Origin of the sequence: Paenibacillus sp. FSL R10-2771 (genome assembly GCF_038000205.1) — a bacterium.
Lineage (GTDB): Bacteria > Bacillota > Bacilli > Paenibacillales > Paenibacillaceae > Paenibacillus_AQ > Paenibacillus_AQ phytohabitans.
Genome location: NZ_JBBOBM010000001.1, coordinates 3,287,275 through 3,344,945 on the forward strand (window position 1 = coordinate 3,287,275; position 57,671 = coordinate 3,344,945).

The 57,671-nt window shown below is 47.7% G+C and carries 50 protein-coding genes and 1 pseudogene (1 of these 51 running past the window's edge); 17 read left to right on the plus strand and 34 right to left on the minus strand.

What is annotated here, in order from left to right; all coding sequences use genetic code 11:
• Window positions 1-294, minus strand: partial view of a TetR/AcrR family transcriptional regulator gene (locus tag NSU14_RS14040; RefSeq protein ID WP_340945608.1) — the beginning only. 462 nt of this gene lie to the left of the window's left edge; 294 of the gene's 756 nt are visible here — the first part of the coding sequence; its start codon is at window positions 292-294; the stop codon falls past the left edge of the window.
• A 159-nt stretch (window positions 295-453) separates the two neighbouring features.
• On the opposite strand from NSU14_RS14040, the gene NSU14_RS14045 reads away from it, so the two are divergent.
• The gene (locus NSU14_RS14045) at window positions 454-1,233 is read left to right on the plus strand and encodes an ankyrin repeat domain-containing protein (protein WP_340945611.1); all 780 of its coding nucleotides are present in this window, start codon (window positions 454-456) and stop codon (window positions 1,231-1,233) included.
• On the opposite strand, the gene NSU14_RS14050 is transcribed toward NSU14_RS14045, so the two are convergent.
• Both NSU14_RS14050 and NSU14_RS14055 read right to left on the minus strand, forming a co-directional pair.
• Entirely contained in the window at window positions 1,217-2,146 is a 930-nt protein-coding gene (locus NSU14_RS14050) for an NAD(P)/FAD-dependent oxidoreductase (protein WP_340945614.1), read from the minus strand. The two genes, NSU14_RS14045 and NSU14_RS14050, sit on opposite strands and share 17 nt — an antisense overlap.
• Before the next feature lie 175 nt (window positions 2,147-2,321).
• Window positions 2,322-3,980, minus strand: coding sequence for a DUF6138 family protein (locus tag NSU14_RS14055; RefSeq protein ID WP_076245903.1), 1,659 nt, complete (start codon window positions 3,978-3,980; stop codon window positions 2,322-2,324).
• Between the two features lie 278 nt (window positions 3,981-4,258).
• On the opposite strand from NSU14_RS14055, the gene NSU14_RS14060 reads away from it, so the two are divergent.
• From NSU14_RS14060 to NSU14_RS14070, 3 genes are read left to right on the plus strand one after another with little or no spacing between them, the layout of a single operon-like run.
• On the plus strand, window positions 4,259-4,843 hold the full coding sequence (locus tag NSU14_RS14060; RefSeq protein WP_076245900.1) for a papain-like cysteine protease family protein: 585 nt from the start codon (window positions 4,259-4,261) through the stop codon (window positions 4,841-4,843).
• Window positions 4,844-4,880: 37 nt separating this feature from the next.
• Window positions 4,881-5,642 (plus strand): hypothetical protein, encoded by a 762-nt coding sequence (locus NSU14_RS14065; protein ID WP_340945617.1) that lies wholly within the window; start codon window positions 4,881-4,883, stop codon window positions 5,640-5,642.
• A gap of 55 nt (window positions 5,643-5,697) precedes the next feature.
• On the plus strand, window positions 5,698-6,183 hold the full coding sequence (locus NSU14_RS14070) for a hypothetical protein (RefSeq protein ID WP_156118637.1): 486 nt from the start codon (window positions 5,698-5,700) through the stop codon (window positions 6,181-6,183).
• A gap of 104 nt (window positions 6,184-6,287) precedes the next feature.
• Here the strand turns inward: NSU14_RS14070 and NSU14_RS14075 are convergent, their stop codons facing one another.
• Together NSU14_RS14075 and NSU14_RS14080 are read right to left on the minus strand one after the other, a co-directional pair.
• The gene (locus tag NSU14_RS14075) at window positions 6,288-10,418 is read right to left on the minus strand and encodes a collagen binding domain-containing protein (RefSeq protein WP_340945620.1); all 4,131 of its coding nucleotides are present in this window, start codon (window positions 10,416-10,418) and stop codon (window positions 6,288-6,290) included.
• Between the two features lie 484 nt (window positions 10,419-10,902).
• A complete protein-coding gene (locus tag NSU14_RS14080) occupies window positions 10,903-11,766 on the minus strand; it encodes a helix-turn-helix domain-containing protein (protein WP_197074374.1) in 864 nt (287 codons plus the stop codon).
• A gap of 182 nt (window positions 11,767-11,948) precedes the next feature.
• On the opposite strand from NSU14_RS14080, the gene NSU14_RS14085 reads away from it, so the two are divergent.
• Window positions 11,949-13,247: an alpha-glucosidase/alpha-galactosidase gene (locus NSU14_RS14085; RefSeq protein WP_336100381.1), complete on the plus strand. Its 1,299-nt coding sequence runs from the start codon at window positions 11,949-11,951 to the stop codon at window positions 13,245-13,247.
• Between the two features lie 89 nt (window positions 13,248-13,336).
• Here NSU14_RS14085 and NSU14_RS14090 read toward each other — a convergent pair whose 3' ends face one another.
• The 4 genes and pseudogenes from NSU14_RS14090 to NSU14_RS14105 form a co-directional block, all read right to left on the minus strand.
• Window positions 13,337-13,687, minus strand: coding sequence for a hypothetical protein (locus tag NSU14_RS14090; RefSeq protein ID WP_042137363.1), 351 nt, complete (start codon window positions 13,685-13,687; stop codon window positions 13,337-13,339).
• A 100-nt stretch (window positions 13,688-13,787) separates the two neighbouring features.
• Window positions 13,788-14,711 (minus strand): alpha/beta hydrolase fold domain-containing protein, encoded by a 924-nt coding sequence (locus NSU14_RS14095; protein WP_042137362.1) that lies wholly within the window; start codon window positions 14,709-14,711, stop codon window positions 13,788-13,790.
• 170 nt (window positions 14,712-14,881) lie between these two features.
• Window positions 14,882-16,041 (minus strand): annotated as a pseudogene (locus NSU14_RS14100) (IS4 family transposase).
• Window positions 16,042-16,503: 462 nt separating this feature from the next.
• Window positions 16,504-16,740, minus strand: coding sequence for a hypothetical protein (locus tag NSU14_RS14105; protein ID WP_042137360.1), 237 nt, complete (start codon window positions 16,738-16,740; stop codon window positions 16,504-16,506).
• A gap of 101 nt (window positions 16,741-16,841) precedes the next feature.
• Here NSU14_RS14105 and NSU14_RS14110 point away from each other — a divergent pair, with 101 nt between their 5' ends.
• Window positions 16,842-17,204 carry a YmaF family protein gene (locus NSU14_RS14110; RefSeq protein ID WP_042137358.1) on the plus strand — a complete coding sequence of 121 codons (363 nt, stop codon included), beginning with the start codon at window positions 16,842-16,844 and terminating at the stop codon, window positions 17,202-17,204.
• Window positions 17,205-17,367: 163 nt separating this feature from the next.
• Here the strand turns inward: NSU14_RS14110 and NSU14_RS14115 are convergent, their stop codons facing one another.
• Window positions 17,368-17,688, minus strand: a complete 321-nt coding sequence (locus tag NSU14_RS14115) for an ABC transporter substrate-binding protein (RefSeq protein ID WP_042137356.1) — start codon at window positions 17,686-17,688, stop codon at window positions 17,368-17,370.
• A 2-nt stretch (window positions 17,689-17,690) separates the two neighbouring features.
• Window positions 17,691-18,824 carry an NADH-dependent flavin oxidoreductase gene (locus tag NSU14_RS14120; protein WP_042137355.1) on the minus strand — a complete coding sequence of 378 codons (1,134 nt, stop codon included), beginning with the start codon at window positions 18,822-18,824 and terminating at the stop codon, window positions 17,691-17,693.
• A gap of 125 nt (window positions 18,825-18,949) precedes the next feature.
• Here NSU14_RS14120 and NSU14_RS14125 point away from each other — a divergent pair, with 125 nt between their 5' ends.
• Window positions 18,950-19,438: a MerR family transcriptional regulator gene (locus NSU14_RS14125; RefSeq protein ID WP_052421872.1), complete on the plus strand. Its 489-nt coding sequence runs from the start codon at window positions 18,950-18,952 to the stop codon at window positions 19,436-19,438.
• 47 nt (window positions 19,439-19,485) lie between these two features.
• On the opposite strand, the gene ppsA is transcribed toward NSU14_RS14125, so the two are convergent.
• The 7 genes from ppsA to NSU14_RS14160 all read right to left on the minus strand — a co-directional run bounded on the left by ppsA (window position 19,486) and on the right by NSU14_RS14160 (window position 34,444).
• Window positions 19,486-22,098 (minus strand): phosphoenolpyruvate synthase, encoded by a 2,613-nt coding sequence (gene ppsA, locus NSU14_RS14130; RefSeq protein WP_340945629.1) that lies wholly within the window; start codon window positions 22,096-22,098, stop codon window positions 19,486-19,488.
• Between the two features lie 277 nt (window positions 22,099-22,375).
• Complete coding sequence (locus NSU14_RS14135) at window positions 22,376-23,647, minus strand: BNR-4 repeat-containing protein (RefSeq protein WP_340945632.1); 1,272 nt, start codon at window positions 23,645-23,647, stop codon at window positions 22,376-22,378.
• 742 nt (window positions 23,648-24,389) lie between these two features.
• Complete coding sequence (locus tag NSU14_RS14140; RefSeq protein ID WP_340945635.1) at window positions 24,390-30,785, minus strand: rhamnogalacturonan lyase family protein; 6,396 nt, start codon at window positions 30,783-30,785, stop codon at window positions 24,390-24,392.
• A 378-nt stretch (window positions 30,786-31,163) separates the two neighbouring features.
• Window positions 31,164-31,766, minus strand: a complete 603-nt coding sequence (locus NSU14_RS14145) for a lysozyme inhibitor LprI family protein (protein WP_052421871.1) — start codon at window positions 31,764-31,766, stop codon at window positions 31,164-31,166.
• A gap of 260 nt (window positions 31,767-32,026) precedes the next feature.
• Complete coding sequence (locus NSU14_RS14150) at window positions 32,027-32,992, minus strand: alcohol dehydrogenase catalytic domain-containing protein (protein ID WP_340945638.1); 966 nt, start codon at window positions 32,990-32,992, stop codon at window positions 32,027-32,029.
• 44 nt (window positions 32,993-33,036) lie between these two features.
• Entirely contained in the window at window positions 33,037-34,017 is a 981-nt protein-coding gene (locus NSU14_RS14155) for an aldo/keto reductase (protein WP_340945641.1), read from the minus strand.
• A gap of 28 nt (window positions 34,018-34,045) precedes the next feature.
• Window positions 34,046-34,444, minus strand: a complete 399-nt coding sequence (locus NSU14_RS14160; RefSeq protein ID WP_340945645.1) for a cupin domain-containing protein — start codon at window positions 34,442-34,444, stop codon at window positions 34,046-34,048.
• A gap of 231 nt (window positions 34,445-34,675) precedes the next feature.
• Here NSU14_RS14160 and NSU14_RS14165 point away from each other — a divergent pair, with 231 nt between their 5' ends.
• The 3 genes from NSU14_RS14165 (at window position 34,676) to NSU14_RS14175 (ending at window position 37,296) form a co-directional block, all read left to right on the plus strand.
• The gene (locus NSU14_RS14165) at window positions 34,676-35,224 is read left to right on the plus strand and encodes a TetR/AcrR family transcriptional regulator (protein WP_340945647.1); all 549 of its coding nucleotides are present in this window, start codon (window positions 34,676-34,678) and stop codon (window positions 35,222-35,224) included.
• Window positions 35,225-35,490: 266 nt separating this feature from the next.
• Window positions 35,491-36,342: an aldo/keto reductase gene (locus NSU14_RS14170; RefSeq protein ID WP_042137343.1), complete on the plus strand. Its 852-nt coding sequence runs from the start codon at window positions 35,491-35,493 to the stop codon at window positions 36,340-36,342.
• A 21-nt stretch (window positions 36,343-36,363) separates the two neighbouring features.
• Window positions 36,364-37,296, plus strand: coding sequence for an AraC family transcriptional regulator (locus tag NSU14_RS14175; RefSeq protein ID WP_340945649.1), 933 nt, complete (start codon window positions 36,364-36,366; stop codon window positions 37,294-37,296).
• A 426-nt stretch (window positions 37,297-37,722) separates the two neighbouring features.
• Here the strand turns inward: NSU14_RS14175 and NSU14_RS14180 are convergent, their stop codons facing one another.
• The gene (locus NSU14_RS14180; RefSeq protein WP_179093566.1) at window positions 37,723-38,151 is read right to left on the minus strand and encodes an NUDIX hydrolase; all 429 of its coding nucleotides are present in this window, start codon (window positions 38,149-38,151) and stop codon (window positions 37,723-37,725) included.
• Window positions 38,152-38,514: 363 nt separating this feature from the next.
• A complete protein-coding gene (locus tag NSU14_RS14185; RefSeq protein WP_340945652.1) occupies window positions 38,515-39,021 on the minus strand; it encodes an AAA family ATPase in 507 nt (168 codons plus the stop codon).
• Between the two features lie 409 nt (window positions 39,022-39,430).
• Here NSU14_RS14185 and NSU14_RS14190 point away from each other — a divergent pair, with 409 nt between their 5' ends.
• Window positions 39,431-40,225 (plus strand): TrmB family transcriptional regulator, encoded by a 795-nt coding sequence (locus NSU14_RS14190; protein ID WP_042137336.1) that lies wholly within the window; start codon window positions 39,431-39,433, stop codon window positions 40,223-40,225.
• 42 nt (window positions 40,226-40,267) lie between these two features.
• Entirely contained in the window at window positions 40,268-41,494 is a 1,227-nt protein-coding gene (locus NSU14_RS14195) for an MFS transporter (RefSeq protein WP_042137335.1), read from the plus strand.
• A 109-nt stretch (window positions 41,495-41,603) separates the two neighbouring features.
• Here the strand turns inward: NSU14_RS14195 and NSU14_RS14200 are convergent, their stop codons facing one another.
• On the minus strand, window positions 41,604-42,713 hold the full coding sequence (locus tag NSU14_RS14200) for an NADH:flavin oxidoreductase (protein ID WP_076245874.1): 1,110 nt from the start codon (window positions 42,711-42,713) through the stop codon (window positions 41,604-41,606).
• Window positions 42,714-42,931: 218 nt separating this feature from the next.
• Here NSU14_RS14200 and NSU14_RS14205 point away from each other — a divergent pair, with 218 nt between their 5' ends.
• Complete coding sequence (locus NSU14_RS14205; RefSeq protein ID WP_042137331.1) at window positions 42,932-43,525, plus strand: TetR/AcrR family transcriptional regulator; 594 nt, start codon at window positions 42,932-42,934, stop codon at window positions 43,523-43,525.
• Between the two features lie 743 nt (window positions 43,526-44,268).
• The gene (locus NSU14_RS14210; protein WP_340945659.1) at window positions 44,269-45,003 is read left to right on the plus strand and encodes a hypothetical protein; all 735 of its coding nucleotides are present in this window, start codon (window positions 44,269-44,271) and stop codon (window positions 45,001-45,003) included.
• A gap of 90 nt (window positions 45,004-45,093) precedes the next feature.
• Here the strand turns inward: NSU14_RS14210 and NSU14_RS14215 are convergent, their stop codons facing one another.
• The 3 genes from NSU14_RS14215 to NSU14_RS14225 all read right to left on the minus strand — a co-directional run bounded on the left by NSU14_RS14215 (window position 45,094) and on the right by NSU14_RS14225 (window position 46,672).
• Window positions 45,094-45,585, minus strand: a complete 492-nt coding sequence (locus NSU14_RS14215; RefSeq protein ID WP_042137328.1) for a pyridoxamine 5'-phosphate oxidase family protein — start codon at window positions 45,583-45,585, stop codon at window positions 45,094-45,096.
• Window positions 45,586-45,703: 118 nt separating this feature from the next.
• Entirely contained in the window at window positions 45,704-46,168 is a 465-nt protein-coding gene (locus tag NSU14_RS14220) for a hypothetical protein (RefSeq protein ID WP_042137326.1), read from the minus strand.
• A gap of 24 nt (window positions 46,169-46,192) precedes the next feature.
• On the minus strand, window positions 46,193-46,672 hold the full coding sequence (locus tag NSU14_RS14225) for a GyrI-like domain-containing protein (protein ID WP_042137324.1): 480 nt from the start codon (window positions 46,670-46,672) through the stop codon (window positions 46,193-46,195).
• Between the two features lie 100 nt (window positions 46,673-46,772).
• Between NSU14_RS14225 and NSU14_RS14230 the strand changes: the two genes are divergently transcribed.
• Window positions 46,773-47,735 carry a helix-turn-helix transcriptional regulator gene (locus NSU14_RS14230; protein WP_336100404.1) on the plus strand — a complete coding sequence of 321 codons (963 nt, stop codon included), beginning with the start codon at window positions 46,773-46,775 and terminating at the stop codon, window positions 47,733-47,735.
• Window positions 47,736-47,884: 149 nt separating this feature from the next.
• A complete protein-coding gene (locus NSU14_RS14235) occupies window positions 47,885-49,063 on the plus strand; it encodes a serine hydrolase domain-containing protein (RefSeq protein ID WP_340945664.1) in 1,179 nt (392 codons plus the stop codon).
• Between the two features lie 132 nt (window positions 49,064-49,195).
• Here NSU14_RS14235 and NSU14_RS14240 read toward each other — a convergent pair whose 3' ends face one another.
• From NSU14_RS14240 to NSU14_RS14250, 3 genes are all read right to left on the minus strand, one after another.
• Window positions 49,196-50,107 carry a glycerophosphodiester phosphodiesterase family protein gene (locus tag NSU14_RS14240; RefSeq protein WP_340945667.1) on the minus strand — a complete coding sequence of 304 codons (912 nt, stop codon included), beginning with the start codon at window positions 50,105-50,107 and terminating at the stop codon, window positions 49,196-49,198.
• A gap of 97 nt (window positions 50,108-50,204) precedes the next feature.
• Window positions 50,205-50,567, minus strand: a complete 363-nt coding sequence (locus NSU14_RS14245) for an NUDIX domain-containing protein (protein WP_231575384.1) — start codon at window positions 50,565-50,567, stop codon at window positions 50,205-50,207.
• Window positions 50,568-50,580: 13 nt separating this feature from the next.
• Window positions 50,581-51,159 (minus strand): TetR/AcrR family transcriptional regulator, encoded by a 579-nt coding sequence (locus NSU14_RS14250; RefSeq protein WP_076245864.1) that lies wholly within the window; start codon window positions 51,157-51,159, stop codon window positions 50,581-50,583.
• 163 nt (window positions 51,160-51,322) lie between these two features.
• Between NSU14_RS14250 and NSU14_RS14255 the strand changes: the two genes are divergently transcribed.
• Window positions 51,323-52,231: a ketopantoate reductase family protein gene (locus NSU14_RS14255; RefSeq protein ID WP_340945671.1), complete on the plus strand. Its 909-nt coding sequence runs from the start codon at window positions 51,323-51,325 to the stop codon at window positions 52,229-52,231.
• A gap of 66 nt (window positions 52,232-52,297) precedes the next feature.
• Here the strand turns inward: NSU14_RS14255 and NSU14_RS14260 are convergent, their stop codons facing one another.
• From NSU14_RS14260 to NSU14_RS14290, 7 genes are all read right to left on the minus strand, one after another.
• Window positions 52,298-53,008, minus strand: coding sequence for a Crp/Fnr family transcriptional regulator (locus NSU14_RS14260; RefSeq protein WP_340945674.1), 711 nt, complete (start codon window positions 53,006-53,008; stop codon window positions 52,298-52,300).
• Between the two features lie 40 nt (window positions 53,009-53,048).
• Entirely contained in the window at window positions 53,049-53,231 is a 183-nt protein-coding gene (rd, locus tag NSU14_RS14265; protein WP_039307922.1) for a rubredoxin, read from the minus strand.
• 27 nt (window positions 53,232-53,258) lie between these two features.
• Window positions 53,259-54,473 carry an NAD(P)/FAD-dependent oxidoreductase gene (locus NSU14_RS14270; protein ID WP_340945677.1) on the minus strand — a complete coding sequence of 405 codons (1,215 nt, stop codon included), beginning with the start codon at window positions 54,471-54,473 and terminating at the stop codon, window positions 53,259-53,261.
• Between the two features lie 16 nt (window positions 54,474-54,489).
• Window positions 54,490-55,728: an FprA family A-type flavoprotein gene (locus NSU14_RS14275; protein ID WP_340945680.1), complete on the minus strand. Its 1,239-nt coding sequence runs from the start codon at window positions 55,726-55,728 to the stop codon at window positions 54,490-54,492.
• Window positions 55,729-55,965: 237 nt separating this feature from the next.
• Window positions 55,966-56,670, minus strand: a complete 705-nt coding sequence (locus tag NSU14_RS14280) for a class I SAM-dependent methyltransferase (protein WP_042137305.1) — start codon at window positions 56,668-56,670, stop codon at window positions 55,966-55,968.
• A 47-nt stretch (window positions 56,671-56,717) separates the two neighbouring features.
• On the minus strand, window positions 56,718-57,047 hold the full coding sequence (locus NSU14_RS14285; RefSeq protein WP_042236460.1) for a low molecular weight protein tyrosine phosphatase family protein: 330 nt from the start codon (window positions 57,045-57,047) through the stop codon (window positions 56,718-56,720).
• Window positions 57,048-57,079: 32 nt separating this feature from the next.
• A complete protein-coding gene (locus tag NSU14_RS14290; RefSeq protein ID WP_340945683.1) occupies window positions 57,080-57,523 on the minus strand; it encodes a hypothetical protein in 444 nt (147 codons plus the stop codon).
• Window positions 57,524-57,671: the final 148 nt, after the last annotated feature.

The following is a 57,671-nucleotide window of genomic DNA, read 5'->3' on the forward strand; positions in this document are numbered from 1 at the left end:
CATTGAAGTCGAATCGCGTAGGACCTCCAATGGGATTATGCCCGGTGCCTCCCGCTGGGCACCCATCCATCCCCCGGCCCGGTCCAGTGCGTCCCATAGCAGATCGTTGAGCAAATCGCCTTTATTGCTGTAATAGTGATATACCGTACCATACCCGAGTCCCGCCTGCGCGGCCACATCGCGGATCTCCAGTAATGGTCCTTTATCCAAAAACACATCGGCTGCGGCTTTGCGGATCTGCGCCAGCCGGCGCAGCCGGATATCCTCATTTTGTTCCTTCGTGCGTGGAGTCATCTCGTCCATCCACCTCTTTTATTTTTGACCTGCTGTTATGTCAATATAAAACATCGGCACGGGAATAACAAGTATCTTTTTGAAGTTGGCTATACATATGAAGTATGATTAGTGAAGGAGTCCGTCGCGATATACCTATGAACGGGAGGCATTCTAATCATGAGTGATGAGAAGAACATAGCTTACATTCCAGAGGACCATTCGCTGGGTATTTCGGTAATTACTGCGATTCATTCCGGCGATATCCCGTTGCTGAAGCTGCTGCTTGAAGAGAATCCCGGGTTGGCCGCCTCAAGAATTGTAAGGAACGGAGAATTGCGTTCTATGCTGCATATTGCAACTGATTGGCCCGGACATTTCCCTAACAATACAGTGACAATTGCACTGTTGATTGATGCCGGTGCGGAGGTGAATGCCCGGTTTACTGGACCGCACAGCGAGACCCCGCTTCATTGGGCTGCAAGCTGCAATGATGTCGAAGTGCTTGACCTCCTTCTCGATGCCGGTGCTGACATCGGGGCTTCCGGTGCCGTCATAGCCGGCGGAACGCCGCTCGACGACGCAGTGGCATTCGCGCAATGGCGGGCAGCACATAGATTAATTGAGCGTGGAGCCAAAGCTTCTCTCTGGCATGCAGCCGCGTTGGGTCTGGTAGATGCTATGAAAGCTCATTTTGCCGGAGACCCGCTCTCACAGCAATACCCTTGGGGAGCTGGACACTCATCGCCTCCGGACGAGGTGAACGTCGCTTTCTGGTGCGCTTGCCACGGCGGACAACGACACGCAGCCGAATACCTGCTCGGCCACAAGGCGGATATAAACTGGCCTTCTGTGTGGGACGGCCTCACTCCCTTGGATGCTGCTCAGCGCAGTGCCTCCCCTGATCTGGTACAGTGGTTGCTCGGACTGGGTGCTAAATCCGCTACCGGACTTCTTTGATATTTCTCCGCCAAGCTTCTGTATTCAGCTCATTATTCATGACTGCAGCCACAAATGAGCCGGCCGAAGCCGAAGCAATTGCCTGATGCATCATAGATGCTGCATCCCCGGCGCTATAAATGCCCGGGATATTTGTTTGTCCGGATTCATTAACGGCGAGTACTCCTGTTTCTGTGAATTCGCATCCGATGGTGCGTGGAAGGTCAGAGCCCATCGCCAGCTCAGGTTTGAAAAAGATTCCCCTGGCTGGAATCACCGTCCCGTCTTCCAATACAACTTGTTGAACGATACCATCCTTCGAGTCGATATGCCGGATCGGTGAATCGAACAAGGGAATATCATTGTGCTTGAACTCCTGACGCTGAGCCTCGGCCAGTTCATCCGGACCATTCGTACAAACCGTAAGCCGGCTTGTCCATCCGGAAACAACCGGAGCGAAATGCATTAGGACTGTCCCCTTCGATATGACGACAAGCGGCTGATCCCTTAATTCCCAGCCGTCACAATACGGGCAGACGAAAGCACTTTTTCCGTATACCTCCTTAAGGCCCGGAATAGAAAACGGCTGATCCTTCATGCCGATAGCGAATAATATTTTTTTACTTGTTATCATTTGTCCTTCCATCGTGCTCAATTCAAACTGACCGTTGGTGCCTGCGATCGATATCACTGTATCCGCTACGAATGATGCCGTGGGATAGGCCAGAATCTCTTCTTGTGCGATTCGCCGGAACTCCTTCGGAGTGATCCCATCACGGGTAATAAACCCGTGAACCGCGCCAGTTACAGCATTGCGTGGACGCCCCTCATCAATCACCGCTACCTTTTTCTTCGCCCTCGCCAATACCAAAGCGGCATTCAGACCCGCCGGTCCGCCGCCGATAATTGCCACATCAACATATTGTTTCTCCATAATGAATAGCCTCCTTCATAGATTCGAAATGTCTACAATTATAACGCAAGAAGCCTGGGACTTCTTGTTTGACCCGATAAAACAGATATCAAAGAGCTTCTTTGTCCACAATAGATGGTTTATTACTATTTTGCAATGATTATTTTTAAATTAATATTATCTTTCAGTGGTGGTATCAGCTCCGATTGGCCGCTTGGATCAGTCCGGCAAGGTATTGCTTCTGCTCTCCCTCAGCTTTGTCAGCAAGCTTCTGCAGCTTGTTCTTCCCGCCCCAGATCAGGTAGACAAGATGTTCCACCTGGTAGTAATGCAGGCCGTGTACCTGATCGAGCAGCAGTCTAAGCAGTCCCACATTCTCCAACTCTCGCGTCATCTTCAGCTTTAATGAATCTGTACAGTACAGCATACACGTCAACAGCACGGGAAGCATCTCTTTGTTAATGCCGTATTGTTCGATTAACGCAGCTGTGAATCTATTCTGGACAGACTGATGTTCAACATCTACCTTCTCCATATATTGAAGGACCAGCGGGAAATATGCCTGATCTGTGAGACCCAGTCCAAAGACCGCATAGCTGCCCGGCATGCAGCATTTCTCCGCTTCTGCATCCGTATACCATTCGAAGGTTTCCATCGCTGCGATGGCATATTCTTCAAGCAACGGGTGTATCTTCGGGTATTCAAGCGCATTCGCAAAGAAACGGTGCGTGCCCGTTTTGGCGAGTCCTTTGAGCGGCAGCCAGTGCTTAACTGAGGAGGTTAGCTTGATCTGATAGCTTTTTGGAAAGCCCGACTTCAGCAGATTCGTCAGATGCCGGAGCGCAAACGCATAACTCTCCTCTGACTCCTGATTAATACGGATGCGTACCTCGGCAAATACATCATTAGCGCTACATTCCACCTGATCATTGCGTAATCTCGTAACCTCTTCAGCAAAGGCACCGCTGCCATAATTAATTAGCCGTGCAGCCTGGACACTGCCGAGTTCGAGCGCGCATTGCAGGAAGGCAAGCCCCGTACTTCTGCTGTAGGAAGGCTCAAATTTAAGGATGCAAACTGCAGCATAGATCACGAGCCCAACCGTTTCTTGCCCGACATTTTCCAGCACAGCATCGTTCCTCTTCGTAAATCCCATCTGCCACTGGGTTCCTGTGTTCTCGAAATAACGCGGCAACCAATGATCTTCTACCCAGTTCCTGAGTGCTACGGTGATAGTATTGCGATGCTCAGCCAGATGCTTGTTCCCCTTGTTCAGCTCTTGTATCTTGTCATACACAGCGGTGATTCTGCCGGAATCCAAGACGGGATACAGTCCTTCATCCAGGAGATGCCGGGCCAGGAAAAAAGTTTCCAGCGGCTTGGTCGGATATTTGCCGGCATCTAGCTTGTTTAAGGTATAGAGGCGGATCTGTTCCAGCAGTTGTTGCTTCTTCGCCTCATCTACGTATTCAAGAATGTGCACATGGACAACACCTTCATTCACCTTGAATTTCCCGTCAAACCTGAACCGGTAATCTAGGACTGCCGGCGGCAATGCATTTAATTTGTTCTGCATATACGAAGCAAGCTCAGGGATGATCTGCTCCCGCACTTGTACCTCTGTCAGCTGCTCAGGGGTAGTCTGCTTGCTTTTACCCGGTTCGTTTAAATCAAGCAAATTATCTGTCACATCCACTCTGCCATCCGCATATTCGAGGAGAGCATACCCGTGAATGCCTGCCTGCAGGGTGGTCCGTTTTACAATTTTCTCTGCTTCTTTATCACTGATATAGATGAGCCACTTGTCTATTTCCATTTTCATTTCTTCAAGAATTGCTTCCAGCGTATAATCCATGTCTATTACATGCTCCTTTACACAGCGATATCGGCAGTGAAGTTGTTCATGCCCACTCTAAAATTATGTACATTAAATATTACCGTATCTTGATTTACCGTTCAAATCGGTTGGGGGTATCTGTCTGATGATCAATCGTTAATTGATACCGGAAATGATTATGTTTCTTAAAATGATATCTGTGATTTTCAAGGTAAATCCTTTAATTACCACACTTCCATATAAAGTATTTTATGATAATATCATCTATAGTCCTTTCGGCCGAGAGCTCAATTCTTATGAAGGGTTTGAGAAAAGTGAAAAAAATAAAATTGAGATCGCTTTCAATATTTTTTTGTTCGATTATCTCTGCTTCACTTTTTACAGCAAGTGTATACGCCGCTTCTGGCATTAGCATTCATGACGTAAGTGCCCAGAAACAACAGGGAGGCTATTTATGCTGGGCGGCCGTATCCAGTATGGCAGGACAATACTTAGGGAAATCCAATGCGACTCAGTATAACATAGTAACAGCCGCTAAAGGATTATACATGGACACTGCCGGATCTGTATACGATGCCCAAAAAGGTCTTGCAGCATATGGTGTAAGTTCGACTGCACTTGTAACTGTGCCAACTTACGACAATATAACGAGTAACATCAATGGTAACTCTAATGTTCTCGCATTTATGAGTAAAACGGGAGCAACGCTTGGTCATGCCTTTTTGATTAAAGGTTACTACTATAACACTGATACCAGCACTCAGAACTTATACTATATTGATCCAGCAGATGCTTCCAGTAATATTCAAAGCTTCTCAACTTTCAAGAGCAATTCTATCTATACTTGGGTCAATACAGTAAACAATATAAAAGTGAATTAACTGTAAAATAATCACTATCAATTAAGGAGGGTTTTTTTTGAAAATTCGCGCCATTATATTAACTATTTTATTTGCTCTATTCACATTGGGAAATGTTGTATATGCAGATTCAAGTCTGGAGACAGCTGGGGCAGATATCAAGGGGGCGATTGCTAGGGAATATACAGAGTATTATGCTGATACTCTTGAAGCCCAGAAGACTAGCTTTCACGGCAGCGACAAAGCAAGCTTTCATGAAGCAACTTTGGGAGAAGGAGTTGCCTATTATCAAGTGAATGTCCACGGAGATTCACTTTCACATGAATTGACTGGTTATAAATTCCCGCTTTATTTAGAGGGAACTCAGGTTGCGGTGGTCGATGCCACTTTTGAATCAGGTGCCTGGAAAATTTTCAACATCAGTAACCATGATGATTTTGACAGTGCAATTAAACGGATCGAAGCTGAGTATGCTGGAAACGGTAAATTCGAGCTTATTGATGATAAACGTTATAATCTAAATTATGTCTATACTAATAGTACGATTAATGAGGAATATATCAATTTAACAAATGATGAGAGTATAAGTCCTGCAGAGATCCTGAATGTTATCAGCGAGTCTGTGGATTCTCTTAATAATTTGAATCGAAATTCAAATGACGGAGTGATTTTAGTCGGTGGCGGCCCCAATGTCTCTCCTTCTGACAATCAGACCTCTTTGCTTCTGCCAATTATTTTATTCGGATTATCTCTTGCCTTTGCTGTTCCACTAATAGCCATACCGACTCAAAGAAGAAGAGCCTCAGGCACATTGGAATGAGAATGGTCCGAATATAATGAGACGAAAAGGATGGGTATTCCCTCTTCTATGCCTTGTGCTGATAACAATGATAGGATGCAACAATGAAGATTCCGCGGCGGGAAAGACCGACGAACAAATCGCCGCCGATTATCTTCAAGCTCTTGGTTACACAATTGTTGCGGATGAAGGAGAGGTCGCAAAATATACCTTGGAGCAGAATATGCTTGAAAACCTGGATTATATGCTGCTCTGGGCAGTTCAGGAGAAAGAACCTTCTGCCTATTTCGGGAAAGAAATCGTCTCTTATGATTTTCTTGTAAAGGATCATCCGCTGGAAAAGTTGTTTAGCCCGGAAGATTACTTTATTTCTGTGGTTGTCATGCTTGTAGACGGTGATGTTATAGGCGGAACCTCCGGTCCAAGAAGTAAAATCAAAAATCTAATCATGGCGGGCGGAGAGTATTCAATAGATGGAAAAACATTGAACGAGATAAAAGGAACCGATTATCCGCAATGGCTGGACTATTGGAAGAAAACGTACGGTAAGCGAACGGAGTGACCTGAAAGACCTGAAAGACCGCCGCTTCAATTAGAAGCGGCGGTCTTTTGTTTACCATTATTTTTTTTGAAAACTGTTCTTTAAAAAGGATTGCAAAGCCGTTTCTACTTGCGTGTCTTAAATCTCTTCGAGAGCACGAAACCAAGGATGATCAGACCCATTCCGGCTAGGTACATGCCTATCGGACTTTCTTCACCGGTCTGAGGCAGCTTACCCGGCAGACCGCCTTGATTCGTTGGTTCATTTTGTGAAGGTTCATCTATTGTTCCTTTAGGCACTTCATCTACCACTACTTCGATCTCGATCTCCTGGTCCTCTCCATTATCGCTAACGATAATAGTGAACTTGTCTTTTCCGGTATAGCCAGGGTCAGGTGTGTACTTCCATTTCCCGTCTGGTGTAATCACGACGGTTCCATGTTCAGGCTCATCACCAAGGCTAGGAATTCCCCCAAGCGGGATTTCACCCTCGACCGGAATGTCCTCTATTGTGTTGACAGCTGTTGGCTGTGGACTTGGAGGACTGCTAATTACAGGTGTTGCTGTCGGTGCATTTGTCGGTTCACTTGTAGGTTCTGGTGAAGCCGATGGTGAAACTGATGGTGTCACCGTTGGAACAACTGTTGGACCCGGAGTGACTATGACTCCTGGTATTGAAGGAGTTGTTGGCGTTGATGACGGCGTTGACGGCACATATGGTGTTGCTGTTGGCGCCGTTGGTTCTGTTGGAGCTGGCGTTGCTGTTGGTGCAACAGTCGGCGTTGCTGTTGGCACTGGTGTTGGTGCAACAGTCGGTGTTGTTGTTGGTACTGGTGTTGGCGCAACCGTCGGTGTTGTTGTTGGTACTGGTGTTGGCGCTACTGTTGGTGTTACGGTTGGCACTGGTGTTGGCGCAACAGTCGGCGTTGCCGTCGGTGTTGCTGTTGGTGATGATGTTGGCGCTACTGTTGGTGTTGCTGTCGGCGATGGTGTCGGTGCCACTGTTGGCGATGGTGTTGGCGCAACAGTCGGCGTTGCCGTCGGTGATGGTGTTGGCGTTGCTGTTGGTGTTGCTGTTGCTGTTGGCGATGGTGTTGCTGTTGGTGATGGTGTTGGCGCAACAGTCGGCGTTGCCGTCGGTGATGGTGTTGGCGTTGCTGTTGGTGTTGGCGATGGTGTTGCTGTTGGTGATGGTGTTGGCGCTACTGTTGGTGTCGCTGTCGGCGATGGTGTTGGCGCAACAGTCGGTGTCGGTGTGGCCGATGGCGATGGTGTTGGCGTCGCTGATGTTTTGTTTTTTATTTGCAGATCTATGGCTGTAGTTGAATTAATTTTAACTGCATGAGGTGTCGTATCTAACAGATAACCTGCAGGTGCAATTTTTTCAACTACTGCATAATCGCCACCAAGTAGTTTCGTGAATTCAAGCTTACCTGCATCATCTGTTACTCCCTCATTAATCCAAATCTGCTCATTGCCGATGACGCGGAATAAGTCAAAGGCAGCTCCTTTGAGCGTATTGCTAGGATCACTGGCATCAATCTTTTCAATGCTGAGCGTGCCTCTGACACCACTGCCTGTGCCTGAACCGCTCGAGAGCTGAACTTTAACTTCAGAATTGGTTTCTTTGGTAACCTCTTTCACATTCTTACCTGTGAGCTCTACCTCGTTGCTGACTGTTTCATTATTTTGTGCAGTGATCACAGATTGGTACTGAAGAATATAAGCTTCCGAGATTTCTTTGGTAAACTTCAGTTCGAAGCTTTCTTTGCCTTCACTGTCTTTCAAGAATTCCAGCGTATAATCAGTGTCTCGTGTCAGTTCCTCGCTAGTGGGTGTTATCGTCCCGTTGTCTGCAACATTAGTCTTGTAGAGATGATAAGTATTAGTGAGCAGAATTTGATTCTCACTAGGAATATCTGTTACTACTGCATCCCTCACAACGGATTGATTACGGTTGATATACACCGTCCAGTCAATCTTATTGTTGTTTTGTGCGCCTGTCTTGGCGATATATTCGCCTCCATTAGGAATGTTGACCGAAGCATTCAGGTCTGCGGATTCCTTGGTCGTACCATCATATAGTACTGCTGTATTATCGACAGTCTTTACGTCAATAACCTTATCAGCGAAAGTAGTCTTAAAGGTAACGTAAAATGCATAATTGATCGTTTTGTTAAAGCTTACATCAAGCTTCCCGTCTTTCAGAGTTACGTTGTAGTCCTTTTCATCGACGTTTACGTCCTCTGAAGGGTCTCCATTGGTACCGTAGATCCATTTGAATACCTTAACGGAATCCGGAACCACAACTTGACCGCTGCTGATCGTGTCCACCAGTTTAGCATTAGTCAGGGTTTTCATATTATAGTTGGCCCCGACATTCCAGGTAATCTCTTTGGTGAAGGCATTGTACGAACCGTTCTTGAGACCGTTATTCTTAACTTCTGCTCTTGGATCGAATGTTGATGTTGTCTTGATGGTCCGACTCTGACCATTCTCCACCCATTCCAGCAATGCCTGATTGACAAACTGGTTTTTATCCTCCGCCAACCAATCAAAGTTAAACTTAGTGAGGTATGTGATGGTATACGGTTCAGAGATCGGAGCTTTAAAAGTAATCGTGAACCCGTCGTTCACCGCCACAGGATCATGGTCGGTATAAACAACCTCAGTGGCGACTGCGGGACCTCCAGCGACCGGTTTAATCGTAAGGCTTCCCGTTACCAGCTTGAGTCCTGCGTTAACGAAGGTATCCGTTACTTTCAGATTTTCCATCGTCTTTGAATCTTTGTTGATCGTAATTGTCCAACGTACTGTCTTGTTCAGATAATCTTTTTCGCTGTTACCCTTGACCAATATTTGTTGGGTGATATTCTGGGAAGCTGAGTCCGAATGTTCACCGTAAGTCACTGTATTAGTGACCTTGCCATTTTCAAAAACACGTTCCGGCGCTTTAGTTTTATATTCGATGCGGTAAGCAGAATCAATATCATCATTGAATTTGAGTTCAAAATGATATTTACCATCTACCACTGAATCTGTAACCGTGTATTTATTATCCGGAAGAGGCTGGGCATCTTTGACCCCTTTACCATCGGCCGCAATAGTCACCGGGTACACCTTCAGCGAATCTGGAATGAGTTCCTGTTTGAGGTCAATGGTATCCTTCAGAACCGCGTCGTTTGCCGAAATAAACTTTTCATTGTAATTGAATTCAATTGCCCAGCCAAGAGTCTGGGTTGCAGGATCGTAGCCGTTTGTTACTTTGGTAAGCGGCTTCCCACGGCCAACGGTTACGGTAGTCTTCGATTCTTTAGATAAACCGTTGTCTCCCGTAAAAATAGCTGTATTCTCATAGCTGACCGCATCCTCACCGCTGGCTGTAATATCGGTGGTGAATTCTACACGATACGCCTTGGTGATCGGGCTCTGTTTAAATTTTAATTCCAGCTTCGCCGGTGTGGACCCGGAGGCATCATAACTGCTACCCGGAATAATGTCACCTGCTATAACTGTACCGTCCAGCTTCACTTCAAGTTCACGGACAACAATGGAGCTTGTATCAAGCGTCAACCCGTCCGGAATCTCATCGGTAACGGCAGCGTTGCCCACATTTTCCAAGACCTTGTTGACATCGACGGTCCAGCCGATTTGCGTCGGATTGTAGAATTGAGGCAATGGAGTACCTTTCTTCTCTACAGTTGAACTGACGTTAGGCTTGAAATGAAGTTCAATTACCTGGGTACCGCCATTGATCGGGAACTCCACAAGCTGTGTGGTCGACCCGCTTATTTTTTTGGAGCTAAGCAGTGAACGGACAGTAAAGGTCCCCTGCACTTGATCATATTGTTCAATAAATTCATTAAACGTAAAGACAACATGATTATTACCTTTATCGACATGATAGGTGCCTACTGTATCTCCACCAAATAGAAGATCCCCATCCAAATCACTATAAAGCTCAAACGGATCGGGTATATTAAATTCAAAAGTGGAGCCTGCTTCATAACCGTGCCCGTCTGCTAATGACCACGTGTAATTCAGCTCGGAATAGGAATCCAGCTGATATACATTTCCGGTGACTGTCTCTGAGTAGTGCTCATCCGTATACACGGCCAGAGAAACGCTGGTGATCAAATTTTCCGTAATTTCACTGGGTTCTGCATGAGCACGTTCAGTGAAAGAGCCAAAGCTTGTTGTCCATTGGGTAACCAATAGAATAAGTACGAGCCAAATGCTAATCTTTTTCATTTTCATTGATGAATACTTCCTCCTTTTTCGTCATCGATTGTGTTTGAAGCTTCATGCCATTGCCTGCGCAACTTGTGGGAGAACTGCGCCGACAGCAGTTTAAGTAACTGTAAACCTGACATATGAACAATTTCTGAACAGCTTCGGGATTTGCGTGTGAAAAAACAAAATAACCCGCCAAGCATAAGGCTCGGCAGGTATTTGGTACTTGTATACGGCTTATCCCTTTTACTTAGTCACGGGTTACAAAGTGCTCCACCCCATCTGCTAAATTCGAGATTTTATTCTGAAGAAACTCAGGGTAAACCTTATAGTCCAGTAATTCGTTGATATCAACCCACTGGAATATCAATCTGGATTCATCCGTTTGAATTTTACCCTCATGAAGCAAAACTCCGGAGCTCCGGAAATTATGAATTCGATTCTCTTCTGCGAATAACCAATCTCTGTTTTTCATACTCAAACACCACCAATCTCTACCTTGCCCCAGCTATTCCCCACTTCTCAGACCCGCCCGGTACTCGCTCGGCGGCATGCCGGTGTGCTTGCGGAATTGCTTGGAGAAATACAGCGCATCATTGAAGCCCACGGACGAAGCCACCTGCTCAATGGTCAGGGGAGACCCGAGTAGTTGTCTGGCCTTGTCCATCCGCTTTTTGAGCAGAAACTGTTTGGGCGAGAAGCCGGTTCGCTGCTTGAAGGCTTTGGACAGATGCACCCGGTGGTAGCCGAGTGAGGATGCCAGGTGATCAATACTAATCTGCTGGTGGAACTGCAGCGAAATCCAGCGGATAGCCTGGTCAATCTGCCGGTCAATAATCTCGGGCATTTCGGCAGGGTGCAGGGGCAGCGCGCTTAAATTACCCAGCCCGAATTGATGAAGCAGCAGCCGTGCCCAGCCTGAAGCCTCCAGACTCTCCAGCCGCGGGTAAGCAGACTGCTGGAAGGCATGCCGGATACGTTCGTACAAGCTGTGAAGCTCTGTGACATTACCGGAATGCATGAAGGGCTGTTCCCTTGTAATGCCTACAGCCGATAGAAGTTCTTGAACGCCTATCCCCTGTAAGGCTACCCACGCATAATGCCATGGGATATCCCCATCTGCCTGATAACTGAAGAGCGCACCCGGGAAAATAACGAAGGTGTCCCCACTCCTGCACTCGGCAGAGAACGTCCCGCTTTGAAACAGGCCCTCCCCTTCCAGGACAGTATGTATCAAATAAAAATCGTGAACGGAAGGTCCAATTTTATGGCCGGGATAAGGCCTTGCCTCCCCGCTGAACAGGACAGACAGATCCTGCTCCTCAGGTGTAAGATTAATCCCTAAAGTGAAATCATAATGGTCCGGATTCATATGCAACATTCCTCCATATTCATCTTGTCTTTCTCCATAGTCGTGCCTTCGGTTCTATTCTATAGTGATTATAGAAGAAAACAGCGGAAAAAGCTTCTAAACCAACGATTATCATTCGGATTAAGATTCATATTCCCAAATGAATGAAGCGTATTCCGCAACTTACAGGAGGCTAATGTCTAATGTCCAAAATTACATTTATCGGTGCCGGCAGCACGGTTTTTGCCAAAAACGTCCTGGGGGATATCATGGCTACACCTGCCCTGCAGGGGTTCGAGCTTGCCTTGTATGATATTGACCTTCAGCGGCTCAAAGACTCCGAGAATATGCTCACGAATCTGAAGAACAGCGGCGGCAGCACCTGTACCATCATCGCCTATACCGACCGCAAAGAAGCGCTGCGCGGCGCCAAATATGTAATCAATGCCATTCAGGTCGGGGGATATGATCCATGCACCATTACAGATTTTGAAATTCCGAAGAAATACGGCTTGCGTCAGACTATTGCGGACACTGCAGGCATCGGAGGATTATTCCGCAATTTGCGCACGATTCCGGTCATGCTCGATTTCGCTGCGGATATTCGTGAGGTCTGTCCGGATGCGCTGTTCCTGAACTACACGAACCCGATGGCCGTTCTAACGAATGTGATGAACACTTACGGCGGAGTGAATACGGTGGGATTATGCCACAGCGTGCAGCAATGTATCCCCGGATTATTCAGTCACCTCGGGATAGAACAGGAAGGTGTACAGGCGACGATTGCCGGTATCAACCACATGGCCTGGCTGCTCAAGGTTACCAAGGACGGCAAGGACTTGTACCCGGAGATCAAACGCCTCGCTGCAGAGAAGCAGCTTGAGCCTCACGGTGATATGGTCCGCTATGAGATGATGCTGAAATTCGGCTATTACATTACAGAATCCTCCGAGCATAATGCCGAATACCATCCGTATTTCATCAAAAGAAATTATCCCGAGCTGATTGAGCGGTTCCAGATCCCTCTAGACGAATATCCGCGCCGCTGTGTAGAACAGATTAGTCGCTGGGAACAGATGCGTGAGGAGCTGGTGAATAATCAGGAGCTTGCGCATGAACGTTCACATGAATACGCCTCTTATATTCTGGAAGCGATGGAGACTAATGTGCCGTTTAAGATCGGCGGCAACGTTATGAACACAGGACTGATTCCTAATCTGCCCAAAGAAGCCTGTGTCGAGGTGCCTTGTCTGGTTGACCGCAGTGGAGTAACTCCGACCTACGTAGGCGATTTGCCTCCGCAATGTGCCGCACTGAACCGGACGAATATCAATACACAACTGCTAACGATTGAGGCCGCCATGACACGCAAGAAAGAGCATATCTACCATGCAGCCATGCTGGATCCGCATACTTCAGCAGAGCTATCGATGGATGATATCATTAATATGTGTGATGAGCTGATCGCTGCCCACGGTGACTGGCTGCCTGACTATCAATAAAAGGTGAAATTTGTTTTATCGCTATAAGCAAAGAAGCCCCCCTATAGGACGCTATAGGAGAGGCTTCTTTGCTTATGATGAATTTTAGTTCAACGACTCCATTCGCTCAGGCTGTCTGGATTGAAATCTAACTCCTTGCCGCTTTGATTAATCACATATACTCTCTCCGGCGGACTTTCCAGGCTTCTACCCGTAAGTACAAGCTGGCGCCCTCCTTCAATGGGATAATTCCTTATATATAATCCTGAACCGGTATCTTCAAAAGAATATTTGTTCAAATCGCTCCAATCCAATGTGTTGCCCTTTTCCGATAAATCCGTTAATTCATCTAATGAAATATAACCGTCCAGCCCTCCTTCCTGGTTGTTTTGGCATGCTGAACCAATCATTAGAACGAATAAGACAATCATTGATAACTTCAAATATTTAGCTAGTCTCATATACACCCCTCTCTCCAGAATGCCATTATCCAGCTGGTGATCTATAGGGGTAAATATACCATAATATAGAAGTCAACACTAAGTCTGCAATAACAATCTCCTAGCTCTTAATAATCTCAATAATCTTCCGCTGGGCATCTATCGCTTCGGGGATGGGCATGATCACAAACACATGGTTCATTTTGGGATATACAAAGGTATTGATTTCAATTCCCTGCCCGGTTAGCTTGTCATCCAGTTTCATGGCATCGGGATATAGCCCTTCGTGCGTTCCGATAAAGTGAGTGATTCTTCCGAGGCCTTCAAAGTCCCCGTAGATGGGACTGATTATAGGATCGCTTAAGCTTTTATCATCCGCCCAGATCCTTGTAATGACTTCCATTCCACCCACCGACAGCATCGGGTCCTTCTTTTCATATTCAGGAATAAGCGGGTTAGTAAGCCCCATATCCACACAGGCAGACAATAGAATGATGTCCTTGGGCTGGGGAATATCATTCATTTGGAGCAGATGGGCCAGACCCAGTGAGATGTTTCCGCCTGCTGAATCGCCCATAATCGTCAATTGTTCCGGACTTTGAACGGTTCCCAGAATATCTTTATACAGGTTAAGGAGCTTCGGATAGGTATTCTTATAATTAAAGTTAGGAATTTTAGGATAAATAGGGGCAATTATTTTCGCATTAAGCGACTGTGCCATTCTATCCATGAACATCCAGTGAAAGCTTAAAGGCTGGTTGACCCAAGCACCGCCATGGATATAGAGAATTACTTTTTGCGTCAAGGATTGTTGGTCATTTATTGTAAAAACCTTAATTCCCTCAAACACTTCCTCCGTAATTCCGCTGATGAATTTAACATCAGCAATTATATAGGGTTTACTGTTTTCTAGGCCTACCCGTTTTACAAACTGGGTCGTGTTTTCAATACTTGAAAAGCCTTTTTTTGTGTTTCGTAAAGCTAAATACTTCTCAAACAGAAAACTCTTAGTTGAACGTTTTTTTGTATATACTTGTACACTCATCGTTCCCCCTCCTGTCATGCTGAATGATTACTGTATTTGCATTATAAGGGTTGATGTATACTTCAAGGTCAAGAAAAATTCTATTTGGATTCGACATTAGCAAAATCCTAAGAATAATTAAACATAACGTTGATTCCATGCGCAAAAAAGGCGACAGCCTAATGAATCCGTTATCGCCTTTTTGAATTGGGCAGAGCGGAGATCCAGTGCTGGAGTTGACTTTTAATCATGGCGAATAGTTTCTTGCCGAGTTGATTGGCGATTTCGTTCATCAATTCCACCAGTTGTTGTAAAGCAAGGGCCCAGTCCAAAGTGCCGACTTCATCACAAAGCAAATAAAACAGTCCGCCGAGCGTCCGTTGATCGGTACTTTGCCGATGCTGCCAGACCAGCAGAATATAGCGGGAAAAGACAATCGTTGTATGGCTAATTAGCAAACCGTAGGAGCGACCTTGAAACTCTTTTGCAGACGTAACAAGGATTTAGCGCATTTAAAAAAGACTTCGATGTCCCAGCGAAGAGCGTAGATTTTAATCATTTCCGGTGCCGTTAGCGTCAGATCCGTCGATAGAATAGCTAGCCACTCGTTTTTTACCATACCAATGATATGAAGATCTCAGTCTACAATCCGCCCGATTAGGGGGGCATGCGTGAACCAGATATCCATAAGTTCGTAAGCTGCAGAAACCCCGGAATCGATGGCCCGATCCAGCAGTTCGGAAACCAGATGTGGGGCAGAAAGTAATGCTTCCTTCCGGCGTTTGTACCCGCAGGAGCACTTGTCGATTCCCGGATTCATGCCGGTAAGTCCGGCCTTTATGGAACTCAGCAAAGCGAAGTCCAAAGGGAGAAACGTATGGCCGTCTGACCAGCCCAAAGTCAGCATACGAAACCCTTTATAGTAAGCACCCGTCGCGTGATCCTTGAAACGAGCCAACAATTCTACAGTTTTGCTCCGATTTCGTTCAAACATGGAATCGTCCACAATGAACACGGAGGTTCTCGTGACGGAAGTCAGGGTTTCGACCCGCTACACAGTGTCACTGCTGAGCGAAGTCAAGAAGCGCCGCCAAGCGAAGCCGCTATGATTGAGAAACCGATAGACCGTATCTTTGCCAGGAAAGATTTCACCTTTGGCACTTTCCAGCAGGCGAAACCAGTTTTTCTGATGGAAGAGTAGCACGAAAACGAGCAGGAACAGATGGGAACAGGTATAGCCGAAAGCCTTTTTGAATCCTGATTTTCTCAGGTGCTTCAGTACACCGAGCTCCTGAAAAGCAGGCCTCATTTCAGGCGGGAGTTGATCTAGAGACAGCTTTTGCTTTATCATGGGTAGGACACATTTTCTGTGGTTTAGTGGAAGCTTCGACACTCTCACTTTACCAAATGAATTAGTGTTTTTCTATGGTGGCAAGACCCTTACTTAAACATGCTCCACCTTAACCCCAGTATGGGGTCAACTCGATTTTGACTCTGCGAAAATTGAGTCAGATAGACTTAAATGTGAAGGTGGTCGAAAATAGCTTGAAGAAAACGTTTAGAACGCTTAGTATACGTTCGCTGCAGCAACTCTTGGCCTAAGCTTGTCTTTATTGACGAATGACTATAGTGCAGTTGATCAAGCCAGACGCTCATGGTCGATGGTAATGTTATGCGGTACATTGATTTTTAATCGAGGATATAACTATCTGAAAAGTAAAAATAAGCAAGCGAATATAATGACATTTACAGGGGCGCTGATTTTGGTCTTTGTTCTTGTTAAATTCCTCTTTTAAGAGCGAGAACAATGTAATCAAGGCCGGCTTGAGTTAATCCACTTTCGGTTAGCATAACGGGCTTGGTGAATATGCTTTAATACAATAGTAATATCTCTCTGATCCATCCCTAGCTCCTGAAAACGAGATTCTTTTTCTGCTCCAAGCAATTTCAAAATTTGATACACAGGGTCAGCGCTTATCAATCCGTGCAACATCCTTCCTGTAATTTCTATGGGGATAGCATATTCCCACTTTGGCTTTTTGGTGACCATCTGTAATATTCATTATATTCTCTGAAAGTTGCCTAGCACGTACATTCGCTTCCCTTAATAGGATGTTATGAAGTGAAGAATCCTAAGGAGGCTGGTAACGGATGCAGAAGAAGAATCCTAAATTGGTGAAGAAAGTACTGTACTCCACACGGGCGCAGAGACATGTGCATGAATTTGAGGGGAGTACAAAACTGGCTGAAGCAGGTGCAGACCGCCATAACCATCGCTTCGCAGGCGTGACCGGGCAAGCCATCCGGGTAGGAAGCAGTCATGTTCATGAAATTGATCTCAACAAAACTGATTTTCTGAACCATTTTCATAATCTGAAAAAGATTAGAACAGGACCGGCTATTCCAGTGGGGAATGGTAAACATGTACACTTTGTAATGGGCCAAACGACAGTAAACGATGGTCATAGACATCCATTTAATTTTGCGACATTGATTGACTCCCCTCTTGTTTAAATAAAGTAAGACTATATTACCCATGAGAAAGTGTACTCGTTTGAATTCGGTTATATAAAATAGCCTAATAAACCATCTCCAGCCATCAGTCTGTGTGCTTTTGCCCACAAAAAAAGATACTCCATCAAACATATTGTCTGATGGAGTATCTTTTGTGATAGGGCTATTTGCTGAATAAATGTTCAGCATCATCAAGCGCCATGCTTTGGCCAATGGAGGAGTAATCGAGCCATTTTTGTCCATCCAAGAGGTAGACATGATTGTTTTTAACAGCTTTTAGATTTTGCCATACCGGATTCTTCTCCAGCTCTTCGAAGTTCCCCTTAGCTTCTTTACCCGTGCTGATGATTAGGAAATGGCATTTATATTCGAAAGACCAAAGAATGTGGAAAATGCCCGCGTGCCGTAAGACTTTCCCGATGTGTAGAGCGGCAAAAAGTTTGGAAAAGCGAGACTGTTCAGACAGGGAATGTTGTTTTAACATGTTTAATTTTCGATTTTAAACCACGGACCTGAAGCTTGAAGGACAGCCCATAGTTTTTCCGGAAGATCAATGGTATTAATATTGGAAGCCTTGATAGCTGTTTGAATATCTGATTCCTGTCCGCTTTGAACCTTGTCAATCCAATCTGGATCTGTAATTAACGCATGTCCGATCACAGCTAGGTTAAGTCCTTTATCTAATCCTTTTGCAGCATCATCGGGCGTTACCATAGAACCCGCAGCCAGTAGGGAAATCCGGCTATTCACATGTTCAACGATCAACTCAAGATAAGTCCTATCATCTTGGCTATCAACTGGCTTAGAGGATAGAGCATCAGCTAGTGAAGCATGCACATAATCAACTTCTGCTTCAATCAGACGGTCAATCAATACATAAGTATCTTTCATCCTTATACCGCCTTCTTGATGTTCATCAGGAGAAATCCGGTAACCGAGAATAAACGGTTTAACAGCATGCTTTTCAATAACCCTTTTCATTTCCTTAACGATTGCCAGTGGAAAACGAAGGCGGTTCTCAAGTGATCCTCCCCAATCATCCTCACGTCTGTTGAAGTAGGGAGAGAAAAAGTTTTGAACTAAAAATCCGTGTGCACCATGAATTTCAACCCCGTCGAACCCTGCTTCTATCGCTCGTCTTGTTGTTTCTCCAAATGCATGAATGACTTCCCATACTTCATCGTGCGAAAGCTCTCTCGGCATAACGGAAGGAGCAAATCCTGTAGCTTCCGTCTCAACAGCACTTGAACTAACTACATCTCTATTTGGGGTAAGATCCGGGAGTGCTTTGCTGCCTGCGTGAAAAATTTGAAGCACAGCAGCAGCTCCGCCGCTTTTTGCCGCATCCGCCAATCTACGTAAACTTGGAATGAATTTATCGTCATAGGCTGCAAATTCATTCGTAAAACCAATCCCATTAGGCTGAACATGTGTACACCCTGTTATAACCAGACCTACACCTGTTACTCTTCTTCTGTAATAGTTCACTTCACCATCTGAAATTGTGTAATCGTCATTGCTGGCCCAGGTGGTCATAGGCGACATTACTACCCTATTTCTAAGAGAAATCCCATTTTTGAATGTGAAAGATTCGAACAGGCTGTTATATTTTGTGTTCATTTTCTTACCTCTTTCTAATTAGTTCATTTCTAAACTTACCAGTTGATGAGCGGCAACGACATTGTTACAATAACTTCATTAAGTATTCGAGTTACTCGAAGTCAATATCATGGAGGTACGAAATTTTGAATCAGTCATTACATGAACCCAAATATACGATTAAAGATGTAGCAGAAATCACCGGACTTACCAAACATACAATCCGTTACTACGATGACCAACAATTAATTCCTTTCGTTTCAAGAGATGGCAGAAACAACCGTTTATTCTCTGACCATGATCTGGATTGGCTACGAATGGTTCACTCCTTTCGTATTTCAGGATTGCCGATTTCAGAAGTCAAACATTACATTGCTATGTGTTTACAAGGTGATGAGACGATTCCTGACAGGGCTGAGCTTGTTGCAAAGCAAGAAAAAGAACTAGAGGCAAAGATCCATGCGTACAACCTTCAATTAATGCACATTAAAGAAAAGAAGGCTTATTACAATAGTGTCTTGGCTGGCCAATTGAACGACACCTGGAATCCGGTTAACAATAATCCGGAATGCGGTGAGAAATATGATATACCGGAACATATCCATTCAGCATCAAAGGCTCATGTTTCACCCTAAAAGTTAGTCTAGGGCTTCGTGTGCACACGAAGTCAATATTTTTCTTCTCACAATATTTCAACATACCCTTCGGTTCCATGCACACGGATGCGTTGCCCGTCCTGGATGAGTCTGGTGGCATTCTCCACTCCGACAACTGCCGGTAAGCCGTATTCCCGTGCGATCACTGCGCCATGGGTCATCAGTCCGCCGACTTCTGTAATTAGGCCTTTGATGGAGACGAACAACGGAGTCCAGCTGGGGTCGGTAAACAAGGTGACCAGGATATCCCCCTCCTCCAGCTTAGCCTCTTCCATGTTGAGGATCACACGTGCCCTGCCTTCTACCACTCCGGAAGAAACAGGCAGACCTGCAATAGCTCCAGCCGGGAGATGAGCCCGTTTGTACTGGCCGGACAGGATTTCTCCATCAGAGGTAATCACACGCGGGGGAGTGAGCTTGTCATATAATTTATAGTCCTCTTTACGTTGATTGATGAGCCGGTAATCGATTGTATTCGTGCGGACGGTTTCGTGAAGCTCTTCAAAATTGAGGTAGTATATATCTTCTTTGTCGTGGATAACACCTGCTTGAACGAGCCGTCCGGCTTCTTTCAGTAACGCCTGCTTATAAACCAGGTAACGGCTAACCATGCCGTATTTAGGATATTCCCGGTAACCGATGTAATTCCGGACCAGGTCAATTCTTACTTTGGTTTCTTCGGCTTTGTGTACTCCATCCGGTAACTGCTTCAAGCGGTCTAACAGCTCCTGTTCTTTCTCCCAAGCTTCCTGCCGCCCCTGCTCAAATTTCTGTCTGCTGGCATCCGGTGCAAAGTTCCTGATGTTGCTAAGAATCATGGGGATCAGTATCGCCGGTTTCTCGCTCCAGCGGGTTCTGGTAATATCGATTTCTCCGGTACAGCGCATTCCATATTTGCTGAGATAATTATTTAGAGTGTCATACGTTTTTTGCCCGCCCTCTATCTTCATCAGTCCGTCCAGGAAGTCCTCCTCTTGTACTTGCTGCAAATAATCAATGACCTGCGGGAAGGCACGAATTACATCTGCGACATCCATCAGTTCCAGACCCATTTCCGAAGTAATATTGTTCTGCACTGATTGCGAAAGGGTATCAGCCGCGTTAATTTCACCTAACCACTCGTTCATTTTTTCGTTAATCCATGCGGAAGAATCCATTGCGGCCATGAACACTGCCGTACTCTGCGGGTCGAATAGAACCCTCTTCAGTTCCTGGATATCTTCAAGGATGAACTCGAATAGAGCCGAGCCTGATTTCGTCTTGATGTTGTGTTTCAGCTCATCTACCGATGCTGCATTACTCTTGATCAGCTCCGTAACGATGGCCGGATCGCTGCCGGCAGGTGTTTGATCGCCAACGGGCGGCTTACCTGGATTGCTTTTGCCGGACTGCGCGGCCGCTTCAGCTTGCGGTGAGATGGGTATGAAATCTCCCCGCTCCACGATAGTCATAAGCGCGTCTTTGACGAGCGGATCGGATTTCCCCAAGGTATCAATGATCATCATTCTGGCGGGCGAAGCCAAATAGGAGGTGACATCGACAAACAGTCTTCCGCCGGCTATACGCATGGGAGCAGGAGTTATTAACAGGTGAAAAGACAGGCCCAGCGGCTTCATAGCATCTGTCATCATTTGCCCATGACCCACAGATACATAAGCGCGGTTCTCTTGATCACTGGCTTCAGGGATCGGGAATAGCGTGGTGATGGGCCGGCTCTGCACAATATAGAAGGTATCATCAGCCAGACACCATTCAATATCCTGGGGTGAGCCAAAATAAGTCTCGATTTGTCTGCCGATATGTGCGAGCTGCAAAATCTGCATTTCAGTAAGCGTCTGCGCTTGTTGCTGGCCGGAATCAAGCTGCCGGGTTTCAGTACCGCCTTGCGGCAGTCCGTAAATAGCCAGTTTTTTGGCTGCAATCCGCTTATCGACGATCTCCCCGTCTTTCACCTTATAACAATCGGGAGACACCAGGCCTGAGACCAATGCTTCTCCAAGTCCAAAGCTGGCGTCGATGGACAGCAGCTTGCGGTTATTCGTAACCGGATCAGCGGTAAACAGAATGCCCGAAGCCTGCGGGAAGACCATTCTTTGAACGATAACTGACAAATAGACCTGAGTGTGGTCAAAACCATTCTGCAGCCGGTAGATTACCGCGCGGTCCGTGAATAGTGAGGCCCAACATTTGCTGATATGCTGGAGGATGGCATCAACGCCGATAATATTTAAGTAGGTGTCTTGCTGGCCGGCAAAAGAGGCATGCGGCAGATCCTCAGCAGTCGCACTGGAACGTACCGCGTAAGCCTGTTCACTCCCCAGCCGGGAGAGAACCTGTGTAACTGCTGTTACAACCCCGGACGGAATTTCTGCTTCCGTAATCATCCGGCGGATCTCCCTGCTGATTTCTCTAATCTGCTCCCGGTTGTCCGCTCGCAGTGTGGTTAGCCGGTTCAGTAGAACATGATAGGTTTCGTTATGCACGATTGCTTCCTGATAAGCTGCGGTTGTAACACAGAAGCCTTCGGGGACTTGGATGCCTTCTATTCCTGATAACATCCCCAGATTTAACCCTTTGCCGCCAACCAGCAGCAGCTGCGTATTATCCATTTCCTCAAAACCCAGAACCAAAGCATCCATTCCATATCTCCCCTAACTATTGAGTTGAAAAAAAATTTGACAAGAAATTTCCGGCATGTTATATTAAATATATAAGATGCATTAACTTTGTTATTTCAAATAAAAACAGTTGTGAAGTGATTATATCATCCTGTATGTATATATGCAATATGAAGAACCTGAGCTGCTGCTCAGGTTCTTTTTTTGACGTATGGGAAGTTATATTGAAGCGGACTGAGATTCCGCGAATAACGCCTGATTAACACAAATAAAGGAATCTGAGTCCTCCTCTATTCGTCTATTCGTTACGCCCGTAGTAGAGCTTCAGGTTTGTCACATCCACCAGATACAGGATATCGATACCTTTGGGACTGCGGTCAACCGCCAGCCGCTCGACCGGGATACCCGGCGCAAGCGATGTTTCGGTCCAGCCTGCGCCCGTATTTACGGCCATGAATGCACGATCGCTGCCGCTGCTTTTCACGTAATAGATTCTTGCGGCATTGCCTGCCCAGGTCACATCAATCGCGGCTGTAGTCGGAGCTGCATTATAGACCGTCTGCAGCACCCATCCCCCTGTGCCATAAGTGGCCTGCTTAACCGAGAAGCTCGTAGCGCCTTCTTCACGATAGCGGTACGCAATAACCGGGCGGCCGAGAGTATCGAGCGTCATCTTGGCGCTCTGAACGCCCGGTCCGCCGGGATCGCTGCCGCTCTGTACATAGGCTTCACCAGGAGCCATAGGCTGTACAATATCTGCGGTAGTCAGTGAGACCGGAGCTGACACAGGCGTTCCGTCTGCTTTGGAGAATCCCCCCGTGGAAGGACTATATTTCAGATAAGACAGCTGGTGGCGCAGCGGGCTGGCAGCGAAATACGCCCACTCGAACAAGATATGAAGATCTCCCCTGGCATCAAAGACCAGATCGTCAGGGTAGACAGACCGGTTAAGGTGCGCGGCAATCACCTTGACCTGGCTCCACACAGATTCGGCATTATTCCAGCGGAACAGAACGGCCTCTCTTTTGCCTGCCGGATCTTTGTCAGCACGCACCATCAGATACAAATCCCCGTTCGGGGCTGTCGCCAATACCGGATAGGTTACCGTCATGCCTTGAGGCAGCTCATCGGAGTGATTCTGCGGAATCCCTCCTACCGTATCCGAGCGGAAGTACTGCCACGGATTGCTGTGCATGGAGGCGAATACGTGAAACCGGCCGCTCCCGTCTCTGGCCATCGACGGCTGATTATGCCCCAGATCGTCGAGATACTCTGCAGGTGCGGTACCGTTCATGAGCGGCAGCTTGCTCCAGATCCCATCGTTATCCCGTCTGGCAATGGCTACGGTATGTTTACCGGCAATAGCTCCCGGTGCATTATAGGCCATGTACGCATACTCATAACCCAGTCCATACGTGGCAAGGGGAGACCACCATCCGGCCTGATTGCTGGAATCCATCGGAAATGGAACCTCTTCCAACACAGCGGCTGCGCTACCTGTTCCTGCTGGCAGCATCAGCATCAGCACTGTCATCATGAGTCCGAGCTTCCATTGTTTAATTTTCTTCAACCCTTCCGCCTCCTTCAGATAAATGCTTCTTACTAAGTGCAGTATTCATTCAATCATCCATCCACTAATGTAAACGCATTCAATTTTGTCCGGTGTACCTCCTTCCTAGGATCTTTCAAGTATTTCTGACCAAGAATAGCACGCGGAAGCGGGATTTGTTACTGTACTTTTGCAAGATTACTGTGTACGAGGATAGAAAATTCTACATGACAAAATCACCCTAACGGGTGAATCAAGCTGGAGCTTAAGCGCCTTTGCACCTGATGCAGATTCAAAGGTTACCATACATTACTCCATTCAGACATGAGCAGCATCCAGTGATATAATCTTCATCCTTCCGGGAAAACACAATGTATTCGATATTTCGCATACATTTGGTCCGGTTACCTCCACGCAAGCACAATGTGTTCGATTTTTCGCATACATTTGGTCCAGTTACCTCCATGGATGCACATTGTATTCGAATTTTCGTATACATTTGGTCCGGTTACCTCCACGCAAGCACAATGTGTTCGATTTTTCGCATACATTGGCCCCCCTTTTAGCCGGATTCAGCGGGATTCCGGATACAATAACACATTCGTCCTTTTGCCAGATCTGCTCTGCTCCGAATTCCAAAGTAACCGATTGTCCACAGCTCACGCGTAGCATCATTTCCTATGCAATAAAAAAGGAAAGTCCGGGTCCCGGACTTTCCTGAATGTGAAGCTTAGGCATCTGCCAGGCTATCAGCCTGGCCGGTCTATTTCCGCACCGTGACGATCATCTTCGGCGTTCTGGTTTCACCCGCCGGGTTGCGTAACACCACCTCGTATTCATAGGTCCCCGGAGCTTTGCCGGAAATTGCAGTGACTGCCGATTGTGCACCTGGTGTCTGTGCCTGCAGGGTTTGGGTATCTACCAGAATTCCATTCTCATAGAGATCATATCCGGTAGCATTCGTACCCCACCACAGATTCATACTTACATTATAGCTGCCGTCCCCGTCCCAGTTGTCGTTAGACAATACGGCTTGCCCTGGAGAGGCATCCGTGACTGTTACACTCAGCGGGGCACTCTTCGTTGTACCGTATGAATTGCTCAGTTCACCTGTATAGATATACGTACCATTCCGTTTGCCGGTAATATCGATCTGTACAGACTGGGCGGAAGGGGACTGGTCTGCCAGAGACACTTCTTGGATCAGCTCACCGTTCTCATACAGCTTGAACTTTGTGCCGTTGTTACCCCACCAGAGATTCATGGTGATGGTGTAATCTCCGTCTCTCAGCCCAGTATCATGGCCGTTGTTGTCGGACAATACAGGAGTGCCGGGGGCACTGTCCGCAAGTGGTGTGCCCTGGCTGATCCATGCGGCCCACTTACCCAGTACATCTGCCTGTTCCGCTGTAAATACCGTATTCCTGCCGGCATTGACATCATTGCCATAGGATGCGAGCAGCTGTCGTGCCTTCGCACCTTCATGTGCACCCGCTGCTAGTTCTGCCAGCTGCAGTTTGCCTCCCAGCTGTTCGGCAAGTGCCCCGGCGTTCGGATCATCCGAAGCCGCTGCGAAGGTACGTGTCAGCTCAGCCAAACTTGCAAAGGTAGCCGAAATGCCGAAACTGTAATCCACACTCGTTTCCCGGCCCGCCAAGTCGGAGACCGTAGCTGTTACCTCATGCAAGCCAGGCTCCAGCGTATAAGCAGGAGCGTTCAACAGCACGCCGCTTGGTTCTGCTACACCGGACACGGTATCGGAAGCTGTATATATAATCTCTACCTGCTGGTCAATCGTGTATTCTGTCTGGCCCTGAATATCGATGACCGGAGGGGCGAGATCCACAGGTACTGCAAGTGTCTGTTCAGCCTCCTTATTGCCGTTCAGGTCAACGCTCCAGTAAGTGACGGTGTGTTTGCCCTCATCACTTATCGTCAGCTTCGTGCCGGTCTGGATCTCCCCGCCGTCGATTTGATAGTAAGTCGAATCGACTCCGGAAGCTTCATCCGTTGCGGTAAACGTTACTTCTACCGCTGAAGTATACCAGTTATTCTGCAACTCTCCTGCCATAGCCGCAGTAGTATGCGGCGCTGTCTGGTCCGAAGGTTCTTCTTCAAGGGTAACCAGACTAGAGAGCGGAATGTCCAGCTTTTGCACGAGCTTAGCTACCATCCCGGATACCTTTACTGCACCGTTCATCTGAAGATGTGTGTTGTCCTCGGTTGTACCCACCCACATAAATATGGATTTGGTACCTTCCGGCCCAAGCTCCTGGAAATATTCCCAGCTGGCTTGATTCAGATCAATCAGCAGGGCTCCAGTCTCCTGTGCCGTTTCTTTCATCGCCTGCACATATTCCGGGAAGCTCTTGTTCAATACTTCTCCGGTGAAATCGCGCCGGTTCACCGGCGTGACCAGCACCGGAATTGCGCCTCTCTGCACAGTACCGTTAATGTAATCTTTCAGATACACCTTGAACTGCTCCGGTGTAAGGTAACGTTCCGGCCGGGACAGTGTGGAATCATTATGCGACCACTGCATGAACAGATAATCCCCTTCATGAATGCCCAGCAGGATATCGTTAAGATATCCGCCAACCAGGAAGGTCTTGCTGCTTAAGCCGCTGACAGCACGGTTATCAATACGAATCTGATCCAGATCGAAGTAACCGCCCAGTGTCTCGCCCCATCCGGCCTGCGGGCGATAGCTTTCTGCATAATTGGCGACCGTAGAATCACTTGCCAGATAGAGAGTCGGCTGGTCAGCCGCACCGGTCTCCGGCAGCCGCTCAATCTTCAGCGCATTGATCTTCGGCGAATTGCCGGAGAAAGTAAAGTCAAAGACACCGTCAATCAGGGCAATATCATAGGTCACTTCGGTAAACTGGCCCTTGGCTACGGTTGTAACCGGGACTTTGGTCATCTGTTCGACAACCACAGCAGCGTTAGTCGCTTCCTGTGCATCGCCAATGGTCATGGTTACACGGTAATTAGCCGGCTTCATTTCCACCAGGAGGCTGCTGCCGTTCATGCGGATGAAATCCTCTGTCAGCGCATTTCCGGTTTCGCGGTTCTCATCCTGTACCAGCGCGGTATCCGTAAAGCCGTAGCCATTCCCTTCAATATAAGCTCTTTTGGAATCTACTCTGGTGTAGCCTTGTTCAGCGCTTCCGGAGCCAAAATCAAATTTGTATACGCTGATATCACCAGCCGGGCTACTGGTCAGTGATTCCCTCGCGACTGTCAGCAGGTTCACTGCATGGTCGACTTGAGCCTGTGTGGCATCTGTACCCAGCACTGCTTCCACAGACGCCAACGCTTTATTCAGCACTGCTACGGATGCGTCCGTAAAGGCTGACAGATCCAAGGCTTTCACTTCTTGATGCAGCGCAATCAATGCCGCCTGATCGCCTGCAACCGGTGGAAGCATCTTGCCTTCGAGCTTCACATTATCGATCTGCGTGGTCCAGCTCAGCGTGCCGCCGCCTCCCTTTCTCGTTCCCAGGAACCGGAATCCCCTTACGTTATTGGCATAAACGCCGGGACTCATCGGGATATCCTTGATCGTCTGAGTGACAGTGGGGTCAGCCAGACTCGTCAATGTCAGATCAATCTTCTTCTCGGCAAAATTAATCTTCACATTGGCATTGACCCACTGGTTCTTCAGAATGTCCGTCGTAATTCCGCCATCCGGAACAGCTGTGGTGCCGGTTCCGTAGTCAGGTGTGTACGGGCCCACAAAATAATGGATTTTTGTACCGGGACTGGTTGTTCCTGTTTTTGTTAACAGTGTGAGAATGATATTCTCGTTTGCATCCTGCAAGGTCAGATGTCCTTCTGACGGGGTAGCACCTACGTTGCCGGAATGCCAGTTGAAATTAACATTAACGATGTCCCCGTTCACCGCATCGAACAACCGGAACACTTTCGCGCGATTCCCGGAGCCGGAACCGGTAACCGACATCACCTTGTTTCCGCTTTGCTCGGTGACCGTGCCTGTCATTGTCCCGGCTATACCCGTGGCATTCACCATTGAATATTGAGCGGCCGCCGGATCACCCTCAAAGTTCTCCTCATAGACCTGAACCTCCGGTTCTGGCTCCGGTTCCGTAATATCCGGATCGATGACTAACGGTGATATGGTTAATCCCATGTCTTTCACCGCACCGGCTACCAGACCGGCAATAACCTGCGCACCGTAGCTGCTGAAATGCGTATTATCGCCGACGCCGTTCGGGTACTTCGGATATTCGCCGGGATTAGCGTACAGGAAGATTTTCTCCGTAGCCGCCAGGCCGATACGATTGTAATCCGCAATGCTTAACTGGCTCAAATCAATCAGCGGTACATTCAGCTCTACTGCTACTTCTTTGGCCGCCTTCACATATTCGGGGAAACTTACGTTAAATTCCTGAGTGACTGTATTGAAGTCTCTTCGTCCTACCGGCGTGAGCAGGACAGGGGTCGCACCGCGCTGCTTGGCTCCGTTCACATAACGGGCCAGGTAGGTTTTATAATCCGCCGGGGAGGCATAGCGGTCAGGAATTCCTATGCTGGCATCGTTATGTCCGAAAGAAATGAAGAAGAAGTCTCCCGGTTTGATCCGCTGCAATATCGTATCGAGACGGCCGTCAACCATGAATGATTTGCTGCTTCTGCCGCCGATCGAATCGTTCTTGACCACCGCACCATTCGCAAAATATCGTCCGAATTGCTGGCCCCACCCTTCCTGGGGAGCCTGTGCACTGCTATAAGACTGCATCGTGGAATCGCCGGCCATATAGATCGTCTTTGCAGCTCCCGGCGTCTTCTCCGGGTACTTCTCGATAATAATCTCCTGCACGTCAATGGCTGTGCCGGAGAAAATGAGCTCCAGCTGACCGTCTACCACCGCAATATCATACGAGTAGACCAGAGGTGCTCCCGCGCTTACACCAGTGACGGCCAGCTTTTGAACAAATTCAGATTTGACGCCGATATTGGAATCCCGGGCATCAGCACCAAGCTTGAGCGTTACCTTGTAATTGGCACTCGGCAGGTCAACAGCAAACTTTGTGTTGTCCGGAAGCGAAACATGATTTGCGTCCAGAGTAATTCCGCTTGTACTCTCAAAGCCGTATCCGGTTGCCTCTGTGTAAGGTGTATCCTGAACTGCTGTTGCTCCGGCAGCCGGGTCCGTGCCGAAATCAAAGTAATAAATCTGCTGAGGTGTTTCTTGTGCTCCGGTTAGAGTGACATTCGCTTTAGGGAATTCCGTTGCTTCCGTTCCGAGATAGAATCCGGTGTGCGGCGGCTGGTTGTAGGCGATATTCTGCCAGGCTATACCCAAACGGTATACCGGATCCTGCATCAGCGCGGGAATCTTGTAGCTTGTGGGAATCGTTGTTGTATAGAGTCTGTACTCCGAGCTGTCTTCGCTGCGCAGCAGCAGCTCTTCACGCCAGTCACCCAGGATATCCGCCTGAAGGGCAGGGTTGCCTTTGGTATGATTATTGGTCAAGGTACCGGTTGCCCGGAAAATCTCCTTCAGCTGCTTATTCTCATAATCCCACTTGTAAACGAGCGGAATGCCTTTCGCTGTAGTGTTATTCCATTCATGGTCGAACAGCTCCCGCTGAAGATCCCCGTCCCACCAGATCGCAAAGTTGGCGCTTCGCGGCACTTCATTCTGTTCATAAATAACCTCTCCATTAGCCGCATATCCGCGGGATAAAGGGTCCATCTGACCATCGACAATCGTGGCTGCCCATGATTCATATCCCGGGTAGTTCGGATCAATATCCGCAGACATTCCGCGTCCGGTATCCTTACCGGTATACTGGCCCCAGATAATCTCACCTGTTGCAGCATCACGCATCTCCAGCCCGTATTCAGCGTTCGTATGCTCATGCACACTCACGATCTGGTAACCTTCCCGGCCCGGATCGAGCTTACCGGCATGCATCGCATCGCCATGGCCGAGTCCGGTGCTGTAGATCAGGGTTCCATCATCATCAATCGCCAGGGATCCGTACATGATTTCGTCTTTACCGTCACTGTCAACATCAAGCACGCTTAGATTGTGATTTCCTTGTCCTTCATATTGCGATCCGGCTTCATTCGTGTCGAAGTCCCAGCGCTTCACCAGCTCGCCGCCAACATAGTCGTATGCTGTGAGAGTCGTTCGTGTATAGTAGCCGCGGGCCATGACTACGCTTGGCTTCACGCCATCCAGATAGGCAATCCCCGCCAGGAAGCGGTCTACGCGGTTGCCGTATCCGTCCCCCCACGCACTTACATCCCCTCTTGGAGGGTCGTAATTCACGGTGGATACGGCTGCTCCGGTCTGACCGTCAAACAGCGTCAGATATTCTGCTCCGGAGAGGATATATCCGCTCTCATTGCGGTAATCCTTCGTGCCGTCACCGATAACTGTGCCTTGGCCGTCCTTCGTGCCGTCCGCTGTTTTGACGACGACTTCAGCTTTGCCGTTGCCGTCCAGATCATACACCATCAGCTGTGTGTAATGGGCTCCTGCGCGAATGTTAACACCCAGGTCGATTCTCCATAGCTTCGTACCGTCCATTTCAATCGCATCGATATAGACGTTGCCGGTATACCCTGCCTGTGAATTATCCTTGGAATTGCTCGGGCTCCACAAGAAAACGATTTCATAATCACCGTCGCCATCCAAATCTCCTACAGAAGCATCTCCGGCGTAGTAGGAATAGGTGCCTCCGTCTTTGGTCCGGCCGTCAGCCGGTTTATCTAGCGGGATGGGCATATAACCGTTGTGCAGCACCGGTACGGTCTCCGCCTGCATCTCTTCCTTACCGGCAATGACGGTAGAAATCTGATACTGGGAACTGTCTGCGCCTGTGGCGTCCACGTAATTGGTGGAGCCGCTTATCGGAGCTGAGTTTACTTTATATCCGTTTTTATATACATTGAAAGCGATTTCATCTGAATCCGTATTCAAGTACCTCCAGCTCAAGTAGACACCGTTATCAACCAGGACCGCTACTAACCCCCGGTTCAGATATTCTGCTTGACGTGCGGGAAGGCTGCCCTTTGATTCTGCATGTACCGGAGATGCCGGAATGGCAAGCGGGAGAACCAGTAGTAATGATAATAAGAATGCGAACACTGATTTTTTGACGAAAATTACTTTTTTGCCCATGTACTTAACTCCTCCTATTATTCTAAACTCATTTAGAAATCGGGGGAAACTTGTACGTTCACATCATAGTTGTCATTTAACACACCTGCTGCAGTCCTCTTAACTTCAATATGCTATACCTGCTCAGCCAGAGGTTATCATCCCCTTTCATTAGGTCCCACCAAATATGCACAAGTGTATCAAATAATGGGATTCAATTCTGCTCAAAAAAACGCACTTTCAACCCAGAATCGACTATTTTAAAATATAAGGATTTATATAGTTCACGTTATAAATCATTCTTACAGGCACAAAAAAAAGAAATCCCGATAGGCAACCGCCTGCCGAGATTTCTGAAATGTTATTACCTATCCTTGTACCCCTCTGACAGCTCCTTCATCAATCCATATACAACTCAACCAGCTTATAACAGCGGTCACGGGTAACACTGGCCAGCGTGATGGCATACTCCAGTCCCTCCGCTGTCCCTCCTTCGTATTTGGCTGCCTCCTTGGCCGCCGTCTCATCGCGGAGTGTAATCCAGTTCCGCTGTTCCTCTTTCAGCTTAGCCATTTCTGCTTCGGGGAGCTGCTGCTTGAGCACCTGGTAGATCTCATTCAGCGCTTTGTCCCACCGTTCGTTCTCCTGAACGGCCGCTGTTGACATTGCAAGCGTTGTGCCTTTATCCGATATAGCCTTCAGGTCTGACAACCCCTCTTCAATCTCATCCAGTTTGTCAAAATAGGCCTGACGCGTGGACTCCTCCGGCTCCGGAGTAGCTTCAGCAGTAGTCTCCGGCGAGGGAGCTGCCGTCGTTGTAGCTTCGGGAGTGGGCTGCACAGTAGCAACCGCTGTCGCTGCGGGTGTTATCTCCGGCGCTGCAGAAGTTTCCACCCCGGTCTGCTCAGGAGCCGCTGCATTGCCGTTGCCGGCCTCATTATTGCCGCAGCCGCTTAACAGCAGACTGGAGATCAACAGTGTCGTTATTATTGCTTTTTTCATAAGTCCTCATCCTGTCGGTTTGGTATAGTAGTCAGCATACTTCACAGACCCGGCTGGAATCAACAGCCTCTAGACTTATTACCTGGAACTGCCGCTTACTAATCATTACCGGGCCAACCTAGCAAAAAGAAGATTTCGCCGATGATAAACTGCCGACAAAGAACATCATTCAACACAAAAAGCTGCCCTGATCCTAATTGTTCAGAATCATGGCAGCTTAAGTTCAACTACACTATGTCATTAAATATTCTCTGCTCACCTTAAGGTCTGATCAGTACTTTAAGGGCTTCCCTGTTGTCCATCGCGCGGTAACCTTCCGGAACCCCGTCCAAATCAACGGTTACGTCGAAGACACGTCCAGGTTCAAGGGTACCGTCAAGTATATCCGGCAACAATTCTTCCATGTATGCACGAGTGGGTGCCGGCCCGCCGGTAAGCGTAATATTGCGTCCGAACAAGCTGGCAAAACCGACAGGAGCCTCCTCATACTGCGGAACACCTACACGGCTGATCACGCCTCCGGCCCGGACAGCTCCGATACTCATCTCGTAAGCAGGCATCAGCCCGACGCATTCCAGAACAACATCTGTAGCACCGAAGGCAATCCCGAGATCCGTCCGCACTTTATGACGGCCCATCAGAATGATCTGCTTGGCTCCCAGCTTCTTCGCCGACAGAACGGCCAGCAGTCCCACAGCGCCATCACCGATTACGGTTACCGTCGTATTCTCATTCACGCGTCCCATCACCGCCGCATGATAGCCGGTACCGTATACGTCAGACAAGGTCAGCAGAGACGGCAATAAAGGAGAGTCATCCTTAATTTCATCCGGCAGCTTGAACATGCTTCCCTGTGCTTGCGGCACCCGGACATATTCTGCCTGACAGCCGGTCATGAAGCTTCCATGCACACAGGAGGTCATCAGTCCTTCCAGACAGAAGGGACAGGTGTTATCTCCGACGGCAAATGGCACAATAACCAAATCGCCTTGTTTGAAGCCGGAAACCTCCGAACCCATTTCCTGAATACGTCCAATCACTTCATGCCCCATGGCATCACCTTCGCCATGCTCATGGGCATGCATGCTGTGATAAGGATGCAGGTCGCTTCCGCAAATACAGGCGGCCACTACCTTAATAATCGCATCCGTTGGTAGTTTCAATTCCGGAAGGGGCAGCTCTTCTACGCGTACATCACCGGCAGCGTACATAATATTTGCTTTCATTTCTAAGTTCCACCTTTTCACTTAAATTATCCGCCCTATTGTAATTACTGGGCTCCAACTACGTTGTGCGGAACATACAGCTCTTCAAGGAAATTAATCTCCTCAGCTGTTAATTTCACCTGCAGTGCACCGGCAGCATCTTCGAGCTGCGACAGCTTCGTTGCGCCTATAATTGGGGCAGCTACAGATTCTTTCTGCAGCAGCCAGGCTAGTGCGATATGGATGCGCGGTACACCGCGCTCTTCGGCCAGAGACGCCACACGCTGAACGATCAGACGGTCAGCATCAGCTGTAGAGTCGTATTTCCATTTCTGGACATGGTCGGTCTCGGACCGGTGAGTGCTTTCAGACCAGTCGCGGATCAGTCTGCCTGAAGCCAGGGGGCTGTAAGGAGTGACCGCAATTTTCTGATCCGCGCAGAGCGGCATCATCTCCCTTTCCTCTTCACGGTAGATGAGATTCAGGTGATTCTGCATCGAGACGAACCTTGTCCAGCCATTCTTCTCGGCCACATGCTGGGCCTTTTGGAACTGCCAGGCGAACATTGCCGATGCGCCGATATACCGGGCTTTTCCGGCCTTCACTACATCATGCATAGCTTCCATCGTTTCTTCAATCGGCGTGTTGTAATCCCAGCGGTGAATGATGTAGAGATCTACATAATCCGTTCCCAGCCGCTTTAAGCTTTTATCGATTTCACTCATGATGGATTTCCGGGACAACCCTGCACCATTCGGACCTTCATGCATACGTCCCCAGACCTTCGTAGCGAGAACCAGTTCATCCCGGTTCGCATATTCCTTCAGCGCGCGTCCGGTAATCTCTTCACTTGTTCCATTCGCGTAAACGTTCGCTGTATCAAAAAAGTTGATCCCGAGCTCCAGGGCTCTTTTGATAATCGGCCGGCTGTGCTCTTCATCCAGAACCCACTGATGGCCTCCCGGCAGCACCTCACCAAAGCTCATACAACCCAGACAAATCCGCGACACATCCATCCCTGTATTTCCGAACTTAATATATTCCATAGCCAAACCCTCCGTTTCCTATAATTATCTATTTCAATTCAGCATACCATTCTTCATGAACAGCTTCGAACCAGTCTGTTGGTCCCGGGGTCATAGCCAGATGTACAAACCAGCTGTCCTTGGTTGCACCATGCCAATGTCTCACGTTAGCCGGGATGTTAACTACATCACCTGTCTGGAGAAGCCGGGCCGGTTGGCCTTCTTCCTGATACCAGCCGTTGCCGCCGGTAACTAGCAGAACTTGTCCGGCCTGATGTGCGTGCCAGTTATTGCGGGCGCCTGGAGCAAAGGTCACATTACCGATTGCCGTATTCAGCGGTGCCGGATCTGTAAATATCATCTGCAGGTAAGCATCGCCTGTGAAATTAGCTTCAACCTTGTTGCCTAGCGGGAAAATGGTGCTGCTGCTAAGGTGTTCATTTTCCATCGTAGATTCCTTCTTTCATTTATTATGATTGTGACAACTTACGTTAATGTACTCACGTCTATTATTATAACAACCTTCAGTAACTTTCCAATTGTTGATTTCGCCGTTTTTGTACAATACTGAAACGAATGCAGGAATTTGTTCAGTATCGTAAGAATTCGTTTGATAAAATAATATACAATTGTTTATAATTATAACCAAGTATAAATATTAGAAAGCCCGGTGAATGATATGACCAAGATCGACAGGAGAATCCTTAAAACCCAGGAAGCCTTAAAGGCTGCAATCATTGACCTGATGAAGGAAAAGAGTTTCGACGATATTACCATTCAGGATCTTTCGGATCGGGCTAACGTCAGCCGCGGAACGATATACCTGCACTACATGGATAAATACGACCTGCTGGATAAACTGATTGAGACTCATATTGACGAGTTACGGGTAAGATGTGCAGCCGCTGCAGATCTGGATTTTGCAACCGGGTCTGTATTGTGGACGGAATATTTCGAGTCCCATTATGCTTTTTTCTCCACGATGCTGGCCAGTAAAGGGGCTCCGTTCTTCCGCAGCCGGTTCATGGAGTTTCTGGTGGATGAGTTCCAGGATGAGGTGGACAACACCAAAGGAAAGAATGAAGGATTAAATCAGGATCTGGTCGTGAATTTTGTGGCCGCCTCGTATGTTGGCGTTGTCGAGTGGTGGTTCATGAACGACAGACCTGTATCTTATCTGGTATTGGCAGATCAGCTGGGAGCCTTGCTGGATAGAATCTGTGAGTAGTAAATAAGTTCAATATTTCGTGGCGCCTCCCTCCCCAATTTCCCCCAATTTCTATTATCCTATAAATAAAAGTGCAGGCGTTAGATCATAAATGCTAAATGATTGCCTAATCCTATCACCAGCAAAACGTATTCAATAAGAGGATTAGGCAATCATATGGCAGGATTGGTCTAACGCTTCTCTTGTGATCTGCAGCATAATAAGTAGGTAACGGACAGCTTGTCCCGATAGAGAGACAATATTTCACAACCTATGGAGGTAATTATATGCGGCAAGTCATTCTTAACAATGGTGTGGAAATGCCGGTGCTAGGGTTCGGAGTCTATCAGATTGCCGATCAAAGCCAGTGTGAACAAAGCGTGCTTGACGCGATCTCAACAGGTTACCGGCTGATAGATACAGCTGCCTCCTATCTGAATGAAGAAGCGGTAGGCAAAGCCATCAGACGCAGCGGCGTAGCCAGAGACGAGTTATTTATTACTACGAAGCTTTGGGTGCAGGACACTGGTTATGCGAAGACCAAGCAGGCGGTGGAGAACTCTTTGAAGCGGCTGCAGCTCGATTATCTCGATTTATATCTAATCCATCAGCCGTTTGGTGATGTGTATGGTTCCTGGCGGGCGATGGAGGAGCTGAACCGTGAAGGGAAAATCCGGGCGATCGGAGTCAGTAATTTCCATATGGACCGTCTGATCGATCTGATTCTTCATAATGAAATCGTCCCTGCCGTGAATCAGGTGGAGACACATCCATTCAATCAGCAGGTCGAAAGTGCAGCCTTCATGAATGAGAACAAGGTTCAGATCGAGTCCTGGGCGCCTTTTGCCGAAGGGAAGAATAACTTGTTCCAGAATGAACTGCTATCCTCAATCGCTGACAAGCATCATAAATCCGTTGCGCAGGTCGTTCTGCGCTGGCTGACTCAAAGAGATGTTGTCGTGATTCCCAAGTCGGTCCGCAAGGAAAGAATGGCCGAGAACTTCAATATTTTTGACTTTGAATTGAGCAGCGGGGATATGAACTCCATTACGGCGCTGGATACGAAAGAGAGCCTGTTCTTCTCCCACCGTGATCCTGAAATGGTCAAGTGGCTTGCCAGCCGTAAACTGGATATCTGATAGAAATCTGGAGGAATCGTCATGCTGGAGGCCATCTTCAAACAACAAAAAGAATTGGCAAAGCTTATTCAACACTTCTCACCAGCGGATGGTGTACTTGAAACAGCAATTCCCCATCTGTTCATTATTAGATATTCAGAAATCTCCGAACCTGCGTACAGGGTGTACAAGCCCGCTTTTTGTGTGATTGCCCAAGGCTCCAAAGAGGTTTTTCTGGCTCAGGAACGATTCGAATACGGGTCAGCCAACTATTTGATCTCTTCGATGAATCTGCCTGTGGTCGGCCAGATTATAAAGGCTTCAGCCGAGATTCCATATCTGAGTTTAAAATTAGAATTTACGCATGACCAAATTTTAGAGGTGATTAACGAGGCTAACATCCAGATCGTACCGAATGACAATGCCAAACGCGCCTTATTTGTAGGTGATATGGAGCATGCTTTAATGGATGCAACATTAAGACTCGTAGAATTGCAGAACCGTCCGGAGGACATCCCTTTCCTTGCTCCACTGATCACTAAGGAGATTCTATATACTCTTCTAAAAGGTCCTTACGGGGTTACCTTAGGCCAAATCGCAATGGAAGGCAGCAATGCATACCGGATCAGGGAAGCCATCGATCAGATTACTACCCACTTCACTCAATCTATGCGTGTTGAAGAGCTTGCCGAAGCCGCGAATATGAGTCTCTCCTCCTTTCATCGCAACTTTAAGGAAGTGACTGGTATGAGCCCGATTCAATTCCAGAAGCAGCTCAGGCTGCAGGAAGCACGGCGTGTATTGCTCTCAGAATCTGCAGAAGCTGCGGAAGTCGCATTCCGTGTAGGTTATGAGAGTGCCTCCCAGTTCAGCCGTGAATACTCGCGGATGTTTGGCTCTCCCCCGAGATCCGATGTGAAGCAGCTAAAGGAAATGTACGATCCTGCGAAAAGCATGGTTTTCTTGGGAGATTAGTACAACATCAGCGCATAGAAGTGAGTTATTCAACAATGCAGCAATTGATGTATTCAGTATCAGGCAGGAATTCAGTGATAGTTGTATTTTGTGCAATTAAAAATAGCGAAAAGGGAGGCTTTCCTCTTATAACTGTATTCTGTACAACTAAATCTGCCCCAATGGCTGAGAACCGAGGTACAATGGCAGTTTAATTGTACGAAATACAACTAAACGGAGAATCGGTTGTAAATCAGTTGATTTAGTTGTACAGAGTGCAATTAAGCATACCGCATACTCCCGGCATATCCCATAGTTGGGTCACTTCAAACCCTTAGCAAGCGATTTGCTAAAGTGGATTCCACTAACGCTTACTTGTGAGCATGAGAAAAGGAGCAGATTGCCGTTGCAATGTACTCCTTTTCTCATGCACTGTAGTATTCTGTATTATTCAAACCATTGTCTAGGCCCCACCGTATGAAATAGTTGTTTCCGATCAGGATTCAGAGCATGCTCAATACGGTTACAAGTAAAATCGCTGATCGGTTTGGGCAGTTCATCTTTGGAGTAGAAGCCGCATTCTAGAATCTCCGGAGAAGTGGGCTGTGGCACTTGATGATTGACGTTATCTGCTATAAAAACAAAATGATGCATATCATGCACCGCTTCATAATACACCCCGGTCAACTCTTCAATCCTAACCTCCAGCCCCACCTCTTCAAACACCTCTCTTTGCGCGGTTTCCTCTGCGGACTCATTGTCCTCCCCTTTTCCGCCGGGCAATTCCCAGTTGTTTTTGCCGTAGCTATGCTTCACTAATAATATTTTACCGTCAGAATCTACAATCACTGCTGCTGCTCCGGTTAATTTGGGCACGATCATTCAACCTCCCGATTTCATTTTATGTAAATAAGATGTGATAGAACTTACAGTGGTTATCGTCCTGCGACGTATTGCATCCAACATATCACGAAACGGGCTGTTCTCGCTCACAAATCAAAACGTCCCGTTGATCTATACAAGCATCATCCGGGAAGTTCAAATTACACTCTATTTTTTATAAGGACGGACTATATTCCTCATAGGATAGCACAATATGTTCGTGTGTTAGCGGGCTATGCTCTATGACCGCCTTGCGTTTGGCCTTCAAGACAATTTGTTCAATATCTGCGAAGCTGCATCCGTCAAGGCGCCCGCATACCTCTTCCGTCAACCCCGCTTCCCCTTCGAATCCATTGATCAATAGCTCGATATATTGACGCCTGCTGGATTCATCCGGCAGCGAATAATCATCTTCGTATCAAATCTTCTCCAGATCGCCCGGTCCAGTTCATTCTCCAGATTCGTTGCCGCTACAAAAATACTGCTGTCGCCAAAGTCATCCAGACATTGCAGCAGGGTATTTACCGCGCGTGCCATCTCTTTGACTTCATCATTGCTCTCGCGTGTTCTTGCAATCGCATCAAATTCATCCAGAAAGAGGACGCAGGGTGTTGCTTTGGCATATTCGAATATTTTGCGGATATTGCTGCCGGTCTCCCCCAAATGGCTATGAATAACCGCATCCAGCCGAACCAGAATAAGCGGAAGCTCCAGCATCTGAGCCATATAGAATGCGGTCAATGTTTTCCCGGTGCCTGGCGGACCATACATGACCACTTTATTGGGAATGGGTACGTTGTGTTCTTCGAATGTCGCCCGCATCCCAAGTATTGTAATGAACTCCTCAACAATCTTCCGGTTCATCGGGGGGCAGCACGAGATGCTTTACTTTTCTGGCACATTCTTTTGGTGTGTAATAAGTCCCCATATCTATACCCTTCGCTCTGGGAAGACGCTGATTGCTGCTGTTTTTATTCATTGTTGTCTGGAAGCTCCTTAAATGTATCATGAGTTTACATATCCGGTGCAGTTAATACTTTATAGTGACATCTATTTAATCGTAATAATTACTATTTAATCAATATACCTGCTCACTACCTGCGTTGTCAACCAGCGGCCCTCAGAGTTTCTAATCATCCCCAACGGAGCTTGAGGATGAATGGGGCTGGCAAAATTATGATGCGGCAGTCTTGACAGCTACTCAAGTCAGGAGTAGTATTTTGGAATACTTCTAACGTTCCTGGAAGATCATCGAATACTAAGGAGGCCCCCTATGATTGATGCTCTAAGGAAACTCGGCTTGTCCGATCTTGAAGCCCGCTGTTATCTGGCGCTGCACGGTCAGCCCCCTTCTTCAGGCTACGAAGTCTCTAAGCAAGTGTCAGTATCGCGCTCCAATGTCTATGCTGCGCTGCGCGGCCTTGTAGAGAAAGGTGTCTGTCGTGCTGAGGAAGGTGATCCGATTACCTTCGCTGCAATCCCAATCGGGCAAGTTGTGAAGCTGCTGCAATCGGAGTTCGAACGCACTGCCCGCTTACTGGAGAGTGAGCTGACTACCCTGCCGGATACGCCGCCCTTCTTCAGTAACTGGAAAGGAGATCAGCAGGTGGATCTGGCGATCCGCCGCCTCGCCGCCAATGCCAGAGAGGAGATTCTGGTCGATCTTTGGGCAGAGGATCTGCACTGGGTCGAGGAATCGCTGCTCTCAGCCGAGCACCGGGGTACCGCCGTTCATCTCATGGTCATCGGTGAAACGCCGACAGAGCTTGAACATGTCATCGTACATAGTGTGCCGCCGGGGGGACCGCACCGGACACGCAATTTCTCCATGCTGCTGGATAAGGAAACGGCGGTCATCGGCAGCTTCAGCCGGCACGCGCCGGTATCGGCGCTGGAGAGCAACCACCCGGCGGTGCTGAACGTACTGCAGACCTCGTACTTCCACGATGTTGTGATGATGCGGATCGAGAAAGATTTTGCCAGTGAGCTGGAGGACCGGTACGGGAAGGATTATGCACTGATCCGGCGGGAGCATCCCGAGATGCATGCGAAGAACTCCGGCATGTAATGAATTTAATGTATACCTGTGAATTAGAAAGGATGACATGTTTTGAATACAAAAGGCTCGTCCGTACTACATAACCGCTCGTTCCTGCACCTGTGGATCGCACGGATATTCTCGACCAGCGCTTTTCAGATGCTGTCTGTCGCCATTGGCTGGCAGATGTACGCGCTGACTGACAGCGCCTTCCAGCTGGGTCTTGTCGGCCTGGCGCAATTCCTGCCGATGCTCCTGCTGACACTGCCGGCCGGACAGACCGCTGACCGGTACGACCGCCGGACCATCGTCTACCTCTGCCAGCTGATGGAGAGCGTAGTTGTCCTGCTGCTCGTCCTCGGCAGTCTGCAAGGCTGGCTGGGCTCGCTTCATCTGCTGGTCGCCGCCGCCATTCTCGGCGCCTGCCGTACCTTCGAAGGCCCAGCCTCTGCTGCGCTTGTGCCGGACATCGTGGACCGGGAACAGCTGCCGAAGGCCGCAGCCTGGTCTGCCTCCGCAATGCAGACCGCGATGATCGTCGGCCCGTCACTTGGAGGAGTGCTTGTCGTTTGGGGTACTGCCGCTGCCTACATTGCCTCACTGGCAGCGCTGCTGATCTCGACCGTGCTCATCTTCTTCGTCAAGACCGTTCACTTCGTGAAGAAGCTGGACGCCGTCAATATGGACACGTTCCTCAGCGGCTTGAAGTTTGTCTTTGCCCGCAAAATCATTCTCGGCACTATCTCGCTTGATCTGTTCGCCGTGCTGCTTGGCGGTGCGACTGCTCTGCTGCCGATCTTCGCCGAGGATATCCTGAAGACCGGCTCACTCGGTCTGGGGCTGCTGCGCTCTGCGCCAGCGGTCGGGGCGATCCTTGTCTCGCTGATTCTAACCCGATATTCGGTGGAGAAAGCAATCGGCAAGACATTGTTCGCCTCCCTCGTTGTATTCGCCTTGGCGACGATTCTGTTCGGGGTGTCCCACAGCTTCTGGCTCTCGCTCTTCGCGCTGTTCCTCATCGGCGCCTCCGACGTCGTAAGCGTCGTAATCCGTTCCACGCTGGTTCAGGTCAACACACCGCAAGAGATGCAGGGCCGGGTCAACGCCGTCAACTCCCTGTTCATCGGCACCTCGAACCAGCTGGGCGAATTCGAGTCCGGTACGATGGCCGGTCTGGTCGGTGCCGTACCAGCGACAGTTATTGGCGGGCTTGGTACACTCGTCATCACCGTTGTCTGGATGTATTGGCTCTTCCCGGTCCTCCGGACGCAGAAGACCTATATGGCGGAGAAAGGGTAATAGAGAGCTGATATTGGAAATTATTCACCTGTAGATAATGGTCTAAATAAAATAAAGTTAAGGCTGCCCAAGGGCAGCCTTATTTGTGCGTTTATAGACACTCTATGCTTCAATACAGTTGGGCAGCCGCCTCAGGAGTAAAGGCTTGAATCTCCTCCACCCTGCCCTCGCGGATTTTCTTTGCCCATGCCGGATCACCCAGCAGCGCGCGTCCGACGGCTACCAGATCGAACTCCTGATTGTCCAGCCGCTTCAGCAGTTCATCCATCCCTTGATGATCCGCTTCCCCGCCTTCAGCGGGATCATTGTCCATGCCTACGGAACCAACAGCAATCGTTGTCTTCCCGGTGAGCTTCTTCACCCATCCGGCGAGACCCAGCTCCGAGCCCGCGAATTCCGGGTCCCAGAACCGGCGGGTCGAGATATGGAAAATATCCACGCCGGCCTGTACCAGCACATCCAGGAATTGCTTCAGCTGCTCGGGTGTATCTACCAGATTCGCCGTGTAATCAGTCATTTTCCACTGGGACAACCGGATGGAAATCGGATAATCCGGTCCGACTGCAGCGCGGACGGCCGCGACAACTTCGGCTGCGAATGTGGTGCGCTTCAGGAAATCGCCGCCATAGCGGTCCGTCCGCTGATTGGTTTGTTCCCAGAAGAATTGGTCAATCAACAAGCCGTGGCCGCCGGAAAGCTCTATCCCGTCGAAGCCAGCCTGCTGTGCATTCACTGCCGCATCGGCATAGGCTTGAATGACGCCGGAAATTTCTTCTTCTGTCATCGGCTCGCTTATCTTGTTCCCTTGCATATCGAGGCCTGATGGCCCGATCGATGGTGCATCCGGGTAAGGCTGGGAACCTGTGGAACGAATCATTCCCATATGTGACAATTGGGGAAAAATAATCCCGCCGGCCTCATGAACCTGTCTGACGACTTCACGCCAGCCGCTCAGAGCGGCTTCGCCAAACAGATTAGGAAGTCCCGGATCACTGCTCGCCGCCGGATGGTCAATCATACCAACGGTGATGATCAGCCCCACCCCATTCTCAGCGCGGCGGCGGTAATACGCTGCCATATCCTCCCCTGGAATACCCTCAGGTGCAAAAGCACGCGCCATCGGTGACATTACGATCCGGTTGGGTATATTTAATTGTTGAACCGTATAAGGTTCAAATAAGGTCTCCAGTGAATGAATTTGCTCCTGCTGTTTAGCCATGGTTAACGCCTCCTGTAGATTGTATGATTATTCTCAAAGCGGGGTATGAATGCAATAGTAACAAGCTCCAGTCCCCCTTTCAACCAACAATCTGCCCAAGTTGTTGCTTAAGCTAGAAGCCGGAAAAACTGTCGTATTGGCAGATCCTATTTGTTGTCTGCCAATAAGGTGATTATAATAAAGGGATTCTACTCTCTACTGAAAGGGGTGTTCCTTGGATGGCTGGCATACTCCCCCCCAATCCGAACGACCCGCGGGTGATTCGGACCCGTCAATTAATTCTGGATGCCTTCATCCGGCAATTGAATATCATGGACTTCAATTCGATAACCGTCGGCGATATTACCAAAGCAGCCACTATTAACCGGACCACCTTTTATGCACATTTCCAGGATAAATATGCGCTGTTCGAAGCCTTTTTGTTAGACGCCTTTACGAATATGGTCCTCCATAAAGTCGATGCAACTGGACCGTTGACCGAAAAGACGCTTCAGGAGCTTATCGTGGCCTTATGCAATTATCATGAAACCAGCCACCGCTGCTTCAAAAGATATGATTCCGTAGCGCTCCTGCTTGAGGAGAATATCAAGCTGCATCTTGAGAAGCTTATCCTGCAGCTTATTTGCGAATCAGACTCAGCTGCAGATTCGAAGCCGCTTGCCACTGCGGCCACCCTGCTAAGCTGGTCCTTATACGGCGTAACCTACCGCTGGAATGTGGAAGGAAGAGCGGAGTCTCCCTCCGAACTTGCGGAGCGGGTCATGCCGCTGATCACGGGCGGATTCCCCATGTTCAATCCGCAAGTTTCCTAATCAGACTGGCCCAGGTGTAAAATCAGCGGCAGCCTCGGACGTGAAAATCATGTCCTGGGCTGCCGCTGTTTATATTGAGCCGACGTTGTGGGGCAATATCGAGATACATAATCGCTGAATGGTGAAGGTTGTCGCGCACACGGTAGATAGATCACCTTGATTTACGTTAGGAGGGAGCGAGTGCTATCAAATCCTGCACAGAATACAACATTTTCTTGGATAAATCGGCTCAAAACCAAGATTGTTGTACAAAATACAACATATTTCCTTTTTCAAGCGACTTTGGTGGGATATTCTTGTATTTCATACAACAATCCTCCCGAACACCCGGCAATCCAGGAATCAAAGTTGTAAAACGTACAACATTTATGCTTACAATAATTCTTTACTTCTTTACTTCTTTACTTTTCCCTTCCTTCCTTCCCTAAGACTCCCCATTCACCGGTATAGAATCAGTTGTTGCGACTCCTATTATGACTACACTTACCACAATGGGGCATGGTGTCGGTTGGGGCTTGAGGTTAGATTCTCTATCGTACACACTAAAAGGACTTTCCTTCAGGGGAAAGTCTTTTTCTTTTTACATACCGGCTCTAAGGCGGAAAAACAGCCATCTTTTCTGGCAATTACAAGTAAGCGTAAATTGAAATGTTACTTTTTTTTAAAAAACAAAATACATTTTTTAAACTTATTGAATTATAAGAATGTATATACTTAAAAAAATGTAAATGGAGGATATATTTTTGAAAAAAATCATGATTGTCACAATGGTAGGAGCTATTTTGTTATCCGGATGTGGGGCAAATAATCAGTCTTCAAGTCCGGTAAAGATTGATGGAAATGCGTCAACACCAGCTACATCAATTCCCAATACACTACTATCCGAGACTTTAGATAAGAAAATTGCTATTTATGGTGTTCAAGAAAAATCACAAAAAGACATATTTTCGTCATTAGATGTTGTAATAAATGGAGAAACGAAAACATTCAATTGGATCAATGTAACGAACCCCTCCTTCTATCCTCAAATATCGGTCATTGATTTAGATGCAGATGGAGAAGATGAAATTGTCATTGTTCTGACAAAAGGCGCAGGGACTGGAGTACATGATTCGGAAGTGCATGTGCTTAAATCAGATTTTACAGAAATATCAGTTTCAGATCCAAGAGAATCCGTTCTAAGCAATCTTAAAGTTGATCTAAAAACAGATAAGGAAATTCGACAGTATACGGTTTCGGTTGATGGTCAGGAGCACTTATTTGAATTCAGTGAGAGCGATTCAAACGATTGGTTTGAGCAACCGACGGTTCAGAATATATTGAGATTTGGAATAAAGGATAATCAGCTTATTGCGGAGCTACCCATTCAGATTTCAACAGGTAATTATTTAGGGGATGCAATCATTAGATATGCATTTGTTAATGGGAAATTAGAGCCGTTTAAAATAGAGATTACAAAAGAAGGAAACTCATTATGAGCTTCCTTCTTTTAGTCTGAAGTATTAATAGCCTTCAACTTTAAAAAATGTGTGGTCGAGGTGGGGAATTGACGGATTCCGCTGATTCCGTTATTCCAATTCAACCGTCTTGTTCAGATCCGACTTCTCTGTGTCCCGATTGGTGATTCGTTTGAACATATAAGTCGCCATCTCGGCCAGATTACCGCTCTTCCAGTATTCAGCAGCTTCGGCATGAACCTGAATCAGGATCACGTTCGGGTCATCATAGGTGGTCTTCAGGAACGTGTTATAGCCTGCACTCCAGAATTCTTTTTTCTTCTCCAGATCCTCGACAATCCTGGCGGTTCCGCGGATGGAGACATAGGATTTGTCAGCATACACAACATTAACCCTCGGATCATGGAGGATCTCATCGAACTTGCTGGTGTCCTTCTTGGTCAGGAACCACAGGTCTCCGTCAAACTCGACTTCCTGTGTCTTCATGGGACGGGATACCAGGCCTTCGGGTGAGATCGTCGTGAACATCGCTGTATCAATCCCTTTGATAAGGTCTCTGACCGTCTCGACAGCTTCCTGATGACTTTTATCCAAAGTTGACATGCTTATCGCCTCGTTTCTTCCGGGTTATGGGAATAGGATATCCAAATGCGTACCTATTATTAACCCGATTAGGCGAAAACCTATCTTTAACGGTTCAGTCACAGCTTTATCAGCTGGTTCAGTATTCGCCTTTGATGACGAAGAACGAGCCCCGGATCGTTCCGGCCAGCTTAGACTTCTGCCTGGCGAATTTGAACTTTGTCTCCAGCTCCTTGGGAATCTCCATGCCCTCAGAGAGCTTGAATCCGACAGCCCGCTTCTTGGGATCATCCACGGTATACATCACGTTAAGCGCCAGTCCGTCCTCATAAAAGACGTAAGCAAACCGGATATTCTCTACCTGAAACCGCGAGGTCTCCAAAGGCTTGGCCGAAAATTCAAGATCACGTTCTTTTTTCAGAATTCCATTCACATAATCCAGGGTCTCCTGGCTTTCGCTGGCCGGGACAACCGTGAACTCATGCTTGTACTTATTCATGAAGTAACGCGCTTCATTCGCACGCAATCCTGCAAGTGCATCCACTACAGGTGACGACTCCAAGCCGGCCGTAGACACCTCTTTGAAATCAACGATATAAGACATTGCACTTCCTCCTCGGCTAACCCGTTATTTACTTACAACAGGAATCCACATTTCACCTACAACCTGTCCATCCTGCTGCCCCATCTCAACCGATGTATTGGGCCCGCCCACATAGGCGACATCCTTCGCTTCCGGCAGAGCTTGACCAAAAGCAACTCCGGCGAGCTTATTATTCAGTTCATCAGCCGTTGCCGCTTCCCCTCTAACCACCAGGTATTTACCCTTAGGAAACTGGATAACTCTGGCCTCTTCCGGCGCAGCTGCTTCGGTCATGACACCCGCATAATACATCATTTTGTTGTTCACCGCTTCACTCACGGCAAAAATATAGTCGTTCACGGCCATCGCCTTCAACTTATCGAGCCTTCCATCTTCACTGACGGCCTGCCAGAAGTCTGACTTTTCTTTGTTAATACCTGCATAGTCCGTGTAATCGCTCTTAAGCTCCGTGCCCAAGCCGATAACGATGAAGCTGTCTTTTTCCTCTAACGTGTAATTTGCCATGTCTGCAACCATCCTTTGTATTTGAAATTTGTCTTCTTGTCTTGATATGTATATGATAGTCTTAAATCATGTCATAAAATGAAACTGTTTAGGAGACGCGATGAAAAAAGTTGAACGGGTAAATGTGATCATGCGGTATATTAACAACCGGGCCCACTTTACTATTACTGAAATCATGCAGGAATTTAATATCTCCCGTTCGACTGCGATTCGGGATATCCGGGAAATCGAGGCGCTGGGGATGCCGCTTGTCGCTGAAGTTGGACGGGATGGCGGGTATTCTGTGATGCGCAATTCTGTCCTTCCCGTGGTCCGGTTTACAGATAATGAGCTCAAAGCCCTGTTCATTGCCTTCATGGCCACAAGAAACGGGCAGCTCCCTTATCTCAAGAGCCGTCAGTCTCTAACGGAAAAATTACTCGGACTCGTCTCGGAGAACCAGCAGGAGGACCTGTTTCTTCTGAATCAAATTCTGCTGTTTGAAGGGACCAACCCGAACAATCCTGACCTGCTTGATCTGTCTGATCTCCCCCACCCCATGCTGGAGAAGCTGATCCAGATCCTGCTGGTGGACCGCTATTTGCTGATTTCCAGCGAAGTAGCGAGGATCATCCAAGCTTATCCCGTTTATCTTTTGCGCCTCTATCGTGAGAAAAGCCAGTGGCTGATCGAGGCCTTCGACTTAAACGATGAAAGGAAGCGGATTATTCCTGTGGACCAAGTCACCGATGTTGTCCTAAATCCGGATAAAAAAAGATTAAGCAGGAAAAAGATCCTGGAAAAACTGAAGAGTCAGGAAGAAGAAGTCAACCTCGTTCTTGAACTCGGCCCCAAGGCGATTGCCCAATTCAAAAAATATCATCCATTGAAGGTATCGCTCTCCTATACGAATCCTTACCAGAGCACAGCCATTCTCAAGACGTATATCCATGCGGATATGCCCGACGAACTGGCGGAAATCATAAACTGGCTGCTTTTCCTGGGCGGGGATATCAGACTTAAGGAAGCGCCGGAGGAAATCTGGAAAGGGTTAAAAGAGAGACTGCGTTTATTATACCTATAATCAGTGTGCCACCAAATGTACCGGATATTCAGATTGAAATTCTGGCCTCTATACAACCTGTCCAAAAGAGTTTAAAATTTTCAAGGAGTGTAATGACAATATCTGATTTGGCTTCAGGGAACTTATCCGGAAAAGGAGACTTTAGAAACATGCTAGATTCAAACACAACCAGCCTATTGAAAAAAACATTGAGTGCAAGTATCGGTAACCAGGAAATTGCAGGTGCGAACCTGATGGTCATCAAGGACGGCCGCGAGGTGTTCTATCACGAAGACGGCTTAGCCGATGTCGAAGCGGGACGTCCTATCACCCGGGATTCGATCTTCCGTCTATACTCGATGACGAAACCGGTTACATCTGCCGCCATCATGCTGCTGCTTGAGCGCGGACAGATCGATTTGTTCGATCCGGTAAGCCGTTATATTCCAGGGTTCAAGAACCAGCTGGTCGAAAAGAACGGAGAACTGGTGCCTGTCAGCCGGGAGGTTGTCATTCATGATCTGCTGAATATGACCTCGGGACTGGTATACGGAGGAGGAACAGACAAAGCCGCTCTGCATACGGAGGCTTTGTTCCAGGAGCTGGACAGCCGCTTGCACGGCGATAACCGGATGAGCACCATGGAATTCGCCACCCGTCTGGGTGAAGGCCCGCTTTCGTTCGAGCCGGGTTCGTTCTGGCAGTACGGGACCTCAGCGGATGTTCTGGGAGCCATTGTGGAAGCGGTTAGCGGCATGCGGTACGGAGAATTTTTGCAGAAGGAAATATTCAGCCCGCTGCAAATGCAGGATACCGGCTTCTGGCTGCCTGAAGACAAAGGAAACCGCCTGGCCAGAGTCTACCAGGAGGACGGCGAAGGCGGCTTGAAGCTGTATGCGGAGAGCCATCTGGGCATCTACCATCATATGGACCGGGAACCGGCCTACGAGTCAGGCGGAGCGGGCCTGGTCTCAACGATTGACGATGCTGCCAAGTTCACCACCATGCTGATGAACCAGGGCAGCTTGAACGGCGTTCAGCTGCTCAAGCCTAGAACCGTTCAATATATGACTACAGCTGTTCTAAGCGATGGGCAGCAAAAAGGCTTCGATACCTGGCATTCCCTGCAGGGGTATAGCTATGGCAACCAGATGCGTATCCTGAAAGACACCGGAAAAGCCGGAGTGATCGGCGGCCAGGGTGAATACGGCTGGGACGGCTGGCTGGGAGCTTATTTCACCAACAGTCCGCAGGACGGCCTGACCTTCCTGTTCATGATCCAGAAAAAAGATGCCGGCACACTGCCGGTCACTCGCAAGCTGCGTAATATTGTGTTTAGTTCGTTGTAAGAAACCTGCTCTTCTTGTCCAATATACACACAGGGTCCAACTCTTGCTCCGTTAAGAACAAGAATTGGACCCTGTGCTATGAAATGAGAAAATCCGCATTTTCACTACGCTCTCTCCACACGCTCTGCTAAGTTACCAGTTCGCGTTCTTCCTGTTCGTCTCAATGACTTCATGGAAACGGTCAGGAAAATTGGTATAGACTCCATCTACACCCCAAGAATAAGCTTTATCCATATTGAGCTGATAATTAATGGTATAGGGCATGACCTTAAGTCCCGCCCGCTTTATCTGCGCCACATAAGACGCGCTGGTCCCCTGGAAATTCGGGCTGATGCCGACAGCATAGGACTTCACATCTGCCAGATAAGCTTCAGTAAGTCTTACCGAGGTATAATCATTCCATACGAGCTGGTACAACGGAATATCCGGGTTGATGGAATGGAACTTCCGCAGACTGGCTGCGCTGAATGAATGGATAGCCACTACTTTTTCCAGATCATATTTCTTAATGTATTCATTCAAGAGGACTTCAATATTAATCTTCGGCGTTGATTCCTTGATTTCAAGAACATAGCTGATCTCTTTGCCAAAGGTTTCGAATACCTCATCGAGGGTGGGGATGGTGGTCCCTGCATATATTTCTCTGGCAAACATCGGATACGCCTTATTGAACCACGATCCGGCATCCAGCTGTTTGATCTGCTCCAGCGTCATGTTCCTTACATACCCTTTGCTATTGGTCGTGCGGTTGACTGTATCATCATGGATGACAACAGGAATCTGATCCTTGGTCAGGTGGATATCCAGCTCAATCGAGTCGGAATCCATTTCATGCGCCAGCTCGAAGGCCGGCATCGTGTTCTCCGGAGCATATCCGGACGCACCACGGTGGGCGATCGTATATACTTTTTCCGCCGGATCGATGATTTCTTTCACTTTAACCCGGATGGCCGGGAAGGAAGCGTACAGTGTTGTAAATAAGAGGATAAATATTAGTACATGCATTCCGATAAAATAAGCTTTATGGCTGACAATCTTCTTCATTCCGTCGTCCTCATTTTCCTGTAACCTTAACTTTTGCAAATATTATTATATTAACAGTTAGGGTCATTGAAATCCACATTTTTAATTACAGCGCAATCTAACAGCATAATTCTAAACCGTCTCCCTGCCCGCCGGCGAGTTCAGCTTCATGTACCGGAATCCAGAAATATTCAAAGGTTAGACCCGAATCTTCTCCGGATGCTTCTATAGTATGTTCCCACCGGGCCGGGCGCTCTTGAATTAACTCTAACTGATACACATGTCTTTCATGATGTTGTTGTTTATACGCCGCGTAGTACAGATACGTCTTCAAATGCTTGACTAGCCGCAGCTCATCCTTCGTTATTCCTGATTCCTCCAGTATCTCCCGGAATAATGCCGTTACTACACTCTCGCCCGATTCTACAGTCCCGGCAGGAACCTGCACACCAGCTTCCGGGTAGTCCCTGTGCCTGAACACGAGCAGCTTATTGTTATATATAATGTAGGCCCAGACCGTTCATCACATAGGGGCGTACCAGATCAACAAGCAGATCCGTCCGTTCCTTCTCCCCGGCTTTGAACCATTGATACGCTGCGCTATAGATCGCTGACCCTGTCATGGCCGCCAGGATTGTTGTCTGATTGGGGTCTGCTGTATGGGGATGATCTCCTTTTACAAAAATGCGCTCAATAATCTGCTGCAGCAGCTGCTTGATCTTCTCGTCCACCAGCGTAGCAATCGATTTGGAATCCATCCGGCAGATCTCAAAAAAATCCAAAATGTACCGGTAAGTCATAAGGATCAGCTCGTTACATATTTCATCTGTGAACTCCAGCGCATGCTCCACGGGTCCGGGAATCATCTTGCGGAAAGCCTGTTCGATGATTTCATCCAGCAACGCATATTTATCCTCGTAATGAGTGTAAAATGTGGCGCGGTTAATGGTAGCTCTCTCTGCGATATCTTTGATGGTGATTGTATCGAAGCTTCTCAGCCGCAGCAACTCACGGAAGGCTTCTCTGATCAGCTGCCCTGTGCGCACAACCCTTGGATCTATCTGGTTAACCATCGCTAACTTCCCCTCTTAGACATCAAATCTTAATCTATGTTGTTTAACCGACTTATCCCCGAGTCTGCCGATTGAATTCAACAGGATGCCGGACTATCATCAATCGTATCAGACATGTGTTGTTTAAACAATGTGTGTTACCTAATTGAAAGGACAGATGAACTTGAATATACAATCAGACAGAATATTAATCGTTGGCGCTGGAGTGATTGGCAGTGTGTACGCACTCCGGTTCGCACGGTCAGGACTTGACGTTACCTTACTGGCCCGGGGCAAGCGGCTGAATGCCCTCCAGAAGAAGGGTCTGCAATACAATGAGAAAGGCACGATACAGCAAATTCAGGTGAAGGTAATTGCGGAGCTCGATAACGATGACATCTATGATTTCATCTTTGTTCCGGTCCGGTATGATCAGGCGGAGTCTGCTCTTGAGGCGATTAAGAATAACAGAAGCCAAACCATTATTACGTTGACCAACACGGTAGGTTATGAATCCTGGCTTGAAATCGTAGGCGAGCGGCTGCTCCCAGGCTTCCCTGGTGCTGGCGGAGACCTCAAAGACGGTGTGCTCTACGCCCAGTTTGGAACGGAGCCTGGGCAAGGGACTATATTTGGTGAAATCAATGGACAGACGACCGAAAGAGTGAATCGTCTTGCCGGACTACTTGATCAGGCAGGTCTAACTAATATAATCGAACCGGATATAAAGGCCTTCCATATCTCACACGCTGCCCTGGCAGCAGTCAACAAGCACTTTTATACGGAGGATGGTACGGGTATGGTGGATTTGGAGACTGCAAGAAGCGACAGTACATTGAGCAAGCTTGCTGCTGATATTAAACGCAATATTAGGCAAGTTGAGCAGTCCGGAATACAGGTCATCCCGCCGGAAACGAAACAGATGGCTGAATTGCCGGAAGAGGACATTATCGCCCGGTACCGCCAGATGCTGAGCAATGACTTCATCATTGATGTTAAGCTGGGGAATCATGCTGTCAGCAGAAGAGCAGAGATTATGCTGCTGGACATAGCGTTTGGGGATGGACAATTGTTGCAGCAGACTACATCCTAACTATTTCATGCTTAAAAAGCGGCATCTCCCCATTATCTACTGGTGGAAATGCCGCTTTTATAATATTCAATTTCCCATATACTTCTCCACACCGGCCGGATCCATGAGCACCATCTGCTTGTTACCAATCAGCTTGATCAGGCCCGAATCCTCAAACCTGGAGAACTTCCTGCTAATGGTCTCGCGGGTCACCCCGACATAACTAGCCAGCTCTTCACGGGACAGCGGAAGATCAATATGAATACGGCTTCCATGCCGCTTGCCGTATTTGTCACTGAGTTCCATGATCATGCAGGCAATCCGGATCTCCGGATCTTTGGTCGCCAGGCTCTGCGCCAGATTCTCCGTATGGGCGAGTCTTTTGGTTACACTTTTCAGCAGCCGTAGAGAGATCTCCGGATTATCCGTCATTAAATGCTCCATATCATTCCGGGTCAGCATACAAATATTAGTGTCTTTCAGGGCATATGCGTTAAAATTACTAAGCTCATCACTGTTAAAAATACTGAGCTCTCCGAAGAAATCCCCATTCGTCAGAATGTGCAGGATTTGTTCCTTGCCTTCAGGAGTTATTTTGGATAGCTTCACATGCCCCTGTTGAATAATGTACAGCGTATCTGACGGCGCCCCTTCAAGAATTAACGGCTGACCTTTGGTAAACTTGCGGTGCTTAATCATGGCGCTAATTCTGGTGAGGTCATCGTCCGTCAATGCAGCAAAAATCGGTACCTTGCGTGTACAAGGTTCTGCGGCGTGCTGGCAGGAGTGCTCTTTCATACCGTTCCCCCTGAAATGTAGTATTTAGAAGCTTCTTACTCTAATGAGTAACAGATTTCTTATCTTCAACTGCTACGAAGTGACTTGTATCCTCTCCGCAGACCGGACATACCCAGTCTTCAGGCAAATCTTCAAACGCGGTGCCGGCGGCTACATCCTCATCAGGATCGCCTATTGCCGGGTCATAGATATAGCCGCAGGGTGTACAGATGTATTTCTTCATTCTTCTCAGCTCCTAATAGTTTGTTTTTTAGTTCAATCGGGATTGTACTTCAGCCATAATGGCTTCTATGTTATTGCCGGCAAGATGAATTCCGGTCAGGCTGATCCCCTGTTCTACAGCCGACTTATACGTCAGGGAGGCAGCGGCTCCTTGCCAGGATAACGCACCGGTGATTGTATTATCTTTCACATAGATCCGCGTATAGGCGCCATTCTCTTCTCCGCTGACCGCCACATCGCATTGCCGTTCATCTGTGTTGCCAATGGAGAACAGAGAGATCCCAAAAGCATTAAACAAAGTAACCGGAACCGCTCTGCGGTAAACGGTCAGACTGTCAGCCATGTTGCTGCCGGCAATCCTTCCCTGTTCTATTGCGCCGCCCCATAGTCCTTCAACATGCCCGTTAATTTCAGCAACATCACCGGCAGCAAAGATGTTCGGATCACTGGTTTGCAATTGTTCGTTTACAATAATGCCGTTCCGGACTTGAATAGCCGAGCCGCTTACAAGCGCAGTGTTCGGGACAATTCCGATAGAGTATACAACATGGTCACACGGGAGATTAGAACCATCGTCCAGCGTAATTCCGGTAACATAGTCTGTACCCGTAATAGAGGTTATCCCTGCTTGCAGAATCACCTTCACTCCGGATTGTTCCAGAGTCTCCTTAAGAAGGCTGGAGGAGTGCCCGTCCAGCTGTCTGCCCATCAGGGACGGGGCTGCTTCGATCACGGTTACCTCGTAACCTGCTTCGAACAAGGCCCAAGCCGTCTCGATGCCCTGGACACCTCCGCCAATTACGGCTACGCGGCTTCCATCCTTCAGACTATCTTTTAACCGGTCCGCATCGTTCATGTCTCTGATAGTATGGACATTGTGAAGTCCGGCACCTTCGATAGAGAGTGCGCGGTTCCTCGCGCCCATACACAACAGCAGCTTATGATACTCCACCCGCTGGCCGTCTTCTGTCTCTACCATCCGGCGATCCGGCTGGATCGAGGTGATCCGAGTTGAGGTCTTGACGTTTATACGGTTATCCCGGTACCACTTCTCTTTCTTGATCAGCACCTTCTCGCTGTGCAGGTCGGTGAACAGGCCTTTGGTCAGCTTAATCCGGTTATACGGTAGCCCGCTTTCCTCACCTAGAATCGATATTTCTGCTTCCGCGTCCTGATCGCGGATTGCTTTGGCTGCATGGACGGCGGATACGCCGCCTCCAACGATTACATAATGCTTCGTCATGAGTTGTTCCTCCTCCCTAAATTGAGCTCAACAGCAGATCCGATACAAATTCAGCCGCATTTTTAATTTTCTGGACCTTCTCTGGCTCTTTAGGGGAGAATCTTACTCTTACCGGGAACTCAACATGTGTCATGCCGGTGGTTTTGATGACCTCCGAAGTGCTTTGCACGGCCATATTCGTTCCGTTCAGATAGTCCTGAATGACCTCGATGGCTTCTCCACTCCAGCCGTACGAGCCAAAAGATGCCGCAAGCTTGCCTTCCAGATTCATATGCTGCAGCTCCTTCAGCACATCCTCCAAGTTCCCGATCATGTCCGCATATTTAGTAGAGCTGCCGATAAAGACCGCGTCTGCAGAAGCAATGCTGTTCAGAATATCCCCAGTGCTGCTTTTATCCGCATCCCAGACTTCTGTTCCAATATTATTCTCCTGCAGGCAATCCTGAATGATTTTGGCCATTTTCTTCGTGCTGTTCTTGATGGTGGTATATACGATGACTGCTTTTTTACCTTGAGTCGTTTCGCGGCTCATCGTGGCGTACAGATCAATGAATTTAGGGATATCCTCCCGGATCAGGAATCCATGGGATGGGGCAATCATGCGGATATCCAGATCCTTGACCGCTTCCAGCAGTGTTCTTACATATCTTCTGTGCGGATGAATAATGGCGGCATAATAGCCCTTGTAATCTTCGGTGATATCAAATCCCGCTTCATCACTGAACAGATTCTCCACAGCTACATGTGTACTGAAGATATCGCAGGGGAACAGGATCTGATCCTCGATACAATACGTGATCATCGTCTCGGCAGTATGAAGGTACGGCGTTTCTTTGAACAGCAGAGTTTTCCCGCCGATATCCAGCGTATCGCCATCTTTAACGACCAGGAAGTTCCAGCTGTGCAGCTTATACATTTCCTGCAGTTCCGGCACAGCGATTTCCGTGCACACGATCGTGGCATTTAGCGCCTGGGATGCAAGGGCTGCCAGGCCGCCGGAATGGTCGGGCTCCGTATGGTTAATTACGATGTAATGAATATCCATGAGGTCAATCATACCGGCGAGACACTCGGCATATTCACGGCCGAACTCCATATCTACCGTATCAATCACGGTCGGCTTGCCCGTTTTTAACAGATAGGAATTATAGGTTGTTCCTTTAGCCAGAATCAGGCGGTGGAACGGAACCTGACGGTTATCTATTTTGCCTACCCAGTAAGTATCCCCGGCGATTTGTTTGAATTGTGTACTCATTTTGTTAACCTCCAATGTTTGATTGATAATCCTTATCAGCAACCTCATTCTATTACGGCTGCCGTACAAAAAGGAGGATTCAAATCAAATTCCGGAAGTTTATGAAACAACTCAACCGTATACTTTTAATGTAGACGATTGAACAGAAGGGGTGGTGCGTATGGTCACAGTTGGACAGAAATAATGAAATTTCTCTTGCAAGTCAGCGTTCAAAATAAAAAGCCAATCCCCATGAGATCAGCTCTTCTTAGCCACAAACGTTATACAATCCGAAGTCAGCCTGACAGGTTCACCCTTTCTGCTGATTTCATATTCCAGCGGTTTTACGAAGCGTTGCTCAACTTCCCAGCCGGCATACTGCTGATCCAGCAGCTCGAACATTCTTGCCGTAGTTAGATTCACTTCAAACATGGGATCGAGTTCTTCCGCTTGTGCGAGGTTAACTTCATGAATGTTCGACGCGATAATAATACAATTCGCTCCATTTTGTTTCGTACCGGCATTCATTTCCTGCAGTTTCCGCTCCAGTGCCTGCTCTGAACTGATATGCTCTAAAGAAGATACGGCTACGATAATATCATACTCATCTGGTTCAATGGTGAACTGTTCAATATCGGATAACCTTGCCACTATGTATTGCTCAACTCCAAATTCCTTGCTGTAATGATATAGTTTATCTATAGCCGATTCCAGCAGGTCAACGCATACCACTTTACCATTTCTGTGCTTCAAAGATTCAGCGATAGGAATGCTGTTCCGGCCGATCCCCGATCCCAAATCCAGCACACTTAAGTATTCCCGCTCCTTATATTCCTCTAAAAGGCTGATCACCGTCTTAACAGGCCTGTGAAGCCAGGACCCTGGCTTGAATAAGTCGTATGTATCGTAACAGTCATCATGATATTTCTTCTCTTCGGATCTGATGTTGGCTATTCTGTCCATTGGTTCACCTTACGCTTTCAACGATTCCACTTCATTCTGTATTTGCTTTATTCAGGAACTTCAATATATTCGGATACTCTGGATTTCAGGATTTCTATTAGTTCTTCATCCATAAATCTATAGTCGTCCGGGATATCAAGACAGATTACCTGTTTGTTCCTTAGGGAGTCTGCAAATTTGTCCCTTAGCCTTCTTGTATGCTTCTTCTCCATTACGAATATCAGATCCGACCATCCGATATGTCCTTCGGTCACCTGTATTCTTGCTCCTTCTTCCGTGCCTGCCGACCTTGCTTCGTAACCGTTATATCCGTCAAAAATCTTCTCAGCAGTCAAACTGCGCCACTTATTCCGGCTGCAGATAAAGAGTAGTTTAATGTTGTATCGCCTCTATATTTACTTTGGGATTTCTAGTAATGCGCTCTTATTAATTTGTAATTTATATTTTCTATGAATTGTTCAATCCTAATCACTTCATCTTCTTCGGGATTCATGATCTCAATAACATATTTTGCAAAACCCATTGGCCAAATATAATACAATTCATTTAATGATAAGGCCGAGGCGCAGCAAGGTGAAGGTGAAATTATTGATAAATCATTAAACTGGTTGGAGCTTTTTGTATCCATTTGCTCAACCCACCAATCGGGTTCTAAATACGTCATACAATGATTGCATCTAATCCCTTCAAAATTCGATCCACTATCTATAAATGTTACTTCATTATATAGCTGTTCACTTATTTCTTTGTTAACGGTCATTAATCTCATTTGATTTTTAATTGCATTTCTCTCTTTTTCGCCGGGGATGGTTTTCTCATGCTTTGGTATGATTTTTACAATGTAATTAGACATTATCACTCCTCCTATTCCCTGCTTGAACTGCAGGCTGGCCGTAACGAGCATGCACGTAAGCTTTAACTGTATTATGTACAACTAAAGCGATCGATTGTTGCGTTGAGAGTGTTTTAATTGTATTTTCTACAATTAGAATCATCATATT

Coding starts and splice junctions, on each gene's coding strand:
- NSU14_RS14045 (WP_340945611.1), top strand. CDS start 454: ATGAGTGATGAGAAGAACATAGCTTACATTCCAGAGGACCATTCGCTG.
- NSU14_RS14050 (WP_340945614.1), bottom strand. CDS start 2,146: ATGGAGAAACAATATGTTGATGTGGCAATTATCGGCGGCGGACCGGCG.
- NSU14_RS14055 (WP_076245903.1), bottom strand. CDS start 3,980: ATGGATTATACGCTGGAAGCAATTCTTGAAGAAATGAAAATGGAAATA.
- NSU14_RS14060 (WP_076245900.1), top strand. CDS start 4,259: ATGAAGGGTTTGAGAAAAGTGAAAAAAATAAAATTGAGATCGCTTTCA.
- NSU14_RS14075 (WP_340945620.1), bottom strand. CDS start 10,418: ATGAAAATGAAAAAGATTAGCATTTGGCTCGTACTTATTCTATTGGTT.
- NSU14_RS14080 (WP_197074374.1), bottom strand. CDS start 11,766: ATGAATCCGGACCATTATGATTTCACTTTAGGGATTAATCTTACACCT.
- NSU14_RS14085 (WP_336100381.1), top strand. CDS start 11,949: ATGTCCAAAATTACATTTATCGGTGCCGGCAGCACGGTTTTTGCCAAA.
- NSU14_RS14090 (WP_042137363.1), bottom strand. CDS start 13,687: ATGAGACTAGCTAAATATTTGAAGTTATCAATGATTGTCTTATTCGTT.
- NSU14_RS14095 (WP_042137362.1), bottom strand. CDS start 14,711: ATGAGTGTACAAGTATATACAAAAAAACGTTCAACTAAGAGTTTTCTG.
- NSU14_RS14105 (WP_042137360.1), bottom strand. CDS start 16,740: ATGGTCACCAAAAAGCCAAAGTGGGAATATGCTATCCCCATAGAAATT.
- NSU14_RS14110 (WP_042137358.1), top strand. CDS start 16,842: ATGCAGAAGAAGAATCCTAAATTGGTGAAGAAAGTACTGTACTCCACA.
- NSU14_RS14115 (WP_042137356.1), bottom strand. CDS start 17,688: ATGTTAAAACAACATTCCCTGTCTGAACAGTCTCGCTTTTCCAAACTT.
- NSU14_RS14120 (WP_042137355.1), bottom strand. CDS start 18,824: ATGAACACAAAATATAACAGCCTGTTCGAATCTTTCACATTCAAAAAT.
- ppsA (WP_340945629.1), bottom strand. CDS start 22,098: ATGGATGCTTTGGTTCTGGGTTTTGAGGAAATGGATAATACGCAGCTG.
- NSU14_RS14140 (WP_340945635.1), bottom strand. CDS start 30,785: ATGGGCAAAAAAGTAATTTTCGTCAAAAAATCAGTGTTCGCATTCTTA.
- NSU14_RS14145 (WP_052421871.1), bottom strand. CDS start 31,766: ATGAAAAAAGCAATAATAACGACACTGTTGATCTCCAGTCTGCTGTTA.
- NSU14_RS14150 (WP_340945638.1), bottom strand. CDS start 32,992: ATGAAAGCAAATATTATGTACGCTGCCGGTGATGTACGCGTAGAAGAG.
- NSU14_RS14155 (WP_340945641.1), bottom strand. CDS start 34,017: ATGGAATATATTAAGTTCGGAAATACAGGGATGGATGTGTCGCGGATT.
- NSU14_RS14160 (WP_340945645.1), bottom strand. CDS start 34,444: ATGGAAAATGAACACCTTAGCAGCAGCACCATTTTCCCGCTAGGCAAC.
- NSU14_RS14165 (WP_340945647.1), top strand. CDS start 34,676: ATGACCAAGATCGACAGGAGAATCCTTAAAACCCAGGAAGCCTTAAAG.
- NSU14_RS14170 (WP_042137343.1), top strand. CDS start 35,491: ATGCGGCAAGTCATTCTTAACAATGGTGTGGAAATGCCGGTGCTAGGG.
- NSU14_RS14175 (WP_340945649.1), top strand. CDS start 36,364: ATGCTGGAGGCCATCTTCAAACAACAAAAAGAATTGGCAAAGCTTATT.
- NSU14_RS14185 (WP_340945652.1), bottom strand. CDS start 39,021: ATGAACCGGAAGATTGTTGAGGAGTTCATTACAATACTTGGGATGCGG.
- NSU14_RS14190 (WP_042137336.1), top strand. CDS start 39,431: ATGATTGATGCTCTAAGGAAACTCGGCTTGTCCGATCTTGAAGCCCGC.
- NSU14_RS14200 (WP_076245874.1), bottom strand. CDS start 42,713: ATGGCTAAACAGCAGGAGCAAATTCATTCACTGGAGACCTTATTTGAA.
- NSU14_RS14205 (WP_042137331.1), top strand. CDS start 42,932: ATGGCTGGCATACTCCCCCCCAATCCGAACGACCCGCGGGTGATTCGG.
- NSU14_RS14215 (WP_042137328.1), bottom strand. CDS start 45,585: ATGTCAACTTTGGATAAAAGTCATCAGGAAGCTGTCGAGACGGTCAGA.
- NSU14_RS14220 (WP_042137326.1), bottom strand. CDS start 46,168: ATGTCTTATATCGTTGATTTCAAAGAGGTGTCTACGGCCGGCTTGGAG.
- NSU14_RS14225 (WP_042137324.1), bottom strand. CDS start 46,672: ATGGCAAATTACACGTTAGAGGAAAAAGACAGCTTCATCGTTATCGGC.
- NSU14_RS14230 (WP_336100404.1), top strand. CDS start 46,773: ATGAAAAAAGTTGAACGGGTAAATGTGATCATGCGGTATATTAACAAC.
- NSU14_RS14235 (WP_340945664.1), top strand. CDS start 47,885: ATGCTAGATTCAAACACAACCAGCCTATTGAAAAAAACATTGAGTGCA.
- NSU14_RS14240 (WP_340945667.1), bottom strand. CDS start 50,107: ATGAAGAAGATTGTCAGCCATAAAGCTTATTTTATCGGAATGCATGTA.
- NSU14_RS14250 (WP_076245864.1), bottom strand. CDS start 51,159: ATGGTTAACCAGATAGATCCAAGGGTTGTGCGCACAGGGCAGCTGATC.
- NSU14_RS14260 (WP_340945674.1), bottom strand. CDS start 53,008: ATGAAAGAGCACTCCTGCCAGCACGCCGCAGAACCTTGTACACGCAAG.
- rd (WP_039307922.1), bottom strand. CDS start 53,231: ATGAAGAAATACATCTGTACACCCTGCGGCTATATCTATGACCCGGCA.
- NSU14_RS14270 (WP_340945677.1), bottom strand. CDS start 54,473: ATGACGAAGCATTATGTAATCGTTGGAGGCGGCGTATCCGCCGTCCAT.
- NSU14_RS14275 (WP_340945680.1), bottom strand. CDS start 55,728: ATGAGTACACAATTCAAACAAATCGCCGGGGATACTTACTGGGTAGGC.
- NSU14_RS14280 (WP_042137305.1), bottom strand. CDS start 56,670: ATGGACAGAATAGCCAACATCAGATCCGAAGAGAAGAAATATCATGAT.
- NSU14_RS14290 (WP_340945683.1), bottom strand. CDS start 57,523: ATGTCTAATTACATTGTAAAAATCATACCAAAGCATGAGAAAACCATC.